Genomic DNA, 55,710 nt, shown 5'->3' with positions numbered 1-55,710 from the left:
CTCCTCGCCCTTCGCCGAGGTGCTGAACAAGCTCGGACTGGTCGAGACGATCGAGCACGCTAAAATCCCCAACCTCGCCAACCTCTATCCCGAGGCGGCGAAGCTGGAGCACGACGCCGGCAACAATTTTTCCGTGCCTTACACCTGGGGCACCACCGGCCTCTGCTATCGCTCCGACCTGGTCAAGGCTGAGCCGGCGAGCTGGAACGATCTTCTCACCCCATCCGATGCGCTCAAGGGCAAGACCACCATGCTGGCGACCGACCGCTGGCTGCTTGCCGCAGGCCAGCTCGCCAAGGGCTATTCGGTCAACGAGACCGATCCGGCCAAGCTCGCCGAGGTCAAGGACCTGCTGATCTCGGCCAAGAAGACCTTGCTCGCCTATGACGACACCACCTTCTATTCCAAGCTGGTCTCTGGCGAGGCGCTGATGGTGCAGGCGTGGGACGGCTGGTGCAACTACGGCATCGCCGAGAACCCGCAGATCAAATATGTCATTCCCAAGGAAGGCTCGGATCTGTGGGTCGATACGATGGTGGTGATGAAGGCTTCGGCCAACAAGGACGCCGCCTTCCAGTTCATCAACTTCATGCTGGACGCCAAGAACCACGCCTGGGCAGCCCAGAACATCGACTACAAGGTGCCTAACAAGCCGGCTATGGAAAGCCTGCCGGCCGATTTCCTCGCCAAGTTCCCCAATATGGGCATGCCGGTGGCCGAGTTGGTCAAATTCGAGCAGTTGCGTGACGTCGGCGACGCCCAGCGCGACTATTCGAAGATCGTCAGCGAGATCAAGGCCGCGCAGTAAGTGGCGTCAAAAAGTCAGAGATCACGGTCGACGGCGGACTTCTGCCGCCGGCCGTTGAGTGCGGTACCGCAATCGTGCCCCAAACCAGACTTCGCTCCTCCTTGCTGATGGCGCCGGCGCTGGCCTGGCTCACCGCCTTGATGGTGGTGCCATGCGCGCTGGTGCTGGCGCTCGCCTTCTTCCGGCGCGGCATCTATGGCGGCATCGAATACACCTTCACGCTGGAGAATTTCGGGCTGGTGTTCGACCCGCTCTATGCCGGCATCTTCCTCAATTCGGCGCGCATCGCCGGCACCGCAACGCTGATCGCGGTGGTGATCGGCTATGGTGCAGCCTATGCGATCGCGGCAGCACCCCGCCGGTGGCAGCCGGTGTTCCTGTTCTTCGCAGTCCTACCTTTCTGGTCCAACTATCTGATCCGCACCTATGCCTGGATCGTGCTGCTCAACCGCGAGGGTCTGATCACCCAGCTGCTGCGCTGGTTCGGCTACACCGGCGAGCCGCCGTCGATGCTCTACACCGAAGGCGCCGTCATCGCCGGTCTGGTCTACAACTACCTGCCCTTCGTCGTCCTGGCCTGCTACGCGCCGCTGTCGCGGCTCAATCCGGAGCTCGCCGAGGCCTCGCGCGACCTCGGCGCTTCGGCCATGACAACATTTCGTAGGGTCATCCTGCCACTGACCGTGCCGGGTATCGCCGCCGGAGCGGTCTTTGTGTTCGTGCTGTCTATCGGCAATTTCGTGACGCCGGCGCTGCTTGGCGGCGGCCGCTTCCAGATGATCGGCAATCTCGTCTACGACCAGTTCCTGACCGCCAATGACTGGCCCTTCGGCGCGGCATTGGCGATGGCGCTGATCGCCATCATGCTTTTGGTGCTGACGGCGCAATCTCTGGCTGCGGATCGCGCCGCGGGCCGTATCGCTGAAGCGAAAGGAGCCGCCGATGGCTGAGCGCTTCCTCCTTCCCTTCTCCCCGTTCACGGGGAGAAAGTGCCCCGAAGGGGCGGATGAGGGGCGGCACAAGCGCCTGCAATGTCGAGCGCTGCCCCTCATCTGCCTGCCGGCATCTTCTCCCCGTGAACGGGGAGAAGGACGCTGTTCGCTCGCTTGGCTCCAAGCTATCGGAGGGCAGCGATGAACCAATCCTTTGCCCGCACTTTCGGCATGCGGACGATTCTTGTTCTCGTCTTCGCCTTCCTCTACATCCCGATCGCCGTGCTGGTGGCGCTGTCCTTCAACCAAGGCGGGCTGCCGACCGTCTGGTCGGGCTTTTCGCTGAAATGGTATGCCTCACTCGCCGGAAACGCCGCGATCCTCTCCGCCGCCCTCAACACGCTGATCGTGGCGCTTGTCTCGACCGCCATCGCCACGCTGCTCGGCACGCTGCTGGCGATCGGCGTCGAAATGCGCCGGCAGTATGGGAGAGGCCTCGAAGCGCTGATCTTCGCGCCGATGATCATTCCCGACATCGTGCTGGCGATCGCGCTGCTCAGCTTTTTCTCGTTGCTCGATTTCACCCTGGGCCTGCACACCATCATCCTCGCCCATGTCGTCTTCAACCTCGCCTTCGTCTGCTCGGTGGTGCGCGCGCGGCTGAAGAGCTTCGACTGGTCGATCGTCGAGGCCTCCGCCGATCTCGGCGCTTCCGCGCTCACCACCTTCCGGCGGGTGACATTGCCGGTCATCCTGCCGGCGGTCGTCGCCGGCGCACTGCTCGCCTTCACCCTTTCGGTCGACGAGTTCATCATCGCCTTCTTCACCGCTGGCGCCGGCCGCGCCTCGACGACGCTGCCGATGCAGATCTATTCGATGATCCGCTTCGGCATCACGCCGGAGATCAATGCATTGGCGACCATCGTCATGGCGGTCTCAATCACCGCCCTGACCCTGTCACAGCGGCTCAATCGTGGGGTGATCGGCCAATGAGTGAGCTCCGCACGTTGCTGGCGATCGACAAGGTGTCGAAGAACTTCGGCCGGGTGACGGCCGTCGACGGCATCTCGCTCGATATCCGCGAGAACGAGTTCTTCGCCCTGCTCGGCCCTTCGGGCTGCGGCAAGACCACGCTGCTGCGCATGCTGGCCGGCTTCGAGACGCCCAATGACGGGCGCATCCTGCTCGACGGCCGCGACATCGCCGGGACCCCGCCCAACAAGCGGCCGGTCAATCTGATGTTTCAGTCCTATGCGCTGTTTCCGCATATGAGCGTCAGGGCCAATGTTTCCTACGGCCTCGAAATGGAACGCTTGCCGGCAAACGAAATCCGCTCCCGTGTCGATGCCATCCTGACGACCACCGAGCTCGTTGCCTTCGCCGACCGCAAGCCGGAGCAATTGTCGGGCGGGCAGAAGCAGCGCGTCGCGCTTGCCCGGGCGCTGGTCAAGCGGCCGCGGCTGCTGCTGCTCGACGAGCCGCTCGGCGCGCTCGACAAGAAGCTGCGTGGCGCCATGCAGCTCGAATTGAAGCGCCTGCAGCACGAGGTCGGCATCACCTTCGTCATCGTCACCCATGACCAGGAGGAATCGCTTGTCATGGCTGACCGCATGGCGGTGCTGAGGGATGGCAAGCTGCTGCAATGCGACACGCCGCACGCGGTATACGAGTATCCGGCCGACCGTTTCGTCGCCGACTTCATCGGCGTGATGAACTTCGTGCCGGGCAAGGCCGCCGCCGGCGGCGTGCTGGCGGCCAATGGCGTGCGAATATCCGGCACGGTTCCCGCAACGCTTTCGCCAGGTGCCGCGGCCGTCGCCTCGGTACGGCCGGAGCGCATCCGGCTTTTCCCGTCGACCGAGACGGCCAACCGCATTGCCGGCACCGTCGAGGCGCTGGCCTATCAGGGCCTCGACCTGCAGCTGCATGTCCGCACCGCTCTGTCGCCAAAGCCGTTCCTGGTGCGCGTCACCGCCGACGCCGCCGACCGCCGCCCGGTCTCGTCAGGCGATGCGGTCGAACTCGGCTGGGACGCCGCCGCCGTCAGAATTTTCGCAGATTGATTGGAAGGAGAAGCTTGATGGCGCAGAAGACGATCGCGTTTTTTCCGGAAGCGGCCTATGGCCCGGCGCTCAATTCCGTCGGCATCGCCCAGGCGGTCGAAGCGCGCGGCCACAGAGCGGTGTTCCTGTCGGACCCCGGCTTCGTCGAGGTTTACAAGGGCTACGGCTTCGAGGCTCATCCGGTGAACCTGTCCGAGCCGATGCCGCCCGAGCAGATGGCCAAGTTCTGGGAGGACTTCATCAACGGCCACATCCCGAACTTCCGCAAATCGCCCTACGACCAGGTCGACAACTATGTGAAGGATTGCTGGACGGCGATCGTCGACAGCGCGAAGTGGGCGCAGAAGGATTTGCCGCGCGTTCTCGCGGCGATCAAGCCCGATGTCATCTGCGTCGACAACGTCATCCTGTTCCCGGCGATCAAGCAGTATGGCAAGCCATGGGTGCGCGTCATTTCCTGCTCGGAAAACGAGATCGAGGACGAGGACATCCCGCCGCATCTGTCCGGCTGCGGTGAGAACGACCACGCCTGCCATCAGCGCTATCGCAACCATTTCAACGCGGTCATCAAGCCGATCCATGACGACTTCAACGCGTTCCTGAAAGCGAACAACGAGGCGCCTTATCCGATCGGCCAGTTCTTCGAGGCCTCGCCCTATCTCAACCTGCTGCTCTATCCCGAGGCGGCAAAGTTCAAGCGCCGCCATCCGCTCGATCCGGCAAAATTCCAGTATCTGGAAGGCTGCGTGCGGCAGGAGAAGCCCTACACCGTGCCGACTTTTGCTGAGAATAATGACGGGCCGCTGCTTTACGTCTCCTTCGGCAGCCTCGGCGCCGGCGACGTCGACCTGCTGAAACGCATCATCGCGACGCTTGGCAACACGCGCTACCGGGCGCTGGTCAATGTCGGCGGCTACAAGGACCAGTATGCCGACGTGCCCGGCAACGTCATCGTCGAGAGCTGGTTCCCGCAGCCCTCGGTTATCCCGCAGGTCGATGCGGTGATCCACCATGGCGGCAACAACTCGTTCACCGAGTGCCTGTATTTCGGCAAACCGGCGATCATCATGCCCTATGTCTGGGACGGCCACGACAACGCCACCCGCGTCGAGGAAACTGGCCACGGTTTCGGCATGCCGCGCTACGACTGGAACGATGCCGAGCTGGTCGCCAAGATCGAAGCCTGCCTGACCGACCCGGCGATCAAGGCCAAGCTGGCGAAGACATCGGCGCAGATGCAGGCGCAGAACGGTCCCGAGAAGGCGGCGGGGCTGCTGGAACAACTTCTATGAGCGCGATGTTTGACGTGCCGAGCCAAGGCACCCCCCTCTGGCCTGCCGGCCATCTCCCCCGCAAGGGGGGAGATTGGCAGCCGCACCGTCGGCTTCAGCCCAGCAACGTTCGCGATTGGCGAAGGCAGAGCGGAAGTCCGATCTCCCCCCTTGCGGGGGAGATGTCCGGCAGGACAGAGGGGGGTGGCGTGGAGCGAAGATGCATCAAAACTCAGTATCGAGCCGGAGCACCCACATGACCTCCTCCGCCCCGCACCTCCACCAAGCCTCCACCCGCACCGACCTCGTCGACTGGGGCACCCAGCCGGATGCGCTGGAAGGCGCTTCGCGCTCGACCGGCAGGCTCGTGCACAAGGGGCCGAACAACCAACCGGAATCCGGCATCTGGGTCTGCACGCCCGGCCGCTGGCGGCTGGCGATCCCGCGCGACGAATTGTGCCATTTCGTTGCCGGCCGCGCGACCTACCGATCAGACGACGGCGAGGTCATCGAGGTTTCCGCTGCCACCGTGGTCATGTTCCCGGCCGGCTGGGCGGGCGAATGCACCGTCCACGAAACCATCCGCAACATCTACATGCTGGCTTGAAGCCAGCCCCGGGAGCTCCTGATATGACCCCACCCATCATGAAATCGCCGCTCGCCCTCACCGACCTGGTCGATTGGGGCATCATCCCCACCATGATCGAGGGCGAATCCCGCACCTCGGGCAAGCTGCTGCACAAGGGGCCGGAAGGCCGCTCCGAATGCGGGCTGTGGGTCTGCACCCCAGGCAAGTGGCACTGCCACGTCACCCGCGACGAGTTCTGTCACTTCCTCGAGGGCCGCTGCACCTATGTGCATGAATCCGGCGAGGTGATCGAGATCGAGCCGGACACGGCGGCATTCTTTCCGCAGGGCTGGAAAGGCGTCTGCACCGTCCATGAGACCATCAAGAAGGTCTACATGATCCGCTGAGCGGGCTTGAAAGGACGACCATGGATTTCTCCGCTGACCAGCCGGCTTTCTTCGTCAATCCGGATTACCGGCCGATGGCCGGCACAAGAAAGCCGGTGATCGATCCGGCGACGCTCGAAACCGTCGGCGCAATTGCCGCCGCCAGCGATGGCGAAATCGACGCCGCGCTCACTGCGGCGACCAAGGCGCAGGCCGCGTGGAAAAAACTCGACGCCAAGAGCCGCGCCAGGCATCTGCACGCAGTCGCCAATGCCATCGAGGCGGCCGACTTCACCCGCTGTGCCGAGCTGATGGTGCGCGAGATGGGCAAGCCCTATCCCGAAGCCATCGGCGAGATCGCCAATTGCGCGCCGATCTTCCGCTACTATGCCGAAATGGCGCGCGACGAGGCCGGCAAGGTCGCCGGCACGACGCAGGCTGGTTCGTTCCAGTACGCGCGCTACGAGCCTTACGGCACGTCCGTGCACATCATGCCCTACAATTTCCCGATCCTGCTGATGTGCTGGACCGTTGCCGCCTCGCTTGCCGCCGGCAATGCCTGCGTCATCAAGCCGGCCGAGGCGACGACACTGTCGACGCTGGATTATATCAAGGTGTTCCGCTCGCTGCCCGAAGGCTTGGTCTCCTGCTTGCCCGGCGGCGCGGCAACGGCGCAGGCGCTGATCGCCTCCGACCGCACCCACGCGGTCGCCTTCACCGGCTCGGTCGCCGTCGGCAAGGCGGTCGCCGTAGCTTGCGCCGAGCGGATGAAGCCCTGCGTCATCGAGGCCGGCGGCAGTGATCCGCTGATCATCAGTCAGCACGCCCCATTGGACGTGGCGGCCGCCGGCAGCGTCACCGCCGCGTTCCACCTCACCGGCCAGGTCTGCACTTCGGCCGAACGCTTCTTCGTGGTCGATGCCGTGCATGACCGCTTTGTCGACCTGTTCGCCGAGAAAACACGCGCTCTGCGCATCGGCTATGGGCTGGACAGGACCGAGATCGGACCGCTGGTCAGCGAGGCGGCACGGGCGAAGGTGATGCGGCTGGTCGACGATGCGATCCGCAGCGGCGCCAAGGCGGTCACCGGCGGGCGCATTCCGCCGGCGAACAATGTTGGCTGGTTCTACGAGCCGACCATCCTGACCGGCGTCACCCCCGATATGGCGATCGTGCGCGAAGAATGTTTCGGGCCGGTCGCCGCGATCTGCCGGGTGAAAGATTTCGACGAGGCGATAGAACTCGCCAATGACAGCCCGTTCGGGCTCGGCGCCTCGGTCTTCACCACCGATCTCGCCGAAGCGCATGAGGCCGCGGAGCGGCTCGAAGCCGGCATGGTCTGGGTCAACAATCCGCTGATCGACAATGACGCGCTGCCCTTCGGCGGCTGGAAAGCGTCGGGCCTCGGCCGTGAGCTTGGACGCCAGGGGCTGGATGCCTTCCGCCGTTCAAAGATGGTGATCATCGACCACAAGCCGGCAATCCAGGACTGGTGGTATCCCTATCCCGACAGCTGGTTCCGCGAGGCCGGCGGCCGCAAGCACGTCTGACACGGCATAGCAGAAGCTGTGGGTCAGCCGATGCTTTCGCCGCCGTCGATCACCAGCGCCTGGCCGGTCATGAAGGACGAGCGATCGGAGACGAGAAACAGGATCGCTTCGGCGATCTCTTCCGCCGCGGCCCAGCGCTGCATGGGAATTTTGGTGCGGACGTAGTTTTCGATCGCGTCCCGCCCGCCCATCTGGGCGATGAACGGCTCGTTGAAAGGCGTGTCGACCCAGCCCGGACAGAGTGCGTTGACGCGGACATTGTGCTTGGCATAGTCGAGCGACATCTGGCGGGTCATCGCCACCACGGCATGCTTTGAGGTCGCGTAGGCGATCATCTCGCGGTCGTAGAACACGCCCGAATTCGAGGCGGTGTTCAGGATGACACCGCCGCCCTGTTCGATCATCGATGGCATGACGAGTCTGGCCGCCAGGAATTGCGCCCGCACATTGATCCGCCAGGAGGCATCCATGCCGTCGGCGCCGACTTCGGTCAATGTGCCGCCGACCTGGATGCCGGCGTGGTTGTGCAGGATATCGATCCGGCCATGTTTGCCCAGTGTGCCCGTAATGAGTTGCTCGACCGCCGTGTCGTCGCCGACATCGGTGGCGATCGCCTCCGCACGGCCGCCCGCCGCACGGATGTCGGAAACCGTTGCTTCGCCGGCAGCCTGATCCCTGTCGGCGATCACCACCACGGCCCCTTCCCTGGCCATGGTCATGGCGCCGGCACGCCCGATGCCGGAACCAGCACCTGTCACCACGGCGATGCGGTCTCTCAGAATCATGATGCAACTTTCAGCTTGACGGTTTGCGTCGGCGCAGCTGCCATTGGGCAAGCACGACGAGCAGCACCGAGACGACGAGGACGATCGTCGCGATGGCGTTGATTTCCGGCGTGACCCCACGCCGGATCGAGGCAAAGACATAGATCGGCAAGGTCGTCTGTGCGCCGGCGACGAAGAAGGCGACGATGAAATCGTCGAAGGAGAAGGTGAAGGCGAGCAGGAAGCCGGCGATTACCGCCGGCATGATCTGCGGCAACACGATGGAACGGAACGTCGTCAGCGGGGTTGCGTAGAGATCGCTCGACGCCTCGACCAGATTGCGGTCGAGGCTGCCGAGGCGCGTGCCGACGATCATCGCCACCAGCGCCATCGAAAACAGGCCGTGCGCGGCGATGATCGACCCATAGCCGAGCGCCAGGCGTGGCGGCTGGTCGTTCGGCCACAGCGAAGCGAGAAACGGATTGACGACGCCAAACAGCTGGACGAGCGCGACCAGCGTCGAGATGCCGATGACGACGCCCGGAACGACGATCGCCGCACCGAGCAGCGCGTCAAAGACAGCCCGGGTTCGAGCTCCAACGCGCGCCAGGCCAAGCGCCGCCGCCGTGCCGCACAGCGCCGCGAGCAAGGCGCTGGTGGTCGCGATGAACAGGCTGTTCTTAAGCGCCTCGACCAGGAACGGGTTCGACAGCGCCTTGCCGTACCACTGCACCGAGAAGCCGGTGAATTCGCTGGCGTGGCGGCCCGCATTGAAGGAGAACAGCACCACCAGCGCGATCGGCAGGTACAGGAAGGCAAAGACCGCAACGACGAAGGCGCGCATCAGATCAAATCCACCCGGCGGGCGCCCGAAAGCCGGGTCGAAATGCGGTTTGCGGCGATCAGCACCACCACCGAAACCAGAACCAGCGTGATCGCGATTGCCGATCCGAACGGCCAGTTGCGCGATTGCAGGAACAGATCGACCAGCGCGTTGCCGATGAAGAAGACCTTGCCGCCACCGAGCAGCGTCGGGATCAGATATTCGCCGAGCAGCAGGATCATGACCAGCGAGAAGCCTGTCATCACACCCGGCAGCGACAGCCGCAGCGTCACGCCCAGGAATGTCGAGAGCGGCGTCGCGCCGAGATCGGCGGAGGCCTCCAGCAACCGGCGATCAAGCCGTTCGAGGCTGACATAGATCGGCAGGATCATCAGCGGCAGATAACCATAGACGATGCCGAGCAGGACAGCGCCCGGCGTGTTGATCAGCCGCACATCGTCAAACCCGATAGTGGCCAGCAATGCCGGGATGCCGCGCCCGCCAAGGACATACATCCAGGCGTAGGTTCGCATCAGAAGGCTGGTCCAGAACGGGATGACGACGAGCGCAAGCAGGATCAGCCGCCACCGCTCCGGCGCGCGCAAGGCGAGGAAATAGGCGACCGGATAGGCGACGAGAAGACAGGCCAAGGCGCCCGCCGGTGCCAGCACCATCGTGTTCCAGAAGGCGGTCGCCCGCGCCGGAAGATTGGCATATTGCGCCAAGGTGAAAGCAGCCTGATAGCCGCCCTCAGGCGCCCGCTCGCCGACGCTGAAAACGGCGATCGCGACGAACGGCAACACCAGAAACACTACCAGCCACGCTGTCGCTGGACCAAGCAGCAAAGCGGTCAGGAGATGGTGACGAAGGACATTGCTGCGCATTGGAAAATCGCCCCGGTGCCGGCGGACATCTGTCCGCCGGTAGTTGCCTGCATCGGGCTGTGACCCGGCCGGTTCAAGCCGACTTGAAGCGTGCCATCAGTTCGGCGCGGCCCGGATCGGTCAGCGTCGCGGCTGCACCGAATTCCAGCGGCTTCAGCAATTCCGCCGCCGGGTAGAGGATCGGGTTGTCCAGCACCTCCTTGGGCAGCAGCGCGTTGACCCGCGCATCGGTGGAAGGCGCACCGTTGGCCAGATGCTCCTTGACCGCAACCTTCGGGTCCATCAGGTAGTTGAGCAGGGCATAGCCGGCGGGCTTGTTGGGCGCATCCTTCGGAATGGCGTAGAAGTCGGTCCAGATCTCGCCGCCTTCCTTGCCAAGCACATAGGCGATCTCGGGGATGTCGCGGTGGAGCTGCGCCCCGTCATTGGTCCAGCACATCGTCATCCAGGCGTCGCCGGCACGCATCGACGGCTGATAGTCGCTGGAAACCGCGAACAGATGTGGCTTGACCTTCAGCAGCAGCTCCTCCGCCTTGGCGAGTTCGTCCGGCTTCAGCGAGTTGAACGAGAAGCCGAAATATTTCAGCGCATTGCCGATCGTGGTGAGCTGGTAGTCATGAACCATGGTCCGGCCGTCGCCCTCCGCCATGGCCGTGTCCCAGAACTCCTTCCAGCTCGTCATCGGCTTGGTGAGCTTCTTGGTGTTGACGGCAAATCCGGTGGTACCCCAATTCTTTGGCACCGCGTAGATCACGCCGTCGATCGTGCCTTCCGAAGTGAAGCGCTGGTCCTGTTGCGAGCCGTCGAAATTGGCAAGCTTGGCCATGTCGAGCGCTTCGATGATGTCGAGCTTCTTGTAGGTGGAGATGGTGTAGTTGGTCGGCACGAAAAGGCTCCAGCCCGAGGCGCCGGCCTGTAGCTTGGCCAGCATCTCCTCGTTTGAGCCGAACACATTGACCTCGACGGCGACCCCTGTCTCGGCCTTGAAATTCTCGAATGTCGCCGGGTCGTGATAATTGGGCCAGGTGGCGATCGACATGCGGTCGCCAAGGCCCTCCTGGGCGATGGCCGGCGACGGCATGATGCCGAGCTCGCGGGCCATCACCGCCGTTGCGATGCCAAGACCAGTGAGGCCCAGGAACTCGCGGCGGCCGATGGAACCACGCTTGAGCCGCATCAGTTGATCGACGAATTTTTCAGGGCTTATCGGCAGTCCGTCACGATATGGTTTCGACATGTTTGTTTTCCCTCTGGTTGGTCCCGTTGTTCTTGGGGCCCGGAAACGCGAGCGGCGTTCCGGCTGTAAAGCCGATGGCGACGGGTTCACCCGGCTTGAAGAGATTTCCATGGCCAATCATGTGATCGGCCTTGGCGAGCAGCGTTCCGATGCCCTGGACCTCGATCGCATATTCCGCGGTCGAGCCCAGAAAAATCCGGTTGCGGACAATGCCGTTCAGCCGGCCGCTTCCCGGCGCGCCGAGACTTAAAGATTCAGGGCGCAGGCTGACCGAAACAGCCTCACCCTTTTGCAGCGAAGTCCGCTCGCGCGCGGCGATGACGGTACCGTCGGCAAGCGCCACCTCGACAAGGTTGCCCGAGTGTCCGGCGACCTTGCCGCTCAAGAGATTGGTCTTGCCGACGAAGTCCGCGACGAAGAGATCGGCGGGTTCGTCATAGATCTCGCTCGGCTGCCCGAGCTGGACGATGCGTCCGCCATTCATGACACAGACGAAATCGCTCATCGACAGCGCTTCTTCCTGGTCGTGCGTGACAAGGACGAAGGTGATGCCGATCTCGCGCTGGAGGTTCTGCAACTCTATCTGCATGTCGGTGCGCAGCTTCTTGTCGAGTGCCGCCAGCGGCTCGTCGAGCAGCAGCACCGCCGGCTTGTTGACCAGCGCGCGCGCCAGGGCGACACGCTGCTGCTGACCGCCGGAAAGCTCGTGGATCTTGCGGCGGCCGTAGCCGGCAAGCCGTACCATGGCGAGCGCCTCGCCCGCCCTCAGGCTGATCTCCCGCGACGACAGCCGCGGCCGCGCCTGGCGCAGCCCGTAGGCGATGTTGTCCTCGACATCCAGATGCGGAAACAGCGCGTATTGCTGGAACACCATATTGACCGGCCGCCGATAGGGCGGCGTGCCGGCCATGTCTCGGCCACGGATGAACACTGCGCCTTCGCTCGGCTGTTCGAAGCCGCCAATCATGCGCAGGCAGGTCGTCTTGCCGCAGCCGGACGGCCCGAGCAGGGCGACAAAGGCAGACGGCGGAACGGCAAGATCGATGCCGCTGACCGCGGTCACGCTGCCGTAGCGTTTGGTGACCCCGCGAAACTCGATGTCTGGCACTGCGATCAAAGCTGCGGGCTCCAGCGATAAGGCATTCGAAACGCTATCAGAGCTAACCGTGGCTAGTATATACCTCGCAGGTGGTATATTTGGTCTATTTTCTCGTTTAAAGGGGTATAAATTGAGCGTGTCGCGTGCCGACGACTACAATCAGCTCGCCACGCTCATCGCCACGACCCGGGAGACGAGCGGCGAGCTTTTCGGCAAGGCGATGGTCGCCTGGCTCCGGCAGCACGTCAGCTTCGACCACTGTGTGATCTTCGGCTATCGCGGCGCCTCGCGCCCGCCGCTGCTGTTCGAGACGTTCTCGCCGGTCGAAAGTCATGTCTTCGTCGCGCTCTACCAGGAAGGGCCTTATCTGCTCGACCCGTTCCACCACGCGGCGGTCGAGCGCAAGGAAGGTTTTTGGCGCATGCGCGAACTGGCGCCGGACCGCTTCTACGCCAGCGAATATTACCGCTCCTACTATAGCCAGACCAGGCTGGCCGAGGAGGTCGGTTTCTTCGTGCCGCTGCCGGGAAAGGACGCGCTGGTGGTCTCGCTGATGCGACTGCACGCTTCGGGACCCTTCGGAACCGCCGATGCCAGGCTGCTGCGCGACATGGCGCCGGCGGTGATCAGCTTGGTCAGGCTGCGCTGGCCCGGCCTTCCGGCTGACGAGCCGGCGGAGACGAAGCAGGACGAGGCGATTGCTCCGATTGCCGAGTTCGAACGGGCTCATATCTGGAAGAGCCTTTCGCTGACGCCGCGCGAAAAGCAGGTCGTCGACCTGGTGCTTCAGGGGCATTCCACGGAATCGATCGCCAGGGCCATGCGCATCGTACCGGGGACCGTGAAGGTTCATCGCCGCAACATCTACCGCAAGCTCAAGATCAAGTCGCAGGCTGGTCTCTTCGCGCGTTTCGTCGAGATCATCGACGCGCGGATTCGGTAGTCCACGATTTCGGAATGACCTCGCTCGGGCGGTTAGCTGGCGATACCCTCCCAGGAGCCGGATACTGCCATCCGCCTGAGCAGGGGCGCCACCCGAAAGATGTCCTTGCCGGTCCGCTCGTGCCAGTGGTCGAGTCGCCCGATGATCTTGTCGACCCCTTCGAGGCCGGCCCAGAACATCGGCCCGCCCTTGCCCACCGGAAAGCCATAGCCGTTGACCCAGACGACATCGATGTCGGACGCGCGGGCCGCGATCTTCTCCTCGAGAATCTTCGCCCCCTCATTGATCATCGGATAGAGCGTCCGCTCGATGATCTCCTCAGTGCCGATCACCCGCGGCGCGATGCCCTTCTCGGCAGCCTTGTCGCGGATCAGCGCTTCGACCTCGGGATTGGGTGCCGGTGTGCGTGAGCCGTTCTCATAACGATAGAAGCCACTGCCGGTCTTTTGACCGAAATGCCCCTGTTCGCACAGCGTGTCGGCAATCACCGCCGTCTGGCCGCGCGCCTTGCGGTTGCGCCAGCCTATGTCGAGGCCGGCGAGATCGCCCATCTGGAACGGCCCCATCGACCAGCCGAAATCGGTGAACACCTGGTCGATCTGGCGCGGCGTTGCGCCTTCCAGCAAGAGCGCCTCGGATTCCGAACCCCGGGCCGCCAGCATGCGGTTGCCGACGAAGCCATGGCAGACGCTGACGACGACCGGCACCTTGCCGATCCGCCGCGCCAGCTCGACCGCGGTCGCCAGCGCATCCGGCGCAGTCTTTTCGGCGCGGACGATCTCCAGTAGCTTCATGACATTGGCCGGCGAAAAGAAATGCATGCCGACGACGTCCTGCGGGCGCGACGTCGAGGCGGCGATTTCGTTGACATCGAGATAGGAGGTGTTGGTGGCCAGGATCGCGCCTGATTTGGCCACTGCGTCGAGCCTGCCGAACACGTCTTTCTTGACCGCCATCTCCTCGAACACCGCCTCGATGATCAGGTCGCAATCGGCGAGATCACCATAGTCGGTGGAACCCTTGAACAGATCGAGCCGCTGACGCTTGGCGTCTTCGCTCAGCGAGCCGCGTGTGACGGAAACGGTGTAATTCTTGTCGATCGTCGCCAGCCCACGTTCCAGCGCCTCGCGGCTGGTTTCCAGCAAGGTCACGGGGTAACCGCCATTGGCGAACGCCATCGCGATGCCGCCACCCATGGTACCGGCGCCGATGACGCCGACCCGCGCGATCTTGCGCCTGACTATATCCTTGCCAGGAACCTTTGCCGCCTCACGTTCGGCGAAAAACAGATGACGCTGCGCGCGCGACTGGTCGCCTCCGACCAATTTCACGAACAGTTCGCGCTCAGCCGCCAGTGCCTCGTCAAAGCCGAGCGTGATGGCGTTGCGGACCGACTGCGCGCAAGCAATCGGCGCCTCGAGGCCGCGCACCTTCCCCGCAAGCGCCGCCGCTTCCTTATCGAAGGCGGGAAGATCAGCTTCCTTGAGGAGTTCATTGTGGTCGCGCGCTGGCGTGAACGGCCCACCCTTGCCAACCATTTCGCTGGCGAAACGAATTGCTTGCGCGATCAGGTCACCATCGAAGACGGCGTCGACCAGGCCGGTGGCAAGCGCCTCGGCGGCATCGATCGGCGTACCCGAAACGATCATGTTGAGCGCCTTCAGCGGCCCGACAAGGCGTGGCAGTCGCACCGTGCCGCCGCCGCCGGGCAGCAGGCCGAGCTTGACTTCAGGCAGGCCGAGCCTGGCCCCTGCGTCGGCAACGCGAAAATGACAGCCGAGCGCCAGTTCCAGGCCGCCGCCGAGCGCGGTGCCATGGATCGCGGCAACCGTCGGCTTGGCGATGGTTTCCAGCACAGCAATGATGGCGCGCAGATCCGGCTGCTGCACCGGCTTGCCGAACTCGGTGATGTCGGCGCCGGCGACGAAGGTTCGCCCGGCGCAAGCGATGATGATGGCCGCGACATCGGGCTCGTCCCGCAACAAAACAAGCGCCTGCATCAGCGGCTCGCGGACATGGAAGCTCAGCGCATTGACCGGCGGATTGTCGATGGTCACGACCGCGACGCCGCCGTCCCTTGTAACGCTGACGAAATTGGACACGCAAACCTCTCGCAATGATGACGGCCGACAACGCCGACAGGATTTACAGGGCCAACGCCCGGATGGGAACCGGGATGTTTTCGCCGAAAGGCTCCAGGCCCTGCTGTGGTGATTCTTTGCGCCCCCTCTGTGCCGCCGGCATCAAAAGATGCTGCTCCGCCGTGCGACAGAACTAGCGCAGCGCCTTCTGGCCGCCCGCGGCGGTGATGACGCCGACGATGATCAGTCCCGTCAGCAGCAGCCGGACGCCGGCGCTGACGCCGAACGTATTGAGCATGGTCAGGAGCAGCACCAGGAACAGTGCGGCACCCCAGACACCCGGCACATTGGCCTTGCCGCCGGCCACCGACGTTCCACCGATGACGACCACGGCGATCGAGGCCAGCAGGTATTCATTGCCGATATCGACATTGGCGCCGCGGAAGTAGCCGGCGAGCAGCGCCCCGTCGAGGCCGCCGAGCGCGCCCGACAGCGTGTAGGTGAGAAAGCGGATGCGGCCGACATTGACGCCCGCCAGCCACGCCGCGCGGATGTTCTGGCCGATTGCCAGCACCGAGCGGCCATAGATCATGCGCTGCAGCGCGATGGCGGCGCCGATGGTGAACAGCACGGTGAGGATCGCCAGCACCGGAATACCAAGAATCTGCCGGTTGGCGAAATCGGCGAAGCCCGGCGGCGGCTTGATCTGCAAGCCGCGCCCATAGCTGATGTCGACCGACTGGATGATGAAGCTGGCCGACAGCGTGGCAATGATCGGCGGAATGCGCAGCGCCCAGATCAAGAGATAGTTGGCTGCGCCGATCGCCATGCCGCAGGCGAGTGCCGCGAGCAGTCCGACAGCGATCATCTGGTCATTGCCGTCCATGACTTTCATGGCGACGGCGCTGGCGAGGCCGATGTTGGCCGGCAGCGACAGGTCGACATTGCCCGGCCCGAGCGTGATGACGAACATCTGACCGACACCGACGATGACGGTGAAAACCGCGAGCGACAGGGCCGCGGTGATCATGCCGCCGCCGCCATAGCCGCCCGTGAAGGCAACCGTCGCCAGCCACACCAGCAGCGCGCCGATGAAGGACCAGATCCAGGGTTTGGCGAGCAGCGCGCGCAACGATGCCATCGCTCACCTCTCCCTGCGGCTGATCAGCACCCGGGCCGCCAGCACGATGATCAGGATGGCGCCATTGGCAGCGACCTGCCAGTCGGGCGGAATGTGCATGAAGGTCAACAGCGGCGACGCGGCCAGCGCCAGCGTCAGCGCGCCGATCACCGCGCCGATCGGCGACACCCGGCCGCCGACGAATTCGCCGCCGCCGAGGATGACGCCGGCGATCGACAGCAGCGTGTAGCCATTGCCGATATTGGCGTCGGCCGAGGTGGTGATGCCGATCAAGGCCATGCCGGACAGCACGCCGAACAGACCGGCCAGCGCAAACAGCACGATCTTGGTCCTGAGCAGCGACCAGCCGGCGCGTTCGAGCGCGGCGGCATTGCCGCCCGATCCGCGCAGGATCACACCATAGGAGGTGCGCATCAGCCCGAAATAGACGACCGCCGCGATCAGCAGCGCCGCGATGATCGGGAACGGAACGAAAGGCGGCTTGAAGGCCATGAGCGACAGCAACCAGTCCGGCGCCTTGCCGCCGGGCTTCGGCAGGATGAGGATGGCCAGCCCCTGCCAGACGAAGCTCATGCCGAGCGTCACCACGATCGAAGGCAAATTGCGCAGATAAATCAGCGCGCCGAGCAGCGCATAGACACCGATCGATGCGAGCAGGATCACGACACCGACCAGCGGCGCATCCTTCAGCCACGTCGCCGTGACGCAGCCGACGAACCCGACGAAGGTGCCGATCGACAGGTCCAGCTCGTTGCCGGCAATGACGAACATCTGCGCGATCGTCGCCAGCGCGATCGGGATCGCAAGGTTCAGCATCAGGCTGAAGCCGAAATAGCTGATGGCGCGCGGGTTGAGCCAGGCGATCGCCAGCAGCACCAGCACCAGCGACAGCGCCGGCAGCAAGCTACGCAACAGACGCGCCCGCGCCAGCTTGCCGCGCTCGGAGGAACTCTTGGGGCTGGTTTCGACCGGTGCTGCCGTCATCTCAGGCCGCGTCGCCGAACGAGGACTGGATGATTTTTTGCTCCGTCAGTTCGTCGCGACGAAGGTTGGCGACGATCCGGCCGTTCTTGAAAACATAGATGTGGTGGCAATTGTCGAGCTCTTCGGTTTCCGTGGTGTACCAGAGGAAGGTGCGGCCGCGGCTGGCCTCTTCGCGCACAAGGTCGTAGACCTCCAGCTTGGTGCCGATGTCGACGCCGCGCATCGGGTCGTCCATCAGCACGATCTTCGCGTCGGAGCCGAGCGCTCGGGCAAACAGGACCTTTTGCTGGTTGCCGCCGGACAGCGAGAAGATGTTGTTGTTCATGTCGGGGGTGCGGATGCCGATCTTCTTTTGCCAGAAGGTGGCGAGTTCGGCTTCGCGTTGCGGCGAGATCAGGAGGCCGTTGCGCAATCGCGCCAGCGAGCGGATGCCGATGTTTTGCGCAATCGACCATTGCGCAAAAATCCCGTCCGACTGGCGGTCACCGGCCACCAGCGCCACCGGCGCGGTGACCTCGATGCCGGTTTTGGAGCGCGCCGCGGCGGCGAAGATCGCCAGCAACAGGTCCGTCTGTCCATGGCCGGCCAGCCCGGCAAGGCCGATGATCTCGCCGGCATGCGCCACAAGTTCGTTGCCGTCCTCTTGCCGTGCCGGGCGGGCCCGGACCCGCAACGGGCCGGTCTCCGGCTTTTGGGTCGCGATTTCGGCCGCGATCTTCTCACGCGCTTCCGCTCCACCCATGGTCGTCACCAGCCTGTCGCGATCGAAAGCCTTGGCTGCGTCCGAGGCAACGACCTTGCCGTCGCGCATCACCACGATACGGTCGGCATTGTGCAGCACCTCACCCAGAAGATGCGAGATCAGGATGCAGCTCTTGCCGCTGGCGACAAAGCGCCTGACGAAGGCCAGCAACTGGCCGGCCGTATGCGCATCGAGCGATGATGTCGGCTCGTCGAGGATGACCAGTTCGAGCGGATCCTGCGTCACCGTGAAGGCACGCGCCACCTCGACCATCTGCCGTCTGCCGATGGAAAGGTCGCTGGCGATATCGGAGGCGGAGATGCTGTGGCCCGGGAATATCTCGTCGAGCTTGGCGGCGATGAGATCGGCCGCCTTGCGCCGCCAGCCGAAGCCGCTGAGCGCCGGATGGTTGATGCGCGTGTTCTCGGCAACGCTGAGATTCGGGCACAGCGACAGTTCCTGGAACACGCAGCGTATGCCGAGCTGCTGGGCACGCGGCACCGAATAATTGTCCTCGATGCCGCCACGCACCGCGATCCGCCCGCTGTCGGGCACAAGCGTGCCCGCCACCATATGCATGAGCGTCGACTTTCCCGCGCCATTGTGGCCGACGAGACCGACGCACTCGCCGGCACCAACGTGGAAATCGACGCCGGCAAGGGCACGGACGGCGCCGAAATGCTTTTCGGCGCCGTCCAGCCTGACGATGTCTGCGCTAGCTTCCGGCATCCCTCAGCAATATCCGTTTGGCAACGCCGGAAGCAACGCCGGAAGCAACGATCGTGTCACGCTCACTTGATGTTGGCTTTGATGGCCGCGATGGCGTCTTCCTGCGTGTATTCGTGGCTGGCCACACCCCCTTTGGGGATTTTCGGCAGTGCAGCCTCGAAATCGTCCTGAGTGAAGGCGAGGTATGGCACCAGCAGATCATGCGGGATGTCGGTGCGGCCATCGAGCACCTGCTGCGCCACCCAGAAGGCCAGCGACGACACGCCCGGCGCGATGGACGCAGACCAGGTCTGGTAGCCGTCCTTGTCCTTCTGTTCCTTCCACCATTGCAGTTCGTCCTGGCGGTTGCCCATGATGATGGTCGGGCGCGGCTTGCCGGCGGCGGCGAAGGCCTGTGCCGCGCCATAGCCGTCGCCGCCCTGATCGACGACGCCGACGATTTCCGGCAGCGACGGCAGGATCGTCGCGACCGCTTTCTGTGCCGTGGTCTGATCCCAGTCGCCGGTGACCGAGCCGACGATCTTGAACTCGGGATGGGCGGCGACGCCCTCCAGGATGCCGGCATGGATGGCGTCGTCGATCGACGTGCCGGCGAGGCCGCGGATTTCCAGCAGATTGCCGCCCTTGGGCTGGAACTTGGCCATTTGTTCGACTTCCTGCTTGCCCATGTCCTTGAAGTCGACGACCACACGATAGGCGCAAGGTTCGGTGACGATGCCGTCGAAGGAGACGACGACGATGCCGGCGTCGCAAGCCTGCTTGATGGCGCCGTTGAGCGCGTCCGGCGAGGCGGCGTTGATGACGATGGCGTCATAGCCCTGCAGGATCAAGTTCTGCACCTGGGCCGCTTGGGTCGGCACTTCCTTGTCGGCCGTCGTGAAGATATCCGCGGCCGCGACCACCCCGTCGGCGACCGCCTTCTTGGTGACGATGGCGTAGCTGTCGAGCATCGCCTGCCGCCACGAATTGCCGGCATAATTGTTCGAAAAGGCGATCTTCTTGTCGCTGGTGTCGGCAAGCGCGGTGCCTGAGGCGAGCATCGCCGCAAGGGCGCTCAAGACGAGTAACTTCTTCATGTCATAATCCTCCCATGGATTGCTGGTCATTGTTGGCTGCTAATGGCTGTTATGATGACCTTCGTTTCAATATTGTCAGACAAATTTAGATGGGCGCACTTGTCAACAGCGATCGATGACGGTTTGACGATCAACTTGCGGTGCAATGATTGAAAAGGGTTCGGCTCCTGGTCTACCTCTGAACCAGGAGACCGAGATTACATGGCAGTGACGCCGAGTGTCGGCTGGCGCGGCTTCCATCCCTCAAGAACCAGGACAAGAACATGCAGATTGGAATGATGGGACTGGGCAGGATGGGCGCCAACATGGTGCGGCGCCTGCTTCGCGATGGCCACGAATGCGTCGTCTACGACATCAACCCGGCCAGCGTCGCAGCACTCGTCAAGGACGGCGCGATCGGAGCGGCGTCGATGGAGGAATTCGTCGGCAAGCTGACCAAGCCGCGAAGCGCCTGGCTGATGCTGCCGGCAGCGATCACCGGCAAGATCGTCGAGCAGGTGGCCGCGCTGATGGAGCCGGGCGACATCATCATCGACGGTGGCAATTCCTACTACCATGACGCCGTCGACCAGGCCGCACACCTCGCCTCCAGGGGTCTGAACTATGTCGACGTCGGCACCAGCGGCGGCGTCTGGGGCCTCGAGCGCGGCTATTGCCTGATGATCGGCGGTCCCGATGGCGCGGTCCGGCACCTCGATCCGGTCTTCGCGACCCTGGCGCCGGGCGCCGATGCCGGCGCGCCCGCCACCGGCAAGGGTGCCGGAACCGCGCCCTTCGGCTATCTCCATTGCGGACCGAGCGGCGCCGGCCATTTCGTCAAGATGGTCCACAACGGCATCGAATACGGCGTCATGGCCGCCTATGCCGAGGGCATGAACATCCTGAAATCGGCGAATGCGGGCAAGAGGCAACGGACGGCAGACGCCGAAACCAGCCCGTTGGAGAATCCGCAATACTACCAGTTCGACATCGATATCGCCCAGGTAGCCGAAGTCTGGCGACATGGCAGCGTCATCGGCTCCTGGCTGCTCGACCTGACGGCCGGCGCGTTGAAGACCGACTCGGCGCTGACCCAATTCGGCGGACGGGTTTCGGATTCCGGCGAAGGCCGCTGGACGCTGAAGGCGGCGATCGACACCGGTGTGCCAGCGCCGGTTCTGTCCTCGGCCCTGTTCGACCGGTTCTCCTCGCAAGGCGAATCCGAATTCGCCGACAAGCTTCTGTCCGCCATGCGCTACGCTTTCGGCGGCCATGTCGAGAAGCCGAAGACCGGCTCGTGACGGGGGAGACACGCTCATGAGCCAGGAACGGTCCGACACGCTGGTGCTTTTCGGGGCGACCGGCGATCTCGCCCACAAGAAGATCTTCCCCGCGCTTTACGCCATGGTCGCCAAGGGAACCCTGACCGAGCCGGTGATCGGCGTCGCTTTCGATGCCTGGGATCTGAAGCAGTTGCAGGCGCGCGCCCGCGACGGTATCGGCAAGACCATCGGTAGGGTCGACGAAAAGATCTTCGCGAAACTTGCCTCGCTGCTTCACTATGTCAGCGGCGACTACCGTAGTGCTGCGACATTCGAGAAGCTGAAAAACGTGCTGGGAACCGCACAGCACCCGCTGCACTATCTGGCGGTTCCGCCGACCATGTTCGAGACGGTCATCCAGGGGCTGGAACAGTCGGGCGCGGCCCAGGGCGCGCGCCTGATGGTGGAAAAGCCTTTCGGTCACGACCTGCAATCGGCGCGTTGGCTGAACCGGGTTCTGCATCTGGTGTTCGACGAGCAGTCGATCTTTCGCATCGACCATTATCTCGGCAAGGAGGCGATCCAGAACCTGCTCTATTTCCGCTTCGCCAATTCCTTTCTCGAGCCGATCTGGAACCGCAATTTCGTCGAGAGCGTGCAAATCACTATGGCCGAGGATTTCGGCGTCGAGGGTCGCGGCCGCTTCTATGACGAGGTCGGCTGCATCCGCGACGTCATCGAGAACCATTTGCTCAACATCCTGCTGCTGCTTGCCATGGAGCCGCCCGTCGGCCGGTCGGCCGACGATCTGATCGACGAGAAGGTGCAGGTGCTGAGGGCGATCCGGACGCTGACCAGGGACGATGTCGTGCGCGGCCAATTCAACGGCTATCTTGCTGAGCCCGGCGTGGCGCCGAACTCGCCGGTCGAGACCTTCGCGGCGGCGCGGTTCTTCGTCGACACCTGGCGCTGGCAGGATGTGCCCTTCTTCATCCGCGCCGGCAAATCCCTGCCCGTGCATGCCACCGAGGTCATTGTCCGGCTGAAGCGGCCGCCACTCGACGTCTTCGATCCGATCAAGCCCGACGACGCCAACCATGTGCGCTTCCGCATCAATCCACAGGTGGCGATCTCGATCGGCGCCCAGCGCAAGGCCCCCGGCGATGACATGGTCGGCGAGCAGGTCGAACTGACAGCCCTGGACGATTCGAAGGGCGACATGCCGCCCTATGAGCGGTTGATCGGCGATGCCATGAACGGCAACCGCCAGCTGTTCACCCGCCAGGATGCCAGCGAGCTTGCCTGGCGGATCGTCGGCCCGGTGCTTGGCGACACCACGCCGCCTCCGCTTTATGAGCCGGGGACATGGGGCCCTGCCGACGCGATGGTCGGGTTCGGACCGCCGAACGGCTGGATCAATCCGGCGAAATGACCTCGTAAGGCGGCGGCAATGTCGACAAACTCGATGAACTGCCTGCCGATTGCAGGCGCGGCGACAACACCCGCGCCTTCGAAGGCGGATTTCGACTGGGCGCGACAAATCACCGAGCGTCTGATATTCTGATGGTTTGGGGTCAGACCTGTTGATCTGAATGCTGCCGTTAGTATTGTGTTCAAAATAATGTGCGGCGTCATTGCGTTACGCAGATTTGCCGACTAGGAATTCTGCTACCCCAAGGACGGAGAAAATAGATTGACCGACGATAGCAACAACGCTCGCAAAGACATCGACCTGCTCGAGCTGACCGCTCACATCGTGTCCGCCTACGTCGAGAAGAACCGCCTGCCGGCTTCCGGCCTCGGCGATCTCATCGCAAGCGTCAGCGCTTCGATAAGCGGGCTCGGACAACCCGCCGTCCCGGCGGCAGCGCCGCTGGTCCCTGCGATCAACCCAAAGAAATCGGTGACGCCCGATTTCATCATCTGCCTCGAAGACGGCAAGAAGTTCAAATCCCTGAAGCGCCATATCGGCGTTCATTTTGGGCTGACGCCGGACGCCTATCGCGCCAAATGGGGTTTGCCGGCCGACTATCCGATGGTTGCCCCCAATTATGCGGCTTCGCGCTCGCAACTGGCGAAGGCAATAGGCCTTGGCCGCAAGGCCGCCCCGCCGGCGCCCGTCAAGAAGGCGAGGAAGCCCAAGGCCCCGGCCTAAAGCATTCTGCAGCCAAGCGAATCCCTTGGCGTCGCAGCAATGCGGCTAAGAATAGAGAGAGCGGGATGCCAGGTTCAATTCAAATGCATCCCGCTCCAGCATACGAGATCAGGTCTGGCGCCCTCCTGGCGTAACGCGGGGCGGGCGCCAAATTGTTTGATCCAGGACGGGTTTTTGCGCGCGCACCGCGCCGAACTGCGCTAAAGGCTTTCGTGGCCGGACCAGCGCCCATCGTGGAAGTGCCCCGCCGGCCGACATCTTCACCACGGGGCTGGATCCATGACATCCGAATTCCATGCGCCACCTGACCAGCGCTATGCCGCCTTCCGGCATAGACCCTTCCTGAGCTATTGGGCGGCGCGCTTCCTCTCGACATTCGCCACGCAGATCGTATCCGTCGCCGTCGGCTGGCAGGTGTACGACCTGACCCGCGATCCGTTCGATCTCGGCCTTGTCGGCATTGTCCAGTTCCTGCCTTCGCTGCTGCTGGTGCTGGTCACCGGGGTGGTCGCCGACCGTTTCGGGCGCCGGCTGATCATGGCGCTGACGGTGCTGCTGGAGGCGATCTGCGCGCTGGCCCTTTTGCTGCTGACGCTGCGCGGCCTTAGCGGACCGGGGTTGATCTTCATGGTGCTCGCCATGTTCGGCATCGCGCGCGCCTTCTTCGGGCCGGCCGCGGCGTCGCTGTTCGCCAATCTCGTGCCACCAGAGGATTTCGGCAACGCGATCGCCTGGAATTCATCCGCCTGGCAGACCGCGACCATCATCGGACCGGTCGCCGGGGGCCTGCTCTACGGGCTTTCGGCGGAGGCGGCATACGGCACCGCAGCCGTTTTGATGTTTGTCGCCGCGGTGCTGGTCTTTACCATCCCCAAGCCTGCCCAGCGCAGCGAGACCGACAAGCCGACGATGCAGACGCTGTTTGCCGGCTTCGGCTATATCTGGAGCGAGAAGATCGTGCTCGGCGCCATTTCGCTCGATTTGTTCGCCGTGCTTTTGTCCGGCGCCACGGCACTGCTGCCCGTCTATGCGCGCGACATCCTCGAACTCGGCCCATGGGGGCTGGGGCTGTTGCGCTCGGCGCCCGGTATCGGCGCCATCTGCGTTGCCATCTGGCTGGCCGGACATCCGATCCGCAACCACGCCGGCCTGGTCATGCTCGGCTTCGTCGCGCTGTTCGGCGCCTTTACCGTGCTGTTCGGCCTTTCGACCATCACCTGGCTGTCGATCGCGGCGCTCGCCTTGCTCGGCGCCACCGACATGTTCAGCGTCTATATCCGAGAGACGCTGATCCAGCTGTGGACGCCGGATCAGGTGCGCGGCCGCGTCAACGCCGTCAATCAGGTTTTCGTCGGCGCTTCCAACGAGCTGGGCGAATTCCGCGCGGGCACCATGGCGGCATTGATCGGCACCGTGCCGGCGGTGGCGATCGGCGGCGTCGGCGCAGTCGTCGTCGCCGGCCTGTGGGCGGTGTTGTTTCCGCAGCTGCGCAAGGTGCGCCACCTCGACGGGCGAAACTGATCCAAGGCACACTGGTCCGGCGTGGGCGGCGGCGGCGATGGAAATGCTATCAACAACATGATCGCGCAGAACCTTGAGGGCGTAGAATTCATCGTTGCGAACACCGATGCCCAAGCGCTCGCCATGTCGAAGGCATAGCGCCTGATCCAACTAGGCCCGAGGAATCCATCGGACCATCTCGCTGGCACGTCTCAGCAGTCATCGATACGGGAAGGATGCTATTCGGGTGCCGCAACGCGAATCGGGCGGGTGCCGATCTTTGCCCCTGTGACGGCATCCACGGCCACCGGCTCGATTTCTTCTCCCGTCTCTGCGTCTATGTATCGCGTCAGCCTGCCTTCGCCACGGTACTGGCGTCCCCACGCACCCAGTAAGACGAGCACCGGCAAGAAGTCGCGTCCGGCGGCGGTCAGCACGTACTCATCGCGCGGAGGCCGCTCCGAGTAGCGCCGCTTTTCCAAAAGTCCCTCCTCCGTCAGCGTCGCCAGCCGCCGGGTCAGGATGGTGGGGGCGATGCCCAGACTTTTCCGGAATTCGTCGAAGCGGGTGAGGCCCTGGCTCGCGTCGCGAAGGATCAACATGCTCCACGCATCGCCGACGCAGGTGAGGCCGCGGGCGATCGGGCAAGAGGCATCGGAAAGATTTTTCATGTTCGTATCATTTTGATAGTGACTTGATATCGAAATGATAGTAACATCATTCCGGTACCTAATCCAGCACAAAGAAGGAGTGCCTACCATGAACAGGACCAATCTCGTCGCCCATCCAGAACCTAACCGTCAGCGAAGCCTCCCGGCGATCAGCCTCATCGGCGGTGTGATGGCATTCTTCCTGGCCGCGTCCCCGGTGCATGCCGGTGAGCTGTCGGCCATGGCCGGGGAGAGTATCCATCTCGGCGGTTTTCGCGGCGTCTTACACTACACCGACGAAAATGACGGCTATCGGGTGATCGCAACGATAGCCGATGGTGAGGCCGGGCTCCCGGTGCGCTTCTCGGCCACTCTCGCCGAAGGGCAGTCGGCCGCGATATCCGTGCCGCGGAGATTAGGCGAACCCGACCAAAGCCTCGAGATTTCGCGCTCCGGCGACAAACTTACCATCACCGAGGTGGGGTCCAACCAGCTAACCGGGGCCATTGCCGAGTAATCCCTCGGATCGCCGGGGCGTGCGCCGCATCTCCATCTGTGCGCCCGCCCGCAGCCGGCAATCGAACACAAAGAAAGAAGTGATTTCCATGAACAAGACCAATCTTGGCGTCGCCCTGGTGACGGGGGCATCCACCGGCATCGGGCACGCAACGGCCAAAGCCCTGCAGAACGCGGGCTTTCGAGTGTTCGGAACCAGCCGTCGCGCGGTCGCCAAGCGATCCGACGGCGTTACCATGCTGACCTGCGACGTCACCGATGACGCGTCCGTGGCGAAACTCGTTGACGAGGTGCTGGCCGAAGCCGGGCGCATCGATCTGCTCGTCAACAATGCCGGCCTCGGCCTGCTCGGCGGCGCAGAGGAATCCTCCACGGCCCAGGCTCAGGCGCTGTTCGACGTGAACGTCTTCGGCGTTCTGCGCGTAACCAACGCGGTCCTGCCGACAATGCGCCGTCAAGGGAAGGGCAGAATCGTCAATTTGAGTTCGGTGCTGGGTTTGATCCCGGCACCCTATTCGGCGCTCTATGCGTCGACCAAACATGCCATCGAGGGTTATTCCGAATCGCTCGACCACGAACTGCGCCCTCTCGGAATTCGCGTCGTGTTGGTCGAGCCCGCCTATACCCGTACGTCGTTTGAAGAAAATCTCACCAGGCCGGATCGGCTGCTTGATATCTATGACGCTGCGCGCGCTGGCATGAATGTGATCCTGCGGAAGGCGATAGAAACAGGCGATGCTCCCGAAGTTGTAGCCGGGACGGTCTTGAAAGCAGCGACCGCGTCCGTTCCGAGGAGGCGCTATGCGGCGGGAAAAATGGCGCGCCAAGTCAGTTTGCTGCGCCGTTTCGTCCCCGCATCCGCATTCGACAAAAGCCTCCGAAAGCAGAACGGGCTGCCGGTCTGACGTCGGACGAACTCTTCGAAACAATCGTCGCAATGATTGCCGGAAGCGCGCATTCCCGCATGCTCTAGATTAGGACCCAGCCGGTTTGCCGAAAATCGTCTGCAGGAACTCGCCGAGCCAGCGCTTCAGATGCATGTCCCAGATCAGCCGGCCGCCGAGATGATCGCGGCCGGGCTGTGCGCCGGGCAACTCGAAGCGGTGCGCGCCGCGAACGACCCAGCGCTGCATCATCGCCCGGGTCAGTTCGCCATGGAACTGGATGGCCCAGGCATTGTCGCCATAACGAAAGGCCTGGTTGGGATAGGTTTCGGCGGTCGCCAGCAGCGTCGCGTCCCTCGGCAGCGAAAAGCCTTCGCGGTGAAACTGGTAGACCATCTCCGGCCAGTGCATCAGCTTCTTGCCGTCCTCGGTTGCCTTCAGCGGATACCAGCCGATCTCGACCAGCCCCTCGCCATGACCCTCGACCTTGCCGCCAAGATGGTTGACCAGCATCTGCGCGCCGAGGCAGATGCCGAGCAACGGCCGGTTCTCCTTGAGCGGAACTTTCAGCCAGTCGGTCTCGCGGCGGACGAAGTCGTCCTCGTCATTGGCGCTCATCGGTCCGCCGAACACCACGGTTCCGGCATGACCGTCCAGCGTTTCCGGCAAAGCGTCGCCGAGCGGCGGGCGGCGGATGTCGAGGTCGAAGCCCTCTTCGATGAGCATGTGGCCGACGCGTCCGGGGCTCGAATTCTCCTGATGCAGCACGATCAGGATTTTTGGTCTCGGCCTCGGCGTGGATGGCATGGGGGTCCTGTCTATTCGTCGCTCGACGTTCCAGTGGCGCCCGGCGCTTCGGCCGCCGTTTTGCGGCGCGCCTCGACACGGTCTCGGCGCTCGACGCCGATCAGCTCGGCGACTCGCCAGACGATGTTATCCTCGAGCTCGTGCAACTCGCCATCGGCATAGACGATTTCCCACATCAGGCCGATGAAGGCTTTTCGCGCGTCGGCATCGAGCTGGCGCTTCAACACGCTGGTGAAGGCATAGAGGTCGACAGCCTCATTGTCGGCCCGCTCCCCGGCGGCGGCCAGCGCGTCGAGCTCGTCGCCGATGAGCGAATAGCTTTCCGCCAGCACCGCCTTGAATCGCTCCCATTCGGCATCCTGACGCACGCCGTCGGCATTCATCACATGGTAGAGAAGGGCGGATGCGGCAACGCGCGGATCATCGGCGTCATTGCTGGCGCCGCCACCTGCCGGCAGCTCCTTTAGAAACGACAGAACGCGTTCGAACATGCGATTACTTCCCATGGAGCCAAAACTACCAAGCTCGGCCAAATCAGAACAAGCGAAACCTGCGTGGTGATTTTTCGTTCTCGTCGTCCGGGTCGACGCCGGGGTCGTCGGGCAGCCGTGCCAGTTCCTCCGCCGGTTCGACAGCTTCGGCATCCGGCGGCACCGCGGCAAAGGCCGAGGCGGTGACCGGCGTGACATGGTCTTCGCCACCTTCCGATGCCGCGGCCGTGGTCGGTCTTTCGGTCGAAACAGCGGGGGTCAGCTCGATCACATTTTCCTTTGCCGGCTTGGTTAGCGCCGCAATGGTCGGCACCGCGGCGTCCGAAGCGTCCTCATCGCTGTCGATGAGCTGGCCGAGCCGCTCCATCGGCGCCCGCCACTCGAAGGCGTCGAGCTTGCCGGTGATCGGCGACACCGGCGCCCAGCGTTCGGAGACGACGCCGTCGGCAACCCAGGCCGGATCGCGCGGTGCGCGCACTGCCTTGGACAAGAGCTGTCGCACCTTGCCCTGATCGCCGGTCTCGGCCTCCTCGATGTCGGCCAGCAGCAGATAGGCACCTTCGCGGCGATCCATGCGAATGGCTGCCTCTGCCTCCTGGCGGGCGGTTGAAAAATCCTGCGCGTCGAGCGCGGCGCGCGCCACCGCCAGTGAGGATTCGGCGTGGTTCTTCTTCATCTCCTGCAGCTTCTTCGCCCGGTTCAGCCGGTCGAGCACGGCATCGGCGGGTCGGGCGTGAGTGTAAAGCTCGGCGATCTCCGGATGCGGCTCGGCCTTCCAGGCCGCTTCGAGGATCTTCGAGCCCTTGCGGACGTCGTTCTCCCGAAACAGCATTTTGGCGGCGACGACCGCCGCCGGCGCGAAATCCGGCCGCAGCCGGTTGGCCTCGAGGGCGGCGGTTCTGGCGGCATTGGGATCGCTGTCGATCAGCGCCTGCGCCTTGGCGGTGAGCAGCACGGCGCGGCGCCGGTTGGCGGCGTCGCGCTCGATCTGCCGCGTCGATTTCTGCGCCTCGACCAGTTTCAGCGCCCCCTCCCAATCACCGCGTCCGGTCAGGTCTTCCAGCGTCGATTCGGCCGCCCAGGCCAGTTGCGGTGCCATAGCCGCGGCGCGCCCGGCATAGTGTCGCGCCGCGTTGCGGTCGCCGAGGCGCTCTGCCTCGAGATAAAGCCCGCGCAGGCCGAGCAGCCGCATTTCCGGATCGTCGAGCATGGTCTCGAACTTCTCGCGCGCGCCCTCATGATCGCCCTCGAGCAGCGAGGCCTGCGCCTCGAGCAGATGGATCAGCGGCTCCTGGTCGGAGCGGATCAGCTTTGCCGCTTCCTTGGTCTTTTTGCGGGCAAGCGCCCCGTCACCGGCGCCGGCGGCGATCATGCCGGTCGACAGCGCCTGATAGCCACGATCGCGGCGGCGCACGCGGAAATAGCGCGAGATGGTGTAGGGGCTGTTCCACAGCGATTTGATCAGCCACCAGACGATCATCACCGCGGCCACGACGGCGACGACCGCCACCGCCGCCACCATCAGGCTGACCTGGTATTGATAGCCGCTGAAGGTGACGACCATCTCGCCCGGCCGGTCGGCCAGCCAGGCGAAACCCAGCCCGAGCGCGAAAACGACGGCGAGGAAGAGGAGAATGCGAATCATCGGGTTTTCCTCATCACGCCTTCATCGCGCCTGATATCAGCGCGTCGACCTGCGTCTCGACCTCGATCCGTGCCTTCAATTTGCCGGCAAAGTCGGCTCCGGCGGCCTTCACGGCCTCGGGCAGCGTATCGTATTCGCTGAGCGCCTTGGCGTAGTCGCCCCGGTTGACCGCCACCTCCATGCGCGCGACGGTTTCCGGCGCGCCGGCGCCTTCGACGGCACCGATCGGCCTGACCTTGACCAGTGATTCGGCACTCGACAGAAGGTTCTGCAGGAAGCCGGCATTCTGGTCGACGGGTGCGGCGGCGGCGACCATGGCATTGGCCGCGGCGGCCATCTCGGCGGCGATCGCGGCGCGGGTCGGAACGCCCTTTTCGGCGTGGGGACGCAAGATCGCGATCTCCGGCGCGTCCGGTGAAATCGCCGCGAAGGTTTCGAGCTCTGCCGCGAATGGCGCACCGCGGTCGAGTGCCGCCTTCAGCGCCGACGCGGCGATGGCGAGCGCGATCTTCGGCTGCCCTGCCTGTGCCTCGACCTTGCCGGAAAGCTGCGACACCGACTGCTCCAGCGCCGCAAGCCGACTTTCCTGTGCCGTCGTCGCCTCGCCGGCGGATTTCACCGCCGCGTCGAGCCCGGCCAGCTTTTCGTTGAGCGGCCCAAGATCGACCGGCGCCGTGTTGCCGGCCTGGCCGAGGGCCGCGACCGCCGTCTCGATCTGCTTGACCTTGTCGCCAAGCGCCGCAAGCCCGGCGGTATCGCCGGCCCCGCCCTGCTCGATCGCCGACCTCAGCGCCGCGACATCCGCCTTGACCTGATCCAGCGCCGACGACAGCCCATCGACCTTGGCCGACGCATCGCTGTTGCCGGCCGCGTCCTTGAGCCCGGCGATCTCGCTCTTCAGCGAAGCGATTTCACCATTGACGCCGTCGAGCGACACGCCGCCCGAGCCCGGCGCGCCCAGCAGGCCGGCAAACTGCAGCCCTCCCGCGGCGGCGAGCGCAATGACGCCGCCGATAATGCCGGCGGCGACGCCGTTGATGCCGCCACGCTTCGGCTGCGCTGCCATGTCTCCGTTCCTCGCCTGGGCTTCTTTCGGCGCTTCTTCGCTTCCGCTGGCCCCCGTCGCACTGGCCCCGGTCACACTGGCCCCGGTCACACTGGCTTTGGCCGATGCGTCGTCGAAGCTGTAGTCGTAGGCCCGATTCGCCGATGCCTCCGAGCCGGTCGGATAAGTCGATTTGGATCCTTCAGGGCCCTTGACGTCGCCCTCTGCCAGCTCTTCCGAGCCGGCCGGCAGAACCGCGTCGGCGTGTTCCCACGGCTCGAGATCGGTCTGGTCGGCATGCACCGGTTCGTCAGGAACCTCCGGCTGCGAGGCCGCTTCCTCCACCTTTGCCGCCTCGGCCTGGGCCTCCTCGGTTTCTACCTTGGCGGCATCCTCGTCGGCAACGCGCGAGACGGCGCCGGGTTCGAGCTCGATGGTCACCGGCTCGCGACGGCTTTTCGAATGCCGCATCTTCGGCGTCTTGACCATGCTTTGGCTCCGCAAAAATTCGCTTCGGGATGGTTCAGGAAGGGTCTAGCACATCACCAAGCGGTGAAAAGGGGCGGCGTGATGACACGGGGGCTTCGAACTCGGATTGGCACAACGCCGCGGGGCCCTGACCGGGCTTCAGCGCAAGGGTGCGCAGCGGTTTTGAGGGTATGACACGCGGGACCTGAAATGAAAAACCCGCCTCGGCGGCGGGTTGTTGGCGCAAGTCAACAGCATATTAAAATTACTAGCATAACTGATAGCACAAAGCAAGAACAAATTCGCTGCATCGAGGGCAATCGCCTCAGGTTTCATGCCGGCACCTTCTCCCAAATGGACCTCTTTGGGAAAGAGGAATCGTTAAGCGCCAAGTGCGGCTGCCTCCGCAGAACTTGGGTTCCTCTCCCCACGAAGTGGGGAGAGGTGGCCCGAAGGGCGAGGGGCAGCGCAAAGCTGAGGCGATTGCCCTGAGCTCGCGTCTCTTCCTTTATCCAGGCGCTCGCAACAGAGCAGCGGCGGATGCCGGTCAGCGCCATGCCTGCAAAAGTCCCAGCAGCGCGTCTTCGCTGGGTTCCGGCGCGATGCGGATTTCTTTGTCGGCTACGTCGCCCAAGGCTGCGGCGATACGTCCGGACAGGGCGAAAAAGCATGTGTTTTCAAAAAGCTCACGCAGCGTCGGTCGACCGGTCAGGGCTTGCATCTCGGTGGCCGCCTTGGCCGAATAGAGCAGCACCGCTTCAACCGGCTGGCCGCACAGGCGCGCAAGGATTGCGGCGTCCGAATAGCCTGGCGCAACGGTGTCGTAGGTCTCGATGGCGCGGACGTGGACACCCGCGGCCTTCAGCCGCGCCTCGAACGCCGGAAACCGCACGCGTCCGCACAGATAAACGACCGTACCAGCCGCGAAGCCGCCGGCAAGCGCATCGGCCAGCGCCTCGGCATCGCCAGGGCCTTCGCAGACGGACAGGAACCCCGCAGCGCGGGCTGCTTCCGCCGTCCTTTTGCCAACGGCATGACAGGGCAAGGCGGCGAGCGCCGCTATGATTTCCTTCGGCGCATGGCGCACGGCATTGGCGCTGGTGACCGCAACGGCCACGGCATTGTCGGCGGCTGCATCGGCACCGACCGGCAGGGCCACCGTTTCGGTCAACGGCAACAGGACCGGCCGGAAACCCTGGTCCTCCAGCCGCTGTGCCGTGCGCGAGGCGCCCGGTTCCGGCCTCGTCACCAGGACGCGAACCATGTCAGGCCCAGCCGTCGAAGAATTTTTCGCCGGCCTTGGCCCGCACGGTCCTGGCGGCGTCCTCGCCGATGCGGGCCGCCTCCTGCACTGGGCCTTGCGCCTTGACCTCGTGGGATTGCGTACCGTCCGGCGAGATGATCAGCCCGGCGAAAAAGACCGCTCCGCTTGATATTGTAGCATGACCGGCGATCGGCGTGCGGCACGATCCGTCGAGCGCCGCCAGGAAGGCGCGTTCGCAGGCCAGCGCCTGCCCGGTCGGCACGTCGTGGATTGCCGTCAGCATCCTTTCCACGTCGCGATCGCCGATGCGACTTTCGATGCAGATCGCGCCTTGCCCCGGCGCCGGCGGAAAGATGTCGAGCGGCATCAGGTCGGTGATGATATCTTCGAGCCCAAGCCGCTTCAGCCCGGCATAAGCGAGGATGGTGCCATCGGCAACGCCCTCGTCCAGCTTGCGCAGCCGCGTCTGCACATTGCCGCGGAACATCACCACTTCGAGGTCCGGCCGCATGCGCCGGATCAGCGCCTGGCGCCTAAGCGACGACGAACCGACCTTCGCGCCCTGCGGCAGTTCGACGATTGCTTTCGCCGCCTTGCCGACGAAAGCGTCGCGCGCGTCCTCGCGCGGCAGGAAGGCGGACAGTTCCAGCCCGTCGGGCAGCACCGTCGGCATGTCCTTCGACGAATGCACGGCGATGTCGATACGACGCGCCAGCAGCGCTTCCTCGATCTCCTTGGTGAACAGCCCCTTGCCGCCGGCTTCCGACAGCGGCCGGTCCTGGATGCGGTCGCCGCTGGTCGAGATGACGACCACTTCGAATGCCTGTTCCGGCATGCCGTGCGCGGCCATCAGCCGCGCCTGCGTTTCATGCGCCTGCGCCAGTGCCAGCGGGCTGCCGCGTGTTCCGATTTTCAAGGTTGTTTGCATGGCGCGCGGTCCGTGATAACCCCCAGCAGATTGAGGCCGTTTTCCGAGCTTTCTCCTAGCGGGGAAAGGCCGGTTTGTACAATCTTCGAAGGCAGCGACGAATTGATCCGCGTTCTGGGCATTGAGACGAGTTGCGACGAGACGGCCGCCAGCGTGGTGGCGCTGGACGGTGATTCGACGCCCAGGATCCTGTCCGATGTCGTGCTCAGCCAGATCGAGGAGCATGCCGCCTTCGGCGGTGTCGTGCCGGAGATCGCCGCGCGCGCCCATGTCGAGGCACTGGATGGCATTATCGAGGCAGCGCTTGCCGATTCGGGCGTCGATCTCGCCGACATCGACGCGATTGCCGCAACCGCCGGCCCCGGCCTCGTCGGCGGGCTGATCGTCGGGCTGATGACGGCGAAGGCGATCGCCGCGGCAGCAAACAAGCCGCTGATCGCCATCAACCACCTCGAAGGCCACGCGCTGACCGCGCGGCTGACCGACGGGCTTGCTTTTCCCTACCTCCTGCTGCTGGTTTCCGGCGGTCACACGCAGATCGTCGCGGTACGCGGCGTCGGCGACTACCAGCGCTGGGCGACGACGATCGACGATGCGCTCGGCGAAGCCTTCGACAAGACGGCCAAGATGCTCGGCCTGCCCTATCCCGGTGGGCCGAATGTCGAGAAGACGGCGGCGGCCGGCAACGCCACGCGCTTCGCCTTCCCGCGCCCGATGAAAGGCTCGGCGCAGCCCGATTTCTCCTTTTCCGGGCTGAAGACCGCCGTGCGCCAGGCGGCGACGGCCATCGCCCCGTTGAGCGACCAGGACGTCGCCGACATCTGCGCGTCGTTCCAGGCGGCGGTGGCGGATGCGTTGGATGACCGTGTATCGAGAGCGCTAATGCGCTTTCGCGAAATGTTTCCCAACATGCAAAATCCGGCCTTGGTCGTTGCCGGTGGCGTCGCTGCCAACCGGACGATCAAGGCGACACTGGAAGCCCTATGCGAGCAGGCCGGTTTTGCCTTTGTCGCGCCGCCGCTCAAACTGTGCACCGACAATGCGGCGATGATCGCCTGGGCCGGCATCGAAAGGCTGCGTGCCGGCATTGCGGATGAAAATGCCGCCGATTTCGTGCCGCGCTCGCGCTGGCCGCTGGACAGCATCTCTGCCCCGATGGTCGGCTCGGGCCGGCGTGGTGCCAAGGCATGACCGGCGGCGCTGCAAGCAAGGCCACAAACGGCTGGCGCGTCGCGGTTCTTGGCGGTGGCGCCTGGGGCACGGCGCTGGCGCTGGCGATGCTGCGCGCCGGCCATTCGGTCCGGCTGTTCGCGCGCGACCAGGAGACCGTTGAAGCGATCGGTCACGGCGAAAATCAACGCTACCTGCCCGGCATCGCGCTCGATCCCGGCATCGACGCGACAAGCGATATCAAAATGGCTCTTGCCGATGCGGATTGCGTGCTGGCGGTGGTTCCGGCGCAGTCGCTGCGCGCCATGCTGACGGCGGCAAAAACCCATATGCCGAAAGGCGTCCCGCTGGTTCTCTGCGCCAAGGGCATCGAACGGGAGACCGGCGCCTTGCTGTCGGCGATTGTCGAGGAGATCCTGCCTAAAAATCCGGTCGCCGCCCTGTCCGGCCCGAGCTTCGCCACCGACGTCGCCAGGGGCCTGCCGACGGCCGTGGTGGTCGCCGCCCGCGACGCGGGCCTGGCGGCCGACCTTGCCGCCCGCTTTTCGGCTGAGAATTTGCGCTGTTATTCGAGCGACGACCTTATCGGCGTCGAAATCGGCGGCGCGCTAAAGAATGTCTTCGCCATTGCCGCCGGCGCCATCACTGGCGCCGGGCTCGGCGCCAGTGCCCAGGCCGCGATGGTGACGCGCGGCTTCGTCGAATTGCGCCGCGTCGGCGCTGCATTTGGCGCAAAGCCGGAGACACTGATGGGGCTTTCCGGCCTCGGCGACCTGCTGCTCACCTGCTCGTCCGCCCAGTCGCGCAATTTCGCCTACGGGCTGGCGCTGGGGCAAGGCAAGCCGCTTGCCGGCCTGCCATTGGCCGAAGGCGTGCCAACGGCGGCGATCGCCGCCCGCATCGTCACCGAACGCTGGATCGACGCGCCGATCATCACCGCCGTCGCCGCCATACTGGACGGCACGATCACCATCCGCCAGGCTGTGTCGGCATTGATGACAAGGCCGCTGAAGACCGAAACCGACTTATAATCTCGAACGATCCGGAGATGAAAAGATGCTGTTTGCGTTGATTTGCAAGGACAAGCCTGGAAGCCTGCAGGTGCGGCTCGATACGCGGCCCGAGCATATTGCCTTCCTGGAAGGACTGAACGGCGAGAAGAAACTGGCCTTCGCCGGCCCGTTCCTCGATGCCGACGGCAAGCCGAACGGCAGCCTCGTCGTGGTCGAGGCACCCGATCCGGCCGCGGCAGAAGCCCTGTCGGCGGCAGACCCCTACGCCAAGGCCGGGCTGTTCGAGAGTGTCGAAATCCGGCAATGGAACTGGACCTTCAACAAGCCGGCGGCTACCTGATCTCCAGCCGCCAGGAGGAGCAAAACAATGAACTACTGGCTGTTCAAATCGGAACCCTCGGTCTTCTCCTTCGAGGCGCTGAAGGCGAAGGGCAAGGCCGGCACGCAATGGGACGGCGTGCGCAACTATGCGGCGCGCAACAACATGAAGGCGATGCAGATCGGCGACCTCGGCTTCTTCTACCATTCCAACGACGGGCTCGACGTGGTCGGCATCGCCGAGGTCTGCGCGCTGGCCCATCAGGACACCACCACTGACGATCCGCGCTGGGAATGCGTCGATATTCGCGCCGTCAAGGACATGCCGAAGCCGGTGACGCTGGAACAGGTCAAGGCCAATCCCAAGCTTGCCGAGATGGCGTTGGTCCGGCTCGGGCGGCTTTCCGTGCAGCCGGTGACGCCGGCCGAATGGAAAGAGGTCTGCCGCATGGGTGACCTGACGCCAGCTCCGTGACGGCACTGACGCCAAACAGCGCGAAAAACTTCATCCTCGACAACACGACGCTGATGGCGCCGCCGCATGTTCCGGAAATCCTGCTGCATCTCGCCGACGAGGCGCATGATCTGTGGCAGCGGACCGAGGACGAACTGGCCGAAATCGGCCTGCCACCGCCCTTCTGGGCGTTCGCCTGGGCCGGCGGCCAGGGTCTTGCCCGCTACATCCTCGACAATCCGTCCGATGTGCACGACAAGCGCGTGCTCGACTTCGCCTCCGGTTCCGGCCTTGTCGCCATTGCCGCGGCAAAGGCTGGCGCAGCAGAGGTGATCGCCGCCGACATCGACCCGTTCTGCGCGACCGCGATCCGCCTCAATGGCGAGGCCAACGGCGTCGGCATTGAATTTCTGGGTACCGACTGCATCGGAACCGATGCCGGCTGGGATGTGGTTTTGGCTGGCGACGTCTTCTACGACAGGTCCTTCGCCGACAGGCTGATGCCGTGGTTCGCGACGCTGAAGGCGCGCGGCGCCGACATTCTCGTTGGCGATCCCGGCCGCTCGTATATGCCGAAAGCAGGGCTGCAGCCGCTTGCCGTCTACGAGGTTGCGGTAACCCGGGCGCTGGAAGATTCCCTGGTTAAGCGCACGACCGTCTGGCGCTTTGCTTGACGGCACCCGCCGAACCGGCGTTCCATCATGGTTCGATTTTGAGAATACGCATGTCGTTGTCCCAAAACCGCCGGGCACTTTTGGGCGACATGCTTTTGGGAGGGAAATCATGGATTTTTCAGCAGTGAACTGGCTGGCGGTGATCGTCGCCGCCGTGGTGGCGTGGTTGTTCGGCGCCGCCTGGTACATGACCTTGAGCAAGCCGTGGCTCAAGGCCGCCAAGCTTGATCCTGCGACCATGAACAAATCGCCGCTGCCCTTTGTCATCAGCTTCATCGCGGAACTTGTCATGGCGCTGGTCATGTCGCTGGTTATCGGCGCGATGACCGGTGGCGAACCGAGCCTCCTTGCCGGGCTGGTGTTCGGCTTCGTTCTCTGGCTCGGATTCGTCGCCACGACGCTATCCGTCAATCACCGCTACGAAGGTTTCGGCTGGGACCTGACCGTCATAGACTGCGGCCACTGGCTTGGCGTGCTGCTCCTCATCGGCGCTGTGATCGGCTGGTTCGGAGCGGCGGCGGCTTAAGCCAATACACATCGCCCAAAGGCATGCCTTCGGACGCGACGTGCAAGTGTCCGCCAAATCACGTCGGCGTCTTCGCGACTTCGTCGAGAAGCCATTCGCGAAAGGCGACGATGCGAGCCTCATCGGCGACGCTCTTGGGGTAGACCAGGAAATAGGCGAATTCGGGCGCCACCTTCATGCCCAGTTCAAAGGGACGCACCAGCCTGCCCTCGGAAAGGTCGTTTGCCACCATGGCGAAGTCGGCGAGCGCCACGGCATGGCCGTCGAGCGCGGCCTGAACGACGTCCGAGGACGTGCCGAAGACGATCGTCCGGCTGTCATCGAAATCGTTGACGCCGGCCGCCGCCATCCACATGCGCCAGTTCGGCCACGTCACGCCCTGACGCGCCCACTCGATATGGGCGAGCGTGTGATGGAACAGGTCACGCGGCTCCTTGAGCGGCGGCCCCGCCCGCAGTAACGCTGGGCTGCAGACCGGAATGATGACGTTGTCAAACAGCCGGTGGGCGCAAAGGCCCGGATATTTTCCAGCGCCGAAACGGATGCCGACATCGACGTCGTCCAGGTCGAAATCGCGCAATTCAGAGGTTATATCGAAGCGCAGCTCGACACCGGGTTGATGCTTGCGAAAGTCGTCGACGCGCCGCATCAGCCATTTTGTCGCGAACTGGGCATCGAGGGTCACTTTCAGCAGCGACGTTCCGCGCGCTGTCTTGTGCGCCCGTGAAACGGCACGACCGAGCAGGTCGAGCGCATCGGTTGCGGCCTCGAACAGCACCGCGCCCGCCTCCGTCAGCCGGATGGTACGGCTGGTGCGCGTGAACAGCACGATCCCAAGCTGATCCTCGATTTCCTTGATCTGGTGGCTGACCGCGGCCGGTGTCAGGCCGAGCTCGTCGGCGGCGCGGGTGAAGTTGAGGTGCCGGGCGGCTGCTTCCAGCGTCCTCAAGGCACGGGTTCCAGGCAGCAGGCGGGCCATCAGCGCGGAATGACTTTTGGCAGGATCATCGCTCTTGATCCACAAATAAAACTTGATGATAGAGAAAAAACTACTCGTTTCCCTCTTAGATTTCAATCCGGCATGATTGGACCATCGATAAACCATCAAATCGGATTTGATATCCGGATAGAAGGGGTCACGTCATGTCCCACATCGTCTTGAAGTCTCCGGCCACCCGGCCAATCTGGCTGCGGGCGGCAATTGAGTGGTTCCGCTACGCGAAAATCGCGGTCAACCTCCCGCAGGAGCTCCCGCATGAAAATGTCGAGGATCTTTCGGATCGCCAATTGCGCGACATCGGCGCCGAACGGAAGGATGTCGCGCGTGCAATGGACCGGGAACTCGGCCGGCTGGGTCTGCTCGACATCGGCTGGCAGCGGGTTAGGGAAGTAAGGCAGTAGGGCAGTAGGGCAGTAGGGCAGTAGGGGAATAGGGTGGTAAGGAAGTCAGAAGTATCGGTAGGATTGGGCGAACGCGCCACCTAGCTTTTCCTACTGCCCTACTGCCCTGCTGCCTTACTCCCCTATTCCCCTACCTCACCACCCTCACCACCGTGCGATCCGACAACAACGGCAACAGCCGGGCCATCGTGCGTGCCGTCACCGCCACGCAGCCTTGCGTCGGCGTGAAGCCGGGGCGCGCGAGGTGAAAGAAGATGGCGCTGCCGCGCCCGCGGCGACGCGGCGAAATGTTCCAGTCGAGCACCAGGCAGGCATCATAGAGCCGGTCGGCGCGCAGCATCCGCTCGTGGCTGGCGCCATAGGGAATCCTGACCGGACGGTTGTAGTTGCGATCATCGGGCACTTCGCACCAGCCGAGATCGGCACCGATCGGCGCCATCGCCAGCCGGGTTTTGCGGCCGTCGGAAAAATGATCGCTCCGGAAGTATCCCGACAGGATCCGCATCGAACCAAGCGGCGTGGCGCCGTCGCCTTCGCGCTTGGCTGCCGATATGCCGCCGCGTCCCAGCGCACATGAAAACACCAGTCCGCCGGCCTGCAGGAGCCCCTGGCTGGCGTGGCCGGGCCTGGCGCGCACCGTGAGCACATGAAGCCCTTTTCGCAAAAATGCGCTCGCCTCATTGCGCGCGCGTTTTTTCTTGTATGATCGTGTCACGGAACAAATCACTGTGATCGGCTGTTGTGCCGGTCAGCTTCCGCATAAACAGGTAGCGGTCAACTGAATTTTCTTTTCAAAACAACGGATTGATCCATGACTTCACGCACCATTCTGATCGTCGATGACGATGACGACCTGCGCGGCACGCTCGTCGAGCAATTGTCTCTCTACGAGGAATTTGACGTCCTGCAGGAATCAAGCGCCGCCAAAGGCATCGCCGCGGCACGCGGTGGCCTCGTCGATCTGCTCATTATGGATGTCGGCCTGCCCGACATGGACGGTCGGGAGGCGGTCAAGATCCTGCGCAAGGGCGGCTACAAGGCGCCTATCATCATGCTGACTGGACACGACACCGATTCGGACACGATTCTCGGCCTCGAAGCCGGCGCCAACGACTATGTGATCAAGCCGTTCCGCTTCGCGGTTCTTCTGGCCCGCATCCGTGCGCAGCTTCGCCAGCATGAGCAGAGCGAAGACGCCACCTTTTCGGTCGGCCCCTATACTTTCAAGCCCAGCCAGAAACTTTTGATCGACCAGCGCGGCGCCAAGGTGCGGCTGACCGAGAAGGAAGCCTCGATCATCAAATATCTCTACCGCGCCGACCAGAAGGTGGTGACGCGCGACGTGCTGCTCGAGGAAGTGTGGGGCTACAATTCCGGCGTCACCACGCACACGCTGGAAACCCATGTCTACCGGCTGCGCCAGAAGATCGAGCGCGATCCTTCCAATGCGGAAATTCTTGTGACAGAAAGCGGCGGCTACAAGCTGGTTCCTTAAACATTTCATTATCCAATGAGCGGTCGGGGCGGGACCGCTTTCTGGTGCGGTCCTGAGACTGGAGGTGGTTCTGGATCGAACTGACGCATCGGCCCAAAGATCGGACTCGATTTTTGGAAAGCGCGATGCGTCGATTCAAAATGTTAGAGTGTCCTTTGCGCATCCAGACGCGCGGCGCTCTAAGGGAGGGATTGGACTGACCGTTCGGGGACATAGCTAGATGGCGCTGGATGACGACATCCGCATCCTGTCCACCGTGAGGCTCTTCGAGGGCTTCACGCAGGAACAGTTGCGTTTGCTCGCCTTCGGCGCGGAAACCACCAAACTGCAGGCCGACCACAAGCTTTACCGCGAGGACGACGAGGCCGATTGCGCCTATATCGTGGTCAGCGGGCGCATCGTCCTTTATCGCGAGCAGGATGGCGACCGCGTCCCGATAGGCACGGCTGGCCCCGGTACCATGTTGAGCGAACTGGCGCTGATCGCCGACACCAACCGGCTGACCAGCGCGTCCGCCGCGATCGATTCGGAAGTGCTGCGACTCAGCCGCAAGATGTTCCGCCGCATCCTGGAGGAATATCCCGACATCGCGGTCCATCTGCACCAGCGCATCTCCGAGGATTTCCAGGCGATGATCCGCCGCATCGAGAAGCTGGCGCCGCGTTTCGACAACTGAACGAAATCAGCACAAAATTTTGAGCACTCTCACAGCTGGGAACCCGCGCAAAGCCCTCGCTGCGCCCAAGGTATGTTGAGATTCAGGTCAGGCCGAGTCGAAAATGACGGATTCCGAGAACCGGAGCGGAGCGTACTTTTGGGTACGTGAGCACCGGAAGCGCAGGAAGCCGTCATTTACAGGCCGGCATCACCTGAATATCGACATGCCTACTCCAGGTCGAACCGCGCGATAACAGGCACATGGTCCGACGGTCGTTCCCAGCCGCGCGCCGGCCGCAGGATCTCGTAGCAGGCAAAGCTCGGCACCAGGTTCGGCGACGACCAGACATGGTCGAGCCGCCGGCCGCGGTCCGACGCTTCCCAATCCTGCGCGCGATAGCTCCACCAAGTGTAGAGCTTCTGCTCATAAGGCACGTTGAGCCGCATCAGGTCGACCCAGTCGCCGGCGAGCCGCATCGCCTCGAAGCTTTCCGTCTCTATCGGCGTATGGCTGACCACGTTCAGGAGCTGCTTGTGCGACCAGACGTCGTGTTCGAACGGCGCGATGTTGAGGTCGCCGACCAGGATCGAACCGGACACCTCGTCGTGCTCGGCGCGGATGGCGTTCATCTCGGCGACGAAATCCAGCTTGTGCCTGAACTTGCGGTTGATGACGGGGTCGGGCTCGTCACCGCCGGCCGGGACGTAGAAATTATGCAGCAGGATCGCCTTGCCGCCGGCGCGGATGGTGACCGACAGATGCCGGCAGTCCTCGATCTCGCAGAAGCGGCGCTTTTCGACGATCTCGATCGGCCGGCGCGCCACCGTCGCCACGCCGTGATAGCCCTTCTGGCCGTGGAAGGCGATGTGCTCGTAGCCAAGCTTACGGAAGGCCTTCTCGGGAAACAGCTCGTCGGGAACCTTCGTTTCCTGCAGGCAAAGCACGTCCGGCGCCTGTTCGACAAGCAGGCGCTCGACGATCGGCATGCGCAGGCGGACGGAGTTGATGTTCCAGGTGGCGACGGAAAAGGGCATGCACAGGATCCAGGGCAGCGCATGGCCCGCCAGAGAGCTCCGACGGGAATGACGCCTTTGAAAGTCAGTCCCGGCAACTACTGCCAGCCGCGCACCGCAAAAACAAGCCGGGCCGCGCACGGGCGCCGGTCCTTCTCCCCTTGTGGGAGAAGGTGGATTGGCGCGCAGCGCCAAGACGGATGAGGGGTGCTGGACGGAGTGCCGTCGTTGCCAAGCTGGAACACCCCTCATCCGACCGAGCTTCGCTCGGCCACCTTCTCCCACAAGGGGAGAAGGACAGGCCACACCCCGACAGCAACACTAGCGACCTTCTCCGTTCTTCACGAAGAGAGTAAGGTGAGGGGCGGTGCCAATGCCCGAAAGGGCGAGAGGCTTTCCACTGCCAAGCCGGAAGTGTCAGCGCGACTTGGTGTTCAGCTCGCGGTTGGCCGTATAGTCGATGGCAAAGGTGTCGGGGGCGAAACGCACGCCTTCCCTGACGTTGAAGATCATCACCGTAGTGTCCTTGCCTTGCGCGTCGGTGATGGTCCACTGGCGCAATTCGTAGGATTTCGGATCGAACATCATCGTGATCCTAGAATTGCCGAACACCGATTTGTCGGCGAGCTGGATGGTGGTGAGGTCGTTCTCCTCCTTGACGCTTCTGACGCGGCCGCCGGAGAGGTCGATCCTGGTGTCGAGCAGCAGTTTGAGCGGCGTCTTCGACAACGGATACAGATCGGACGTCTTCAGCCGCTTGTTGAGGATGACCACTGACTTGCCGTCGGAAATCACCCTGAAATTCGACGCTCCGTCATAGTTGAAGCGGATCTTGCCCGGCCGTTCCAGAAAGAACTTGCCGCCGGTCTGCTCGCCCTTGGGTCCAAACTGCACGAACTCGCCGGTCATCGATTTGACCGAGGAGAAATGGTCGGCGATCTTTTGCGCCGCCGGTGGCACCGCTGCCTGCGCCGACGCCAGCAACTGGACGCCGGGGACGACATTGATGGCTGCCGCGCCGGCAAGGACCACGCCGAGGCCAAGCACCTGGCGGCGGGTCGGGGCAAAATCGCTGATCGGGTCAAAGGAAGAGTTTTTCATACCGGTCACTCTCATCTGGTTCATATAGTGTTGCAGTCCCTTGGCCCCCCAGTTGGGCTTAAGTTTGGCGGCCCGGACAGCGCTCAGTCGCAGCAACGCGCCAAAAGGTTCAAAGTTGCCGTCACCGACGTTGCAGCCCGGACAGAACCTGGCGGTTTTTCCCGATCGGATCAGAACTTGTCCTCTTCCGTCGGCACCAGGATCTCGCGCTTTCCGGCGTGGTTGGCCGGACCGACAATGCCTTCCTTCTCCATCTTCTCGATGATCGAGGCGGCGCGGTTGTAGCCGATGCCGAGCCGGCGCTGGATGTAGCTGGTCGAGGCCTTGCCGTCGCGCAGCACCACGGCAACCGCCTGGTCGTAGGGATCGTCGGAATCCTCGAAATTGCCGCCGCCACCGCCTGAACCGCCCTTGCCCGACGGCTCGTCGTCGTCCTCGCCTTCATCCTCGGTGATGGCGTCGAGATATTCCGGCACGCCCTGCAGCTTCAGATGCGCGACGATCTTCTCGACCTCGTCGTCGGAAACGAAGGGACCGTGCACGCGCTGGATGCGGCCGCCGCCGGCCATGTAGAGCATGTCGCCCATGCCGAGCAACTGCTCGGCGCCCTGCTCGCCCAGGATGGTGCGGCTGTCGATCTTCGACGTCACCTGGAAAGAGATGCGGGTCGGGAAGTTGGCCTTGATCGTGCCGGTGATGACGTCGACCGACGGCCGCTGCGTCGCCATGATGACGTGGATGCCGGCGGCGCGCGCCATTTGCGCCAGGCGCTGCACCGCGCCTTCGATGTCTTTGCCGGCCACCATCATCAGGTCGGCCATCTCGTCGATGATGACGACAATATAGGGCATCGGCTCAAGGTCGAGGTTTTCGGTCTCGTAGATCGCCTCGCCGGTCTGGCGGTCGAAGCCGGTCTGCACGGTGCGCGAGATTTTCTCGCCTTTCTTCTCCGCCTGTTGCACGCGCGCGTTGAAACCGTCGATGTTGCGGACGCCGACCTTCGACATCTTGCGATAGCGGTCCTCCATCTCGCGCACGGTCCATTTCAGCGCGACCACCGCCTTCTTCGGGTCGGTGACGACAGGCGTCAGCAGATGCGGGATGCCGTCATAGACCGAGAGCTCCAGCATCTTCGGGTCGATCATGATCAGCCGGCAGTCCTGCGGCGTCAGCCGGTAGAGCAGCGACAGGATCATGGTGTTGATGGCGACCGATTTGCCCGAACCGGTGGTGCCGGCGACCAGCACATGCGGCATCTTGGCGATGTCGACGATGACCGCCTCGCCATTGATGGTCTTGCCCAGCGCCAGCGCCAGCTTGGCCTTGGTGGTCTCGAAATCGCGGCTGGCCATGATCTCCCTGAGATAGACGGTCTCGCGCTTGGCGTTCGGCAGCTCGATGCCGATGGCGTTGCGGCCAGGCACCACGGCGACGCGGCAGGCGATCGCGCTCATCGAGCGGGCGATGTCGTCGGACAGGCCGATGACCCGCGACGATTTGATGCCGGGCGCCGGTTCCAGCTCATAGAGCGTGACGACCGGACCGGGGCGCACATGGATGATCTCGCCCTTGACGCCGAAATCCTCCAATACGCCCTCGAGCAGGCGGGCATTCTGCTCCAGCGCGTCCTTGGACAGGCTGGCGTCGCGCACGATGTTCTTCGGTTCGGACAGGAAATGCAGCGACGGCATTTCGAATTTCTCGGAGCCGATCAGCGAGGTCTGCGCTTCGCGCTGGACGCGGGCGCCCGGCACGGGCCGAGGTGCCGGCGCCGCGACGCGTGTGGCCGCGTCCGACCGGAAATTCTGCACCTTCGCATTGGGCGCGGCGCGCTGCTGGCCTGAAAGTTCCGGCGCAAAATCCATGTCGTCGTCATCGTCGAAGACATCGGCATCGTCGGGATCGAGCGAGGCACTGCGGTCGTTGACCATGGCGGCGAAGAATTCCGGCTCGACGCGGGCGCGGCCATCGGCGCTCATCCGCGCTTCGGCGTATTCGGCCGATTCGACCCGCTCGGCTGCGCGCCGCCAGGCGCTGGCGCGCGGTTCCATCTCCGGTTCGAAGTCGTCGCGCTCCCGTCGGCGCGCGGCGCGGCGGCGCAGATAGGCGCGCAACGACAGCCACCAATGCGTGATCGCGCCAAGCGCCAGAATGCCCTCGTCGCCTTCGTCCTCGTCATTGTCGAAAAGCAGGTCGTCCTGATCCCGGGGATCGGGTTCGGCTGGCTGCTCCAGGACGGCGAAGCCGTTCTTGCGTGCAATCAGCGCCGAGCCATAGGCAAACAGCCACAGTGCCGGTGCCGCCAGAAGCACGGCAAGCACGCTGGCGATGAGACCGGTCGGATAGCCGCCGACGACGAGACCGGGAATCTTGAGCACCATGTCGCCGAACACGCCGCCGAGGCCGGTCGGCAGCGGCCAAGTCTGGGGCGGCACCACGCAGCCGGCGATGGCCGCGGCAAGCACCGCGTAGCCGAACCAGGCGAGCCCGCGCTTCGGCAGCCTGTCGACGCCGCGCGCCGAAAACAGCAGAAATCCCCAGATCACCGCCGGCACCAGCGCCGCGACGGCGGCGAGGCCGAAGAACTGCATGGCAAGGTCGGAAAAGACAGCGCCCGCATAGCCCATGGCGTTGGTGACGATGTTGCCGGTGGCGTGGGAGAAGCTTGGGTCGGCGACGTTCCAGGTAGCCAGGCTGGCGACACCGAAGGCGACCAGCGCAAACAGCCCGGCGCCGACCAGTCGGCCGACCTGACGCCGCGCGAACGCCTGAATGCCGTGCCCCGTATCGGCCAGCGCGAGCGGTGCTGAAGCCCCTGAACGCATGCTCTTCCCCGTCTGTCGTTGCCCGGCCGGACGCGTACGCGCAACGCGGCGGATTCGGACACCAGACTATCGGCGGGAAGGTTAAGGCCGCATTAACCATGGGTGCGTGGCGGCATCTCCGGGTGGAAAAGCGGTCACAAAAATGGCGGGCACGCTGTCCCGCCATCATCTGGATCGGCAGGTCGATCAAGCCTCGGCCTGATCGCCAGACCTTAGAACGCGCGCCCTGTTGGACGCCCAAAGGCTGGGGCATGATCCGAACCCAGCTTCGGGGTCGTGCGCTAGTTGGCGCCGCCGAGCGCCTGCACGTTCGCGCAGAACTCGGCATACGGCTTGCTCATCGCCGCGTCATTGCATTCTTTCTTCATAGCCTCCTGCTTTTCCTTCGGCATCGACATGAACGCAGTCTTGAACTCATCCTTCGGCTTCATGGTCTTCATGCTGGAGTCGGTGTAGAACGGCGCCATGTTGTCGGGTGAATCGAGAGCGCCGGCAAATGCAGCTCCGCTGACCATGGAAAGAGCAAGCGCTCCAAGGCAGATGTTCTTGATGTTCATGACTGGTGTCCTTCCCTGTTGTTTTCACGAGCGCCCAAACGACGATCGCCACCACAGTTCGGAACCGGCACAGCCGGTGTTTCACACCAGCGGTCGATCAACCGCCTGATCAAGCGATTGTGATCGAGCCTGAGCTGCCACCGGCGCGGCGCCGCACAACAAAGAGGAGGCCCGGAACAGTCCGGGTTCCGGCTCCGCGGGCTTTCGCTGTCGCAATCGCCCGACGCTGCGGCCCTGGCCGGCTAGAATCCCAGCCAGAGCCCCAGGCACAGAATCGCCTCGGCCGTGACGATGCCGACGATCATGCGCCTGCCGCTGCCGAGATAGGCGGCAAATCCAAGTGCCGCGGCCCCGATCCGCAGCGCCAGTGGCGTCACCGCCAGGGCGCCTCCGGGAAAGACAATCAAATTGCCGATCACCGCCGCGACGAGCGCTGTCGCAACGGCCCGCACGAGGACCAGAAGATCCGATCCTTCCTCCATGCGCCCACCGAGCGCAACGCCGAGGAATCGCCAGAAGTCCGTTGCCAGCCAGCCCGCGAGCAGGATGAACAGAAACGGCCACCACCAGAGATCGGACGAGAAATAGGTCATGCGGCTGCGTTCTGACGCATCCGGTGCCAGGCATAGGCGACCGCGCCGCCGATAAGCCCCGCCGCCAGCAGATCGGCTTCGGGCAGCAGAAGATGGAACAGCGGCCCAAGGACGAGACCGAGAATCATCGCCACGTGCCCTGCCCGCTCGCGCGCCGAGCCCCACAGAGATGTGAGGAAGTACATCGGCGTCAGCATCAACAGCGCCGCTGAGACGGCCGACGGCAGCGAGTCGGCCAGCGCATAGACGACCGCGACCACGACCATGTTGACCGCGATCAGCGTGAGGCCGAGCCCGGCATAGTAGGTCGTGCGCATGGCGCGCGGCACGCGCCTCAGCCGCTCCATCGCCAGGACCCAAGAGGTTACGGCGACGCAATGCGACAGGACATAGAGCACCCAGCGCGGCGTGCGCTCGTCGCGCATTTCCGGCACCAGCGCCATCACCATCGGCATCAGGCGGATCGCCGAAAGGGTCACCGCCAGCGCCACCGCCGGCAACGAGGCCCCGGCAAGAATCGCGCCGACGAAAACGACCTTCGACGGCAGCGCCCAGACGATCCCGGTCATGAAGACGGCCTGCGCGACGGTCACGCCGGCGTCCTTGGCCAGCGCAGCGAATCCGACGAAGGAACTGACCAAGATCAACCCCGGAAGCGAGAACGCCCCCCGCGCGCCTCGAAGAAACCAGGCGCGGCGGCGATGGACGGAGCGGTGAAGCGAGGTAACGGTATCGGCCATTGTTCCGCGACTAACACAGTTGCGTCGACAAGGCCTAGGAAAAGTCCCGACCGGAAGGCTGTACCAGACAAGCAGCTTACCGATTTCGGCCACAAAAAAGAGGCCCGGAACGTGTCCGGGCCCCAAGGCGCGAGCCCCCTTTTCGGGAGCGTCACGACGGGATGGGAGGATGCGGGGCAGCCAGGCCGCCCCGCACAGGACTTACGGGTGATAGGCCGCTTCGCCATGCGAGGTGAGGTCGAGCCCTTCACGCTCTGCATCGGCTGTCGGACGCAGGCCTACGATCATATCGACGATCTTGTAGAGGATGGCGCTGCCGATACCCGACCACAGGACGGTTACCAGGACACCCTTGAACTGCGACCACAGCTGGGTGGCCGTTCCGGCATAGCCGGCGGCGAAGTCGGCTGTCGAATAATCGACGATGCCAGCGCCGCCGAGAGCGGGATTGACCAGGATGCCGGTGCCGAGCGCGCCGATGATGCCGCCGATGCAGTGGATGCCGAAGACATCGAGGCTGTCGTCGTAGCCGAACTTGTTCTTCACGACCGAGACGAAGAAGTAGCAGCCACAGGTGGCGACGATGCCGAGCACGATGGCGCCCATCGGTCCGGCAAAGCCGGCAGCGGGCGTGACAGCGACAAGGCCGGTGACAGCGCCCGAAACCGCGCCAAGCATGGACGCTTTGCCGCGCAGCAGCGTTTCAAGCACGATCCAGGTCACTGCCGCCGCCGCTGTGGCGACGAAGGTGTTGATCATGGCCAGCACCGCATAGGCGTTGGCCTCGAGGTTCGAACCGGCGTTGAAGCCGAACCAGCCGACCCACAGCAGCGAAGCGCCGACCATGGTCAGCGTCATCGAGTGCGGCGCCATGATGTCCTTGTTGTAGCCGATGCGCTTGCCGATCATGAGCGCACCGACGATGCCGGCGATGCCCGCATTGATGTGAACGACCGTGCCGCCGGCGAAGTCGACGGCGCCGAAGCCGAAGATGAGCCCGGACGGGTCGCTATAGGCGCTCGGGCCACCCCAGAACCAGACCATGTGCGCGATCGGGAAGTAGACGAACGTCACCCAGAGAATGGTGAAAAGGATCACGGCGGAGAACTTGATGCGTTCGGCGAAAGCGCCGACGATCAGCGCGGGTGTGATGCAGGCGAAGGTCATCTGGAAGATGACGAACACCAGTTCAGGAATGGCGACGCCCTTGGTGAAGGTTTCCGACAGCGTCGTTACGTCGACGCCGGCGAGAAACATCTTGGAAAGGCCGCCGACAAAGGCATTGCCGGGGGTGAAGGCAAGGCTGTAGCCGTAGAAAACCCAGACGATCATAACCACGCTGGTGATGGTGAAGACCTGCATCAGTACCGACAGCATATTCTTGGCGCGAACCAGGCCGCCGTAAAAAAGGGCGAGGCCGGGAATGGTCATCAACAGCACCAGCACGGTGGAAACCATCATCCACGTCGTGTCGCCCTTGTCGACGGTAAAGGCCGGCGCGGCTGGCGCTGCCGCTTCGGCGGCAGGCGCTGCTTCCTGTGCGAAAGCGGCAATCGTGCCCAACGCTCCAAGCGTGAACGCGCCCAGCAGCGCGGTGCGCGCCGCTGACTTCAAAGTAGAAGGAATATTCATTGAACTCTCCATTGGAATACGTGTCCGCAGCTCAAAGCGCGTCGGTGTCTGTTTCGCCGGTGCGAATGCGCACCGCCTGGTCGATGCCGAAAACGAAGATCTTGCCGTCGCCGATCTGACCGGTCTTGGCCGCCGCGGTGATGGCTTCGACAGCCTTGTCGACCATGTCCAGGCTGACCGCGACTTCGATCTTGATCTTCGGCAGGAAGCTGACCGCGTATTCCGCCCCGCGATAGATTTCCGTGTGTCCCTTCTGACGCCCGTAGCCTTTGACTTCGGTGACGGTCAGGCCCTGGATGCCGACTGCGGTGAGCGCTTCGCGCACCTCGTCGAGCTTGAACGGCTTGATGATTGCCATCACGATTTTCATAAGGTTTCACCCTTTGCTGTTGCGGGTCCCCCGCGTTTGCACGACTTCGCCGATCCCCATGAGAGCCGGAGAGTGCCAGCTAGGATTCAAGCTCCGTGCCAGTTGCCGAAGCAGCTCATTAACCTGTTGTAAACAAAGAAGTTGCGGGCCGTTCAACAGCCGGCTGATCACTGTCGCGGCAGTGCGTATGATTAAAAATTAGGCAATTTTTGAAAATTGCCTACTCGGCGGGCAGCCGCTTCAGGCGGATCAGCCCTTCCTGGGCAACCGAGGCGATCAACGTGCCGTCGCGGGCAAACAGCGACCCGCGGGTGAACCCCCGCGACCCTTGCGTCGACGGGCTGTCTTGCGTGTAGAGCATCCAGTCGTCGAGCGGATGGCTGCGGTGGAACCACATGGCGTGATCGAGGCTCGCCGCCTGGATGTCGCTATCGAAAATGGCGCGCCCATGCGCAAAGGTCGACGTATCGAGCAGCGTCATGTCCGAAAGATAGGCAAGCACCGCCGCCTGCGTGGCGCGATCGGCCGGAACCGGGCCGGTGGTGCGGATCCAGATGTTCTGCTTCGGCTCCAGCTTTTCCCGGCTTGTGTAATGCTCCAGCATCACCGGTTTCATCTCGATCGGCCGGTCGCGCTCCCAGTAGCGCCTGATGCCGTCGGGCACGGCCTCGCCGAACTTGCCTATCAATTCGCGCTGCGACAGCAACGTGTCGGGCGCCGGCACGTCCTGCGGCATCGGCACCTGATGTTCGAGGCCGACTTCATCCTGCTGGAACGAGGCTTCCAGCGAAAAGATCGCATGGCCGTGCTGGATCGCCACGACGCGTCGCGTGGTGAAGGAGCCGCCGTCGCGGATGCGATCGACCTCGTAGATGATCGGCACCTTGGTGTCGCCGGGCCGCATGAAATAGCCGTGCAGCGAATGCACGTGGCGTTCGGGCTCGACCGTACGCTGGGCCGCGACCAGCGCCTGGGCGATGGTCTGGCCGCCGAAGATACGTTGCCAGTCGAGCTTGGGGCTGCGACCACGGTACAGGTTGTGTTCCAGCTGCTCGAGCTCGAGAATGTTGAGAAGCTCGTCCATGGCCGCCGTCATGTTTCGCGCCCCAGTGTTGTTTGGATTTCGAAGTTCGCCTGATTTCGATATTGCGCTCGGAGCGAACTTCGAAATCAAGACAACACTAGAAACCCTTAGTTTGCTAGTGTCCTTACGATTCTGAAATTCGTACTGCCCTCGATATCCAACTCAGGCGAATTTCAGAATCGGGACACCAGCCAAAGAAGTGTTATGGCGGTTTCCGACAGGAATGACGGGCAGTCAAGGCTGGAAAGGAATTTGCCATGGTGGACCGTGGGGCGGATGCAGAGAACCGAACCTCGCTCGATGTTCTGGTCGCCGGCGCCGGCTATGTCGGGCTTGCCACCGCCGTATCGCTGAAACAGGCGCGGCCAAGCCTGGCGGTCGCCGTCGTCGACGCCGCGCCCGCCGGCGTCTGGCAAAAGGACGGCCGCGCCTCGGCCATCGCCGCTGCCGCTTGCCGCATGCTCGACCAACTCGGCGTCTGGGCCGAAATCGCGCCGGAGGCGCAGGCGATCACCGAAATGATCATCACCGATTCGCGCACGTCCGATCCGGTGCGCCCGGTGTTTCTCACCTTCGACGGCGAGGTCGCGCCCGGCGAAGCCTTTGCGCATATGGTCGCCAACAAGGATTTGAACGGTGCCTTACGCCGGCGCGCTGAAAAACTCGGCATCGACATCGTCGAAGGCGTCGCCGTCAACGCTTTCGACGTGAACGGCGCCGGCATCACCGTGCATCTTGCCGACGGCGCGACGCTGAAGGCACGGCTGCTGGTCGCCGCCGACGGCGTCAACTCGAAGCTGCGCGACTTGGCCGGCATCAAGACGGTGAAATGGGAATATGGCCAGTCCGGCATCGTCTGCACCGTGGCGCATGAACGGCCGCATAATGGCCGCGCCGAAGAGCATTTCCTCCCTGCCGGCCCCTTCGCCACGCTGCCGCTCAAGCCGGGCAAGGACGGGACCAACCGCTCGTCGATCGTCTGGACCGAGCGGACGGCCGACGCCGAAAAACTGGTCGGCGGCGACGACCTCGTCTTCGAGCATGAGCTGGAACAGCGCTTTGGCCTGAAGCTCGGCGAGATCCGTGTCGCCGACAGGCCCCGCGCCTGGCCGCTCAGCCTGACGCTGGCCCGCGACTTTGTCGCGCCGCGCGTTGCGCTCGCCGGCGACGCCGCCCATGGCATCCATCCGATCGCCGGCCAGGGCCTCAATCTCGGCTTCAAGGATGTTGCGGCATTGGCCGAAGTGGTGGTCGAGGCCGACCGGCTCGGCCAGGATATCGGCGCGCTCGACGTGCTCGAACGCTACCAGCAATGGCGGCGCTTCGACACGCTGCAGATGGGCATCACCACCGATGTCCTGAACCGGCTGTTTTCCAACGACATCGGCCCGCTGCGCGCCGTCCGCGACATCGGCCTCGGCCTCGTCGAACGCATGCCGCGGCTGAAGGATTTTTTCATCCGCCAGGCGTCCGGACTGTCCGGCGACACACCGAAGTTGCTCAAGGGCGAAGCGATCTGATCCGTCTTACGGACACGCCAGGGTGTGTTGAGATTCAGGTCAGGCCGAGCCGAGAACGGTGGGTTCCGAGAACCGGAGCGGAGCGTACTTCTGGGTACGTGAGCACCGGAAGCGCAGGAAACCGCCGTTCGCAGGCCGGTATCACCTGAATATCAGCGCACCCTAGTTGACCTCGAAGCCGAGCTTCTGCCGCAGCCTGAGCATGCGCTGGTCGGATATCTTCAGGGGTTGCTCACCAGCCTGTGCTGCGCGGTTCACCATCTGCAGCAGATCGTTTCTTTCGGCCACATCCAGACGTTCGCGCAGGAACGGCGCCAGCTTGTCGACGACGATGGCGGCATCGTCGATCTGCGACGCCGCCCATTTGGCATAGACCACCGCCTCATCGGTCTTCTTTTCGTCCGCAATCTCCGAAATCACCGACCGAATCGCGGCTTCGCGCTGCGGCAGAACTGGACCGTTCTCGGAAACAATGGCAACGATCAGCGTCGCGGCCGCCACGACCGGATCGTCGATTGCCGTCAGCGGTGAGAGCGCCGCCTGCTTGCGCAGTCTCTTGCGGCGCACGTTGCCCTGGACACGGCCAACGACGTCGGCAACCTCACGCGCTGCGTCGTTCATGATCTTCAGCCGGTACCACCAGAACGCCGCCGCTCCCAGCAGGCCAATTGCAGCAATCAGTATATGCATGCCCGAAATCCCCCAGCCGCAGCGACGATAGGAGAAGAATTGCTTTGCTTCAACACGCAAAAGTTGCGCCCGCCGAAGAAAATTTGAACCCGCCGGACGCAAAAACGGAACAATCCCTAGGATCCCGGCACGTCGTAGATCGCCCTGACCTCGATCGTGCCGATTTCGGCCAGCGGAATGCCTGCGGCGACCTCCAGCGCCTCATCGAGATCCCCGGCCTCGATCATGACGAAGCCGAGCAATTGCTCCTTGGTCTCGGCGAAAGGGCCATCGGTGATCAGCCGCTTGCCCTTGCGCCGGCGCACGGTCTTCGATGTCTTCACAGATTGCAGCGCCTGCGCGATGATCAGCCGGCCCCTTTGCTCCACCGACCTGTCATAGGCCAGTGAATCCGCGTCGAGCTTGGCCAACCTCTCTGGCGTCATTGCGTAAAGGTCTTTTTCTTCACCATAGACCAGGCAAACGTATTTCATCTCTATCTTCCTTGTTGTGACGAATCGTTGGCGACCAGGGTCTCGGCCGGGCTCTTGACCGCCGCATGATCGAGAAGGGAAACCGCGACCCCAATGATGGCGACCGCGGCAAGCAGTCGACCGAAGCCGGAAGGTGGCCGATGCAGCCAGTCGGCTTCTTGTTCAGCAGTCTTTCGGCCGGCGCTTCTCCAGTGGGCAGAAAACAGACAGTTCATATGATCCTCCATCCGGCCACGAGTTCCAGGGCCGCCCGCAGGACGGTCGAGGCAGATGGAAGTCGACATTTTTGCACGCGGATTTTTTAAGGCCCGATGATGATGCCATCCTGCCCGCTCATGCGAAAGCACGGGGTGGCCTTCGGACTCGCGCGCTCTATAGTCAACCGGACGCCGATCACGGCTCGACAATCAAGGAGGAATTCATGGACCGCACCGCAAACGCCGTCTGGCAAGGCGATCTGAAGGGGGGCAAGGGCACGCTCGACACCCAGAGCGGGACCTTGAAGGGCACGCCCTACTCATTCAAGGCGCGCTTCGAGGATGAAAGCGGCAAGTCCGGCACCAATCCGGAAGAGCTGATCGCGGCGGCGCATGCCGGCTGCTTCGCCATGCAGTTCTCACATTTCCTGGCCGAGAACGGCACGCCCGCCGACGAACTCGACGCCAAAGCGGTGGTGACGCTGGTTCCTGGCACGGGGATCACAGGCAGCGCGCTCACGGTGGTCGGCAAGGTGCCGGGCATCGATGCGGAGAAATTCAGGGAATTGGCCGAAAAAGCCAAGGCCGAGTGCCCGGTGTCGAAGGCGCTCGGCGCCATCAAGGTGTCGCTCGACGCCAGGCTCGGCTGAGCGGCCCACTCTCGCGAGCCGGCAGCACCAGGACCAGCGGGAGGCGCTACTGCCCTTCGCCGGTCAGCGTGTCGATGCGTGCGCGCAGCATCGCAACCTCTTCCTCGAGAGCCCGCACGCGCGCTTCGAGGTCCGAGGTCGGCGAAGATGATTGCTGAGACGTTACAAACACTGGCGTCTGCACCGGCCCGCACAGGAGATGCGCATAGCGCTCCTCGCGCTGGCCGGGAGCGCGGTCGAGCAGCTGGACGAGAGGCGGCTTGCGGCCGATCAATAGGTCGAGATTGCCGCGAAGCTCGTCGATCGACGGGATGCGCGTCATGCGCTCGCTTCGCGCCAGCAACTCATAGGCCGTCTGCGGGCCGCGCAGCAGCAGCAGGCCGATCAGCGCAATCTGCGCCGAGGTCAGCGAAAAGCGCTGCGCGACGACATGCTCATACCGCTCGACGCGCGAGGCAAAGACCTGCTTGATCAAGCCCTTATGCTCCAGCTGGCCAAGCGCTCGTCTCACCTCGACAAGCTCGATCGACATCACCGGCTCGCGCGCCGTTTTCTGGTTCGCGGCGGCAAGTGCCGCATTGAGCGTCAGCGGGTAGACATCGGGCGTCAGTTCCTTCTTTTCGATCAGGCAACCGAGCACGCGGGCTTCGATGGGGGAGAGGATGGGCAGTTCGGTGTTAGTCATAAGTCGGCTATCCTTTTGAAGGCGGCGGGACAGCGCCCCCCTCTGTCCTGCCGGACATCTCCCCCGCAAGGAGGGAGATTACGCGCTCAACCGCTTCCGCCAATCTCCACCGTCGCAGGAGCGAGCGGAGCGCTGAAGCTGCCGATCTCCCCCCTTGCGGGGGAGATGTCCGGCAGGACAGAGGGGGGTGGGAAGG

Annotated in this window: 58 protein-coding genes and 1 pseudogene (1 of these 59 only partly in view); 27 read left to right on the top strand and 32 right to left on the bottom strand. The window is 63.8% G+C overall.

Translation table 11 applies throughout. The annotated features are described in order from the left end of the window. The 8 genes from E5X88_RS14535 to E5X88_RS14500 form a co-directional block, all read left to right on the top strand. A protein-coding gene (locus E5X88_RS14535) for a spermidine/putrescine ABC transporter substrate-binding protein (protein WP_292162331.1) crosses the window boundary here: on the top strand, positions 1–808 show its 3' portion. 257 nt of this gene lie to the left of the window's left edge; only the last 808 of its 1,065 coding nucleotides appear in the window; the start codon falls outside the window, past its left edge; the stop codon is at positions 806–808. Positions 809–915: 107 nt separating this feature from the next. Beyond that, positions 916–1,758 (top strand): ABC transporter permease, encoded by an 843-nt coding sequence (locus E5X88_RS14530; protein ID WP_292162544.1) that lies wholly within the window; start codon positions 916–918, stop codon positions 1,756–1,758. A gap of 183 nt (positions 1,759–1,941) precedes the next feature. After that, positions 1,942–2,733, top strand: coding sequence for an ABC transporter permease (locus E5X88_RS14525; protein ID WP_292162330.1), 792 nt, complete (start codon positions 1,942–1,944; stop codon positions 2,731–2,733). Next, positions 2,730–3,803 (top strand): ABC transporter ATP-binding protein, encoded by a 1,074-nt coding sequence (locus E5X88_RS14520; RefSeq protein ID WP_292162329.1) that lies wholly within the window; start codon positions 2,730–2,732, stop codon positions 3,801–3,803. The genes E5X88_RS14525 and E5X88_RS14520 overlap by 4 nt, the downstream gene beginning before the upstream one ends. A gap of 17 nt (positions 3,804–3,820) precedes the next feature. After that, positions 3,821–5,095 carry a glycosyltransferase gene (locus E5X88_RS14515; protein WP_292162328.1) on the top strand — a complete coding sequence of 425 codons (1,275 nt, stop codon included), beginning with the start codon at positions 3,821–3,823 and terminating at the stop codon, positions 5,093–5,095. Positions 5,096–5,330: 235 nt separating this feature from the next. Beyond that, complete coding sequence (locus E5X88_RS14510) at positions 5,331–5,681, top strand: cupin domain-containing protein (RefSeq protein ID WP_292162327.1); 351 nt, start codon at positions 5,331–5,333, stop codon at positions 5,679–5,681. A 23-nt stretch (positions 5,682–5,704) separates the two neighbouring features. Beyond that, positions 5,705–6,049, top strand: coding sequence for a cupin domain-containing protein (locus E5X88_RS14505; RefSeq protein ID WP_292162326.1), 345 nt, complete (start codon positions 5,705–5,707; stop codon positions 6,047–6,049). A gap of 20 nt (positions 6,050–6,069) precedes the next feature. Next, positions 6,070–7,578: an aldehyde dehydrogenase family protein gene (locus tag E5X88_RS14500; protein WP_292162324.1), complete on the top strand. Its 1,509-nt coding sequence runs from the start codon at positions 6,070–6,072 to the stop codon at positions 7,576–7,578. A 23-nt stretch (positions 7,579–7,601) separates the two neighbouring features. On the opposite strand, the gene E5X88_RS14495 is transcribed toward E5X88_RS14500, so the two are convergent. The 5 genes from E5X88_RS14495 to E5X88_RS14475 all read right to left on the bottom strand — a co-directional run bounded on the left by E5X88_RS14495 (position 7,602) and on the right by E5X88_RS14475 (position 12,403). Then, positions 7,602–8,363: a glucose 1-dehydrogenase gene (locus E5X88_RS14495; RefSeq protein ID WP_292162322.1), complete on the bottom strand. Its 762-nt coding sequence runs from the start codon at positions 8,361–8,363 to the stop codon at positions 7,602–7,604. Positions 8,364–8,373: 10 nt separating this feature from the next. Continuing rightward, positions 8,374–9,186 (bottom strand): ABC transporter permease, encoded by an 813-nt coding sequence (locus E5X88_RS14490; protein WP_292162320.1) that lies wholly within the window; start codon positions 9,184–9,186, stop codon positions 8,374–8,376. After that, a complete protein-coding gene (locus E5X88_RS14485) occupies positions 9,186–10,049 on the bottom strand; it encodes an ABC transporter permease (RefSeq protein ID WP_292162318.1) in 864 nt (287 codons plus the stop codon). Before E5X88_RS14485 ends, E5X88_RS14490 begins: the two co-directional genes overlap by 1 nt. Positions 10,050–10,122: 73 nt before the next feature. Then, on the bottom strand, positions 10,123–11,286 hold the full coding sequence (locus tag E5X88_RS14480) for a spermidine/putrescine ABC transporter substrate-binding protein (protein WP_292162300.1): 1,164 nt from the start codon (positions 11,284–11,286) through the stop codon (positions 10,123–10,125). After that, a complete protein-coding gene (locus E5X88_RS14475) occupies positions 11,267–12,403 on the bottom strand; it encodes an ABC transporter ATP-binding protein (RefSeq protein WP_292162298.1) in 1,137 nt (378 codons plus the stop codon). Before E5X88_RS14475 ends, E5X88_RS14480 begins: the two co-directional genes overlap by 20 nt. A 118-nt stretch (positions 12,404–12,521) precedes the next feature. Between E5X88_RS14475 and E5X88_RS14470 the strand changes: the two genes are divergently transcribed. After that, on the top strand, positions 12,522–13,328 hold the full coding sequence (locus E5X88_RS14470) for a LuxR C-terminal-related transcriptional regulator (protein ID WP_292162542.1): 807 nt from the start codon (positions 12,522–12,524) through the stop codon (positions 13,326–13,328). Positions 13,329–13,360: 32 nt separating this feature from the next. Here the strand turns inward: E5X88_RS14470 and E5X88_RS14465 are convergent, their stop codons facing one another. The 5 genes from E5X88_RS14465 to E5X88_RS14445 all read right to left on the bottom strand — a co-directional run bounded on the left by E5X88_RS14465 (position 13,361) and on the right by E5X88_RS14445 (position 20,081). After that, on the bottom strand, positions 13,361–15,430 hold the full coding sequence (locus tag E5X88_RS14465; RefSeq protein WP_292162295.1) for a 3-hydroxyacyl-CoA dehydrogenase NAD-binding domain-containing protein: 2,070 nt from the start codon (positions 15,428–15,430) through the stop codon (positions 13,361–13,363). Between the two features lie 172 nt (positions 15,431–15,602). After that, positions 15,603–16,550, bottom strand: a complete 948-nt coding sequence (locus tag E5X88_RS14460; RefSeq protein ID WP_292162294.1) for an ABC transporter permease — start codon at positions 16,548–16,550, stop codon at positions 15,603–15,605. A gap of 3 nt (positions 16,551–16,553) precedes the next feature. Then, entirely contained in the window at positions 16,554–17,534 is a 981-nt protein-coding gene (locus E5X88_RS14455) for an ABC transporter permease (RefSeq protein ID WP_292162291.1), read from the bottom strand. A 1-nt stretch (position 17,535) separates the two neighbouring features. Then, positions 17,536–19,005 carry a sugar ABC transporter ATP-binding protein gene (locus E5X88_RS14450; protein ID WP_292162290.1) on the bottom strand — a complete coding sequence of 490 codons (1,470 nt, stop codon included), beginning with the start codon at positions 19,003–19,005 and terminating at the stop codon, positions 17,536–17,538. A 62-nt stretch (positions 19,006–19,067) separates the two neighbouring features. Beyond that, on the bottom strand, positions 19,068–20,081 hold the full coding sequence (locus E5X88_RS14445; RefSeq protein ID WP_292162288.1) for a substrate-binding domain-containing protein: 1,014 nt from the start codon (positions 20,079–20,081) through the stop codon (positions 19,068–19,070). A gap of 263 nt (positions 20,082–20,344) precedes the next feature. Between E5X88_RS14445 and gnd the strand changes: the two genes are divergently transcribed. The 5 genes and pseudogenes from gnd to E5X88_RS14420 all read left to right on the top strand — a co-directional run. Further along, entirely contained in the window at positions 20,345–21,361 is a 1,017-nt protein-coding gene (gene gnd / locus E5X88_RS14440; RefSeq protein WP_292162285.1) for a phosphogluconate dehydrogenase (NAD(+)-dependent, decarboxylating), read from the top strand. Positions 21,362–21,377: 16 nt separating this feature from the next. Continuing rightward, the gene (gene zwf / locus E5X88_RS14435) at positions 21,378–22,754 is read left to right on the top strand and encodes a glucose-6-phosphate dehydrogenase (protein WP_292162284.1); all 1,377 of its coding nucleotides are present in this window, start codon (positions 21,378–21,380) and stop codon (positions 22,752–22,754) included. Between the two features lie 261 nt (positions 22,755–23,015). Beyond that, positions 23,016–23,477 (top strand): MucR family transcriptional regulator, encoded by a 462-nt coding sequence (locus E5X88_RS14430; RefSeq protein ID WP_292162281.1) that lies wholly within the window; start codon positions 23,016–23,018, stop codon positions 23,475–23,477. Between the two features lie 279 nt (positions 23,478–23,756). Next, entirely contained in the window at positions 23,757–24,998 is a 1,242-nt protein-coding gene (locus E5X88_RS14425) for an MFS transporter (protein WP_292162279.1), read from the top strand. Between the two features lie 21 nt (positions 24,999–25,019). Further along, a pseudogene (locus E5X88_RS14420) lies at positions 25,020–25,133 on the top strand (cell division protein FtsZ); the annotation flags it as partial. Positions 25,134–25,216: 83 nt separating this feature from the next. Here E5X88_RS14420 and E5X88_RS14415 read toward each other — a convergent pair. Continuing rightward, positions 25,217–25,648 carry a helix-turn-helix domain-containing protein gene (locus E5X88_RS14415; RefSeq protein ID WP_292162277.1) on the bottom strand — a complete coding sequence of 144 codons (432 nt, stop codon included), beginning with the start codon at positions 25,646–25,648 and terminating at the stop codon, positions 25,217–25,219. An 88-nt stretch (positions 25,649–25,736) separates the two neighbouring features. Between E5X88_RS14415 and E5X88_RS14410 the strand changes: the two genes are divergently transcribed. Together E5X88_RS14410 and E5X88_RS14405 are read left to right on the top strand one after the other, a co-directional pair. Further along, a complete protein-coding gene (locus E5X88_RS14410) occupies positions 25,737–26,144 on the top strand; it encodes a hypothetical protein (RefSeq protein ID WP_292162274.1) in 408 nt (135 codons plus the stop codon). An 88-nt stretch (positions 26,145–26,232) separates the two neighbouring features. Beyond that, entirely contained in the window at positions 26,233–27,048 is an 816-nt protein-coding gene (locus tag E5X88_RS14405; protein ID WP_292162540.1) for an oxidoreductase, read from the top strand. Positions 27,049–27,117: 69 nt separating this feature from the next. Here E5X88_RS14405 and E5X88_RS14400 read toward each other — a convergent pair whose 3' ends face one another. From E5X88_RS14400 to hemC, 6 genes are all read right to left on the bottom strand, one after another. Beyond that, the gene (locus E5X88_RS14400; protein ID WP_292162272.1) at positions 27,118–27,834 is read right to left on the bottom strand and encodes a glutamine amidotransferase; all 717 of its coding nucleotides are present in this window, start codon (positions 27,832–27,834) and stop codon (positions 27,118–27,120) included. A gap of 11 nt (positions 27,835–27,845) precedes the next feature. Beyond that, a complete protein-coding gene (locus E5X88_RS14395) occupies positions 27,846–28,325 on the bottom strand; it encodes a TerB family tellurite resistance protein (RefSeq protein ID WP_292162270.1) in 480 nt (159 codons plus the stop codon). Between the two features lie 43 nt (positions 28,326–28,368). Further along, a complete protein-coding gene (locus E5X88_RS14390; RefSeq protein ID WP_292162269.1) occupies positions 28,369–29,970 on the bottom strand; it encodes a heme biosynthesis protein HemY in 1,602 nt (533 codons plus the stop codon). Between the two features lie 13 nt (positions 29,971–29,983). Next, complete coding sequence (locus tag E5X88_RS14385) at positions 29,984–31,504, bottom strand: phage tail protein (RefSeq protein WP_292162267.1); 1,521 nt, start codon at positions 31,502–31,504, stop codon at positions 29,984–29,986. Between the two features lie 526 nt (positions 31,505–32,030). Continuing rightward, positions 32,031–32,747 carry a uroporphyrinogen-III synthase gene (locus E5X88_RS14380; protein WP_292162265.1) on the bottom strand — a complete coding sequence of 239 codons (717 nt, stop codon included), beginning with the start codon at positions 32,745–32,747 and terminating at the stop codon, positions 32,031–32,033. A 1-nt stretch (position 32,748) separates the two neighbouring features. Continuing rightward, positions 32,749–33,675: a hydroxymethylbilane synthase gene (hemC, locus tag E5X88_RS14375; RefSeq protein WP_292162263.1), complete on the bottom strand. Its 927-nt coding sequence runs from the start codon at positions 33,673–33,675 to the stop codon at positions 32,749–32,751. A 105-nt stretch (positions 33,676–33,780) separates the two neighbouring features. On the opposite strand from hemC, the gene tsaD reads away from it, so the two are divergent. From tsaD to E5X88_RS14345, 6 genes are all read left to right on the top strand, one after another. Then, entirely contained in the window at positions 33,781–34,866 is a 1,086-nt protein-coding gene (gene tsaD, locus E5X88_RS14370) for a tRNA (adenosine(37)-N6)-threonylcarbamoyltransferase complex transferase subunit TsaD (RefSeq protein WP_292162539.1), read from the top strand. Next, positions 34,863–35,876, top strand: coding sequence for an NAD(P)H-dependent glycerol-3-phosphate dehydrogenase (locus E5X88_RS14365; protein WP_292162262.1), 1,014 nt, complete (start codon positions 34,863–34,865; stop codon positions 35,874–35,876). Before tsaD ends, E5X88_RS14365 begins: the two co-directional genes overlap by 4 nt. Before the next feature lie 25 nt (positions 35,877–35,901). Then, a complete protein-coding gene (locus E5X88_RS14360; protein ID WP_292162261.1) occupies positions 35,902–36,198 on the top strand; it encodes a YciI-like protein in 297 nt (98 codons plus the stop codon). 27 nt (positions 36,199–36,225) lie between these two features. Continuing rightward, positions 36,226–36,651, top strand: a complete 426-nt coding sequence (locus tag E5X88_RS14355; protein ID WP_292162259.1) for an EVE domain-containing protein — start codon at positions 36,226–36,228, stop codon at positions 36,649–36,651. 53 nt (positions 36,652–36,704) lie between these two features. After that, positions 36,705–37,304, top strand: a complete 600-nt coding sequence (locus E5X88_RS14350) for a methyltransferase (protein ID WP_292162537.1) — start codon at positions 36,705–36,707, stop codon at positions 37,302–37,304. A gap of 109 nt (positions 37,305–37,413) precedes the next feature. Beyond that, on the top strand, positions 37,414–37,830 hold the full coding sequence (locus E5X88_RS14345) for a DUF1761 domain-containing protein (RefSeq protein WP_292162257.1): 417 nt from the start codon (positions 37,414–37,416) through the stop codon (positions 37,828–37,830). Positions 37,831–37,888: 58 nt separating this feature from the next. Here E5X88_RS14345 and gcvA read toward each other — a convergent pair whose 3' ends face one another. After that, a complete protein-coding gene (gene gcvA / locus E5X88_RS14340) occupies positions 37,889–38,809 on the bottom strand; it encodes a transcriptional regulator GcvA (protein WP_292162256.1) in 921 nt (306 codons plus the stop codon). Between the two features lie 164 nt (positions 38,810–38,973). Here gcvA and E5X88_RS14335 point away from each other — a divergent pair, with 164 nt between their 5' ends. Continuing rightward, a complete protein-coding gene (locus E5X88_RS14335; protein WP_292162255.1) occupies positions 38,974–39,231 on the top strand; it encodes a hypothetical protein in 258 nt (85 codons plus the stop codon). A gap of 130 nt (positions 39,232–39,361) precedes the next feature. On the opposite strand, the gene E5X88_RS14330 is transcribed toward E5X88_RS14335, so the two are convergent. Continuing rightward, a complete protein-coding gene (locus tag E5X88_RS14330) occupies positions 39,362–39,895 on the bottom strand; it encodes a L,D-transpeptidase (RefSeq protein ID WP_292162254.1) in 534 nt (177 codons plus the stop codon). Positions 39,896–40,042: 147 nt separating this feature from the next. Between E5X88_RS14330 and E5X88_RS14325 the strand changes: the two genes are divergently transcribed. After that, the gene (locus tag E5X88_RS14325) at positions 40,043–40,726 is read left to right on the top strand and encodes a response regulator transcription factor (protein ID WP_292162252.1); all 684 of its coding nucleotides are present in this window, start codon (positions 40,043–40,045) and stop codon (positions 40,724–40,726) included. Positions 40,727–40,946: 220 nt separating this feature from the next. Then, positions 40,947–41,402 (top strand): cyclic nucleotide-binding domain-containing protein, encoded by a 456-nt coding sequence (locus E5X88_RS14320; RefSeq protein WP_292162249.1) that lies wholly within the window; start codon positions 40,947–40,949, stop codon positions 41,400–41,402. Positions 41,403–41,611: 209 nt separating this feature from the next. On the opposite strand, the gene E5X88_RS14315 is transcribed toward E5X88_RS14320, so the two are convergent. The 9 genes from E5X88_RS14315 to tesB all read right to left on the bottom strand — a co-directional run bounded on the left by E5X88_RS14315 (position 41,612) and on the right by tesB (position 51,311). Continuing rightward, the gene (locus E5X88_RS14315; RefSeq protein ID WP_292162247.1) at positions 41,612–42,418 is read right to left on the bottom strand and encodes an exodeoxyribonuclease III; all 807 of its coding nucleotides are present in this window, start codon (positions 42,416–42,418) and stop codon (positions 41,612–41,614) included. Positions 42,419–42,814: 396 nt separating this feature from the next. Next, positions 42,815–43,498 (bottom strand): outer membrane lipoprotein carrier protein LolA, encoded by a 684-nt coding sequence (locus E5X88_RS14310; protein WP_292162245.1) that lies wholly within the window; start codon positions 43,496–43,498, stop codon positions 42,815–42,817. A gap of 170 nt (positions 43,499–43,668) precedes the next feature. Next, positions 43,669–46,323: a DNA translocase FtsK gene (locus tag E5X88_RS14305; RefSeq protein WP_292162243.1), complete on the bottom strand. Its 2,655-nt coding sequence runs from the start codon at positions 46,321–46,323 to the stop codon at positions 43,669–43,671. A 281-nt stretch (positions 46,324–46,604) separates the two neighbouring features. Next, the gene (locus tag E5X88_RS14300) at positions 46,605–46,880 is read right to left on the bottom strand and encodes a hypothetical protein (RefSeq protein WP_292162241.1); all 276 of its coding nucleotides are present in this window, start codon (positions 46,878–46,880) and stop codon (positions 46,605–46,607) included. 242 nt (positions 46,881–47,122) lie between these two features. Beyond that, positions 47,123–47,473: an AzlD domain-containing protein gene (locus E5X88_RS14295; protein WP_292162240.1), complete on the bottom strand. Its 351-nt coding sequence runs from the start codon at positions 47,471–47,473 to the stop codon at positions 47,123–47,125. Next, complete coding sequence (locus tag E5X88_RS14290) at positions 47,470–48,114, bottom strand: AzlC family ABC transporter permease (protein ID WP_366664810.1); 645 nt, start codon at positions 48,112–48,114, stop codon at positions 47,470–47,472. Before E5X88_RS14290 ends, E5X88_RS14295 begins: the two co-directional genes overlap by 4 nt. 300 nt (positions 48,115–48,414) lie before the next feature. Then, positions 48,415–49,845, bottom strand: a complete 1,431-nt coding sequence (locus E5X88_RS14285; RefSeq protein WP_292162238.1) for an ammonium transporter — start codon at positions 49,843–49,845, stop codon at positions 48,415–48,417. Between the two features lie 31 nt (positions 49,846–49,876). Next, positions 49,877–50,215, bottom strand: coding sequence for a P-II family nitrogen regulator (locus E5X88_RS14280; protein WP_292162236.1), 339 nt, complete (start codon positions 50,213–50,215; stop codon positions 49,877–49,879). Positions 50,216–50,435: 220 nt separating this feature from the next. Continuing rightward, positions 50,436–51,311, bottom strand: coding sequence for an acyl-CoA thioesterase II (gene tesB / locus E5X88_RS14275; RefSeq protein WP_292162235.1), 876 nt, complete (start codon positions 51,309–51,311; stop codon positions 50,436–50,438). Between the two features lie 245 nt (positions 51,312–51,556). On the opposite strand from tesB, the gene E5X88_RS14270 reads away from it, so the two are divergent. After that, positions 51,557–52,819 (top strand): ubiquinone biosynthesis hydroxylase, encoded by a 1,263-nt coding sequence (locus E5X88_RS14270; RefSeq protein ID WP_292162233.1) that lies wholly within the window; start codon positions 51,557–51,559, stop codon positions 52,817–52,819. 162 nt (positions 52,820–52,981) lie between these two features. On the opposite strand, the gene E5X88_RS14265 is transcribed toward E5X88_RS14270, so the two are convergent. The 3 genes from E5X88_RS14265 to E5X88_RS14255 all read right to left on the bottom strand — a co-directional run bounded on the left by E5X88_RS14265 (position 52,982) and on the right by E5X88_RS14255 (position 54,197). Further along, positions 52,982–53,509, bottom strand: a complete 528-nt coding sequence (locus tag E5X88_RS14265) for a hypothetical protein (RefSeq protein ID WP_292162231.1) — start codon at positions 53,507–53,509, stop codon at positions 52,982–52,984. A 116-nt stretch (positions 53,510–53,625) separates the two neighbouring features. After that, positions 53,626–53,982, bottom strand: coding sequence for a YciI family protein (locus E5X88_RS14260; protein WP_292162229.1), 357 nt, complete (start codon positions 53,980–53,982; stop codon positions 53,626–53,628). 2 nt (positions 53,983–53,984) lie between these two features. Continuing rightward, positions 53,985–54,197: a hypothetical protein gene (locus E5X88_RS14255; RefSeq protein ID WP_292162227.1), complete on the bottom strand. Its 213-nt coding sequence runs from the start codon at positions 54,195–54,197 to the stop codon at positions 53,985–53,987. Between the two features lie 206 nt (positions 54,198–54,403). Between E5X88_RS14255 and E5X88_RS14250 the strand changes: the two genes are divergently transcribed. Continuing rightward, positions 54,404–54,829 (top strand): OsmC family protein, encoded by a 426-nt coding sequence (locus E5X88_RS14250; RefSeq protein ID WP_292162225.1) that lies wholly within the window; start codon positions 54,404–54,406, stop codon positions 54,827–54,829. A gap of 46 nt (positions 54,830–54,875) precedes the next feature. On the opposite strand, the gene E5X88_RS14245 is transcribed toward E5X88_RS14250, so the two are convergent. Further along, a complete protein-coding gene (locus tag E5X88_RS14245; protein WP_292162224.1) occupies positions 54,876–55,514 on the bottom strand; it encodes a DUF480 domain-containing protein in 639 nt (212 codons plus the stop codon). Positions 55,515–55,710 lie beyond the last annotated feature (196 nt).

This window comes from Mesorhizobium sp. (assembly GCF_004962245.1).
Lineage (GTDB): Bacteria > Pseudomonadota > Alphaproteobacteria > Rhizobiales > Rhizobiaceae > Mesorhizobium.
This window is presented reverse-complemented; position numbering and strand designations above follow the sequence as displayed.

Coding starts and splice junctions, on each gene's coding strand:
- E5X88_RS14460 (WP_292162294.1), bottom strand. CDS start 16,550: ATGGCATCGTTGCGCGCGCTGCTCGCCAAACCCTGGATCTGGTCCTTC.
- E5X88_RS14455 (WP_292162291.1), bottom strand. CDS start 17,534: ATGACGGCAGCACCGGTCGAAACCAGCCCCAAGAGTTCCTCCGAGCGC.
- E5X88_RS14265 (WP_292162231.1), bottom strand. CDS start 53,509: ATGCATATACTGATTGCTGCAATTGGCCTGCTGGGAGCGGCGGCGTTC.
- E5X88_RS14360 (WP_292162261.1), top strand. CDS start 35,902: ATGCTGTTTGCGTTGATTTGCAAGGACAAGCCTGGAAGCCTGCAGGTG.
- E5X88_RS14495 (WP_292162322.1), bottom strand. CDS start 8,363: ATGATTCTGAGAGACCGCATCGCCGTGGTGACAGGTGCTGGTTCCGGC.
- E5X88_RS14320 (WP_292162249.1), top strand. CDS start 40,947: ATGGCGCTGGATGACGACATCCGCATCCTGTCCACCGTGAGGCTCTTC.
- E5X88_RS14380 (WP_292162265.1), bottom strand. CDS start 32,747: ATGGTTCGCGTCCTGGTGACGAGGCCGGAACCGGGCGCCTCGCGCACG.
- E5X88_RS14515 (WP_292162328.1), top strand. CDS start 3,821: ATGGCGCAGAAGACGATCGCGTTTTTTCCGGAAGCGGCCTATGGCCCG.
- E5X88_RS14350 (WP_292162537.1), top strand. CDS start 36,705: ATGGCGCCGCCGCATGTTCCGGAAATCCTGCTGCATCTCGCCGACGAG.
- E5X88_RS14245 (WP_292162224.1), bottom strand. CDS start 55,514: ATGACTAACACCGAACTGCCCATCCTCTCCCCCATCGAAGCCCGCGTG.
- hemC (WP_292162263.1), bottom strand. CDS start 33,675: ATGCAAACAACCTTGAAAATCGGAACACGCGGCAGCCCGCTGGCACTG.
- E5X88_RS14510 (WP_292162327.1), top strand. CDS start 5,331: ATGACCTCCTCCGCCCCGCACCTCCACCAAGCCTCCACCCGCACCGAC.
- E5X88_RS14300 (WP_292162241.1), bottom strand. CDS start 46,880: ATGAACATCAAGAACATCTGCCTTGGAGCGCTTGCTCTTTCCATGGTC.
- gnd (WP_292162285.1), top strand. CDS start 20,345: ATGCAGATTGGAATGATGGGACTGGGCAGGATGGGCGCCAACATGGTG.
- E5X88_RS14520 (WP_292162329.1), top strand. CDS start 2,730: ATGAGTGAGCTCCGCACGTTGCTGGCGATCGACAAGGTGTCGAAGAAC.
- E5X88_RS14490 (WP_292162320.1), bottom strand. CDS start 9,186: ATGCGCGCCTTCGTCGTTGCGGTCTTTGCCTTCCTGTACCTGCCGATC.
- E5X88_RS14450 (WP_292162290.1), bottom strand. CDS start 19,005: ATGCCGGAAGCTAGCGCAGACATCGTCAGGCTGGACGGCGCCGAAAAG.
- E5X88_RS14285 (WP_292162238.1), bottom strand. CDS start 49,845: ATGAATATTCCTTCTACTTTGAAGTCAGCGGCGCGCACCGCGCTGCTG.
- E5X88_RS14425 (WP_292162279.1), top strand. CDS start 23,757: ATGACATCCGAATTCCATGCGCCACCTGACCAGCGCTATGCCGCCTTC.
- E5X88_RS14325 (WP_292162252.1), top strand. CDS start 40,043: ATGACTTCACGCACCATTCTGATCGTCGATGACGATGACGACCTGCGC.
- E5X88_RS14505 (WP_292162326.1), top strand. CDS start 5,705: ATGACCCCACCCATCATGAAATCGCCGCTCGCCCTCACCGACCTGGTC.
- E5X88_RS14390 (WP_292162269.1), bottom strand. CDS start 29,970: ATGATTCGCATTCTCCTCTTCCTCGCCGTCGTTTTCGCGCTCGGGCTG.
- tesB (WP_292162235.1), bottom strand. CDS start 51,311: ATGACGGCGGCCATGGACGAGCTTCTCAACATTCTCGAGCTCGAGCAG.
- E5X88_RS14250 (WP_292162225.1), top strand. CDS start 54,404: ATGGACCGCACCGCAAACGCCGTCTGGCAAGGCGATCTGAAGGGGGGC.
- E5X88_RS14385 (WP_292162267.1), bottom strand. CDS start 31,504: ATGGTCAAGACGCCGAAGATGCGGCATTCGAAAAGCCGTCGCGAGCCG.
- E5X88_RS14445 (WP_292162288.1), bottom strand. CDS start 20,081: ATGAAGAAGTTACTCGTCTTGAGCGCCCTTGCGGCGATGCTCGCCTCA.
- E5X88_RS14485 (WP_292162318.1), bottom strand. CDS start 10,049: ATGCGCAGCAATGTCCTTCGTCACCATCTCCTGACCGCTTTGCTGCTT.
- E5X88_RS14530 (WP_292162544.1), top strand. CDS start 916: ATGGCGCCGGCGCTGGCCTGGCTCACCGCCTTGATGGTGGTGCCATGC.
- E5X88_RS14305 (WP_292162243.1), bottom strand. CDS start 46,323: ATGCGTTCAGGGGCTTCAGCACCGCTCGCGCTGGCCGATACGGGGCAC.
- E5X88_RS14400 (WP_292162272.1), bottom strand. CDS start 27,834: ATGCCATCCACGCCGAGGCCGAGACCAAAAATCCTGATCGTGCTGCAT.
- gcvA (WP_292162256.1), bottom strand. CDS start 38,809: ATGGCCCGCCTGCTGCCTGGAACCCGTGCCTTGAGGACGCTGGAAGCA.
- E5X88_RS14315 (WP_292162247.1), bottom strand. CDS start 42,418: ATGCCCTTTTCCGTCGCCACCTGGAACATCAACTCCGTCCGCCTGCGC.
- E5X88_RS14280 (WP_292162236.1), bottom strand. CDS start 50,215: ATGAAAATCGTGATGGCAATCATCAAGCCGTTCAAGCTCGACGAGGTG.
- E5X88_RS14270 (WP_292162233.1), top strand. CDS start 51,557: ATGGTGGACCGTGGGGCGGATGCAGAGAACCGAACCTCGCTCGATGTT.
- E5X88_RS14415 (WP_292162277.1), bottom strand. CDS start 25,648: ATGAAAAATCTTTCCGATGCCTCTTGCCCGATCGCCCGCGGCCTCACC.
- zwf (WP_292162284.1), top strand. CDS start 21,378: ATGAGCCAGGAACGGTCCGACACGCTGGTGCTTTTCGGGGCGACCGGC.
- E5X88_RS14395 (WP_292162270.1), bottom strand. CDS start 28,325: ATGTTCGAACGCGTTCTGTCGTTTCTAAAGGAGCTGCCGGCAGGTGGC.
- E5X88_RS14335 (WP_292162255.1), top strand. CDS start 38,974: ATGTCCCACATCGTCTTGAAGTCTCCGGCCACCCGGCCAATCTGGCTG.
- E5X88_RS14365 (WP_292162262.1), top strand. CDS start 34,863: ATGACCGGCGGCGCTGCAAGCAAGGCCACAAACGGCTGGCGCGTCGCG.
- E5X88_RS14500 (WP_292162324.1), top strand. CDS start 6,070: ATGGATTTCTCCGCTGACCAGCCGGCTTTCTTCGTCAATCCGGATTAC.
- E5X88_RS14410 (WP_292162274.1), top strand. CDS start 25,737: ATGAACAGGACCAATCTCGTCGCCCATCCAGAACCTAACCGTCAGCGA.
- E5X88_RS14405 (WP_292162540.1), top strand. CDS start 26,233: ATGAACAAGACCAATCTTGGCGTCGCCCTGGTGACGGGGGCATCCACC.
- E5X88_RS14525 (WP_292162330.1), top strand. CDS start 1,942: ATGAACCAATCCTTTGCCCGCACTTTCGGCATGCGGACGATTCTTGTT.
- E5X88_RS14345 (WP_292162257.1), top strand. CDS start 37,414: ATGGATTTTTCAGCAGTGAACTGGCTGGCGGTGATCGTCGCCGCCGTG.
- E5X88_RS14260 (WP_292162229.1), bottom strand. CDS start 53,982: ATGAAATACGTTTGCCTGGTCTATGGTGAAGAAAAAGACCTTTACGCA.
- E5X88_RS14480 (WP_292162300.1), bottom strand. CDS start 11,286: ATGTCGAAACCATATCGTGACGGACTGCCGATAAGCCCTGAAAAATTC.
- E5X88_RS14255 (WP_292162227.1), bottom strand. CDS start 54,197: ATGAACTGTCTGTTTTCTGCCCACTGGAGAAGCGCCGGCCGAAAGACT.
- E5X88_RS14295 (WP_292162240.1), bottom strand. CDS start 47,473: ATGACCTATTTCTCGTCCGATCTCTGGTGGTGGCCGTTTCTGTTCATC.
- E5X88_RS14310 (WP_292162245.1), bottom strand. CDS start 43,498: ATGAAAAACTCTTCCTTTGACCCGATCAGCGATTTTGCCCCGACCCGC.
- E5X88_RS14355 (WP_292162259.1), top strand. CDS start 36,226: ATGAACTACTGGCTGTTCAAATCGGAACCCTCGGTCTTCTCCTTCGAG.